The organism is uncultured Aquimarina sp. (assembly GCF_947500065.1).
Lineage (GTDB): Bacteria > Bacteroidota > Bacteroidia > Flavobacteriales > Flavobacteriaceae > Aquimarina.
In genome coordinates this window covers 576,714-634,384 of record NZ_CANMQT010000003.1, presented here as the reverse complement: position 1 = coordinate 634,384, position 57,671 = coordinate 576,714, and the positions used below count along the sequence as shown (strand labels likewise).

47 protein-coding genes (2 of these 47 cut by a window edge) are annotated in these 57,671 nt (G+C 32.6%); 20 read left to right on the top strand and 27 right to left on the bottom strand.

Annotated elements, in window-relative coordinates:
* Positions 1-553 carry the 5' portion of a hypothetical protein gene (locus tag Q0975_RS12810; RefSeq protein WP_299437212.1) on the bottom strand. Its footprint begins 104 nt before the window's first position, so only the first 553 of its 657 coding nucleotides appear in the window; its start codon is at positions 551-553; its stop codon lies off the left edge, out of view.
* A gap of 474 nt (positions 554-1,027) precedes the next feature.
* The gene (locus tag Q0975_RS12805; protein WP_299437210.1) at positions 1,028-1,762 is read right to left on the bottom strand and encodes a DUF2071 domain-containing protein; all 735 of its coding nucleotides are present in this window, start codon (positions 1,760-1,762) and stop codon (positions 1,028-1,030) included.
* Between the two features lie 56 nt (positions 1,763-1,818).
* Between Q0975_RS12805 and Q0975_RS12800 the strand changes: the two genes are divergently transcribed.
* The 3 genes from Q0975_RS12800 (at position 1,819) to Q0975_RS12790 (ending at position 4,727) form a co-directional block, all read left to right on the top strand.
* On the top strand, positions 1,819-2,547 hold the full coding sequence (locus tag Q0975_RS12800; protein WP_299437208.1) for an NYN domain-containing protein: 729 nt from the start codon (positions 1,819-1,821) through the stop codon (positions 2,545-2,547).
* Positions 2,548-2,621: 74 nt separating this feature from the next.
* The gene (locus Q0975_RS12795) at positions 2,622-3,020 is read left to right on the top strand and encodes a RidA family protein (RefSeq protein WP_299437206.1); all 399 of its coding nucleotides are present in this window, start codon (positions 2,622-2,624) and stop codon (positions 3,018-3,020) included.
* Between the two features lie 150 nt (positions 3,021-3,170).
* Positions 3,171-4,727 carry an FAD-dependent protein gene (locus Q0975_RS12790; RefSeq protein WP_299437204.1) on the top strand — a complete coding sequence of 519 codons (1,557 nt, stop codon included), beginning with the start codon at positions 3,171-3,173 and terminating at the stop codon, positions 4,725-4,727.
* Here the strand turns inward: Q0975_RS12790 and Q0975_RS12785 are convergent.
* The 4 genes from Q0975_RS12785 to Q0975_RS12770 all read right to left on the bottom strand — a co-directional run bounded on the left by Q0975_RS12785 (position 4,717) and on the right by Q0975_RS12770 (position 10,254).
* Positions 4,717-5,940: a GAF domain-containing sensor histidine kinase gene (locus Q0975_RS12785; RefSeq protein ID WP_366888712.1), complete on the bottom strand. Its 1,224-nt coding sequence runs from the start codon at positions 5,938-5,940 to the stop codon at positions 4,717-4,719. The two genes, Q0975_RS12790 and Q0975_RS12785, sit on opposite strands and share 11 nt — an antisense overlap.
* A 100-nt stretch (positions 5,941-6,040) precedes the next feature.
* On the bottom strand, positions 6,041-7,849 hold the full coding sequence (locus Q0975_RS12780) for a cytochrome c peroxidase (RefSeq protein ID WP_299437202.1): 1,809 nt from the start codon (positions 7,847-7,849) through the stop codon (positions 6,041-6,043).
* A 30-nt stretch (positions 7,850-7,879) separates the two neighbouring features.
* On the bottom strand, positions 7,880-9,340 hold the full coding sequence (locus Q0975_RS12775; RefSeq protein WP_299437200.1) for an alkaline phosphatase PhoX: 1,461 nt from the start codon (positions 9,338-9,340) through the stop codon (positions 7,880-7,882).
* 140 nt (positions 9,341-9,480) lie between these two features.
* Positions 9,481-10,254, bottom strand: coding sequence for a TIGR02757 family protein (locus Q0975_RS12770; protein ID WP_299437198.1), 774 nt, complete (start codon positions 10,252-10,254; stop codon positions 9,481-9,483).
* A 343-nt stretch (positions 10,255-10,597) separates the two neighbouring features.
* Between Q0975_RS12770 and Q0975_RS12765 the strand changes: the two genes are divergently transcribed.
* The gene (locus Q0975_RS12765; protein ID WP_299437196.1) at positions 10,598-11,560 is read left to right on the top strand and encodes a helix-turn-helix domain-containing protein; all 963 of its coding nucleotides are present in this window, start codon (positions 10,598-10,600) and stop codon (positions 11,558-11,560) included.
* A gap of 498 nt (positions 11,561-12,058) precedes the next feature.
* Entirely contained in the window at positions 12,059-12,910 is an 852-nt protein-coding gene (locus tag Q0975_RS12760) for a M57 family metalloprotease (protein WP_299437194.1), read from the top strand.
* A 71-nt stretch (positions 12,911-12,981) separates the two neighbouring features.
* Here the strand turns inward: Q0975_RS12760 and Q0975_RS12755 are convergent, their stop codons facing one another.
* Both Q0975_RS12755 and Q0975_RS12750 read right to left on the bottom strand, forming a co-directional pair.
* Positions 12,982-13,650 (bottom strand): ABC transporter ATP-binding protein, encoded by a 669-nt coding sequence (locus Q0975_RS12755; RefSeq protein WP_299437192.1) that lies wholly within the window; start codon positions 13,648-13,650, stop codon positions 12,982-12,984.
* 54 nt (positions 13,651-13,704) lie between these two features.
* Entirely contained in the window at positions 13,705-16,137 is a 2,433-nt protein-coding gene (locus tag Q0975_RS12750; RefSeq protein ID WP_299437191.1) for a DUF5916 domain-containing protein, read from the bottom strand.
* Positions 16,138-16,285: 148 nt separating this feature from the next.
* Between Q0975_RS12750 and msrA the strand changes: the two genes are divergently transcribed.
* Genes msrA through Q0975_RS12735 form a run of 3 tightly spaced genes read left to right on the top strand, consistent with a single transcriptional unit; the run spans position 16,286 to position 17,812 of the window.
* Positions 16,286-16,843: a peptide-methionine (S)-S-oxide reductase MsrA gene (msrA, locus tag Q0975_RS12745; RefSeq protein WP_299437189.1), complete on the top strand. Its 558-nt coding sequence runs from the start codon at positions 16,286-16,288 to the stop codon at positions 16,841-16,843.
* A 10-nt stretch (positions 16,844-16,853) separates the two neighbouring features.
* Positions 16,854-17,450, top strand: coding sequence for a GTP cyclohydrolase I FolE (folE, locus tag Q0975_RS12740; protein WP_299437187.1), 597 nt, complete (start codon positions 16,854-16,856; stop codon positions 17,448-17,450).
* Positions 17,451-17,497: 47 nt separating this feature from the next.
* Positions 17,498-17,812, top strand: a complete 315-nt coding sequence (locus tag Q0975_RS12735) for a hypothetical protein (protein WP_299437185.1) — start codon at positions 17,498-17,500, stop codon at positions 17,810-17,812.
* A gap of 15 nt (positions 17,813-17,827) precedes the next feature.
* Here the strand turns inward: Q0975_RS12735 and Q0975_RS12730 are convergent, their stop codons facing one another.
* The 6 genes from Q0975_RS12730 to Q0975_RS12705 all read right to left on the bottom strand — a co-directional run bounded on the left by Q0975_RS12730 (position 17,828) and on the right by Q0975_RS12705 (position 23,091).
* Positions 17,828-18,349 (bottom strand): DUF6787 family protein, encoded by a 522-nt coding sequence (locus tag Q0975_RS12730; protein ID WP_299437183.1) that lies wholly within the window; start codon positions 18,347-18,349, stop codon positions 17,828-17,830.
* Positions 18,350-18,379: 30 nt separating this feature from the next.
* Complete coding sequence (locus Q0975_RS12725) at positions 18,380-18,808, bottom strand: DUF6146 family protein (RefSeq protein WP_299437181.1); 429 nt, start codon at positions 18,806-18,808, stop codon at positions 18,380-18,382.
* A 172-nt stretch (positions 18,809-18,980) separates the two neighbouring features.
* The gene (locus tag Q0975_RS12720; RefSeq protein ID WP_299437179.1) at positions 18,981-19,619 is read right to left on the bottom strand and encodes a DUF937 domain-containing protein; all 639 of its coding nucleotides are present in this window, start codon (positions 19,617-19,619) and stop codon (positions 18,981-18,983) included.
* Between the two features lie 200 nt (positions 19,620-19,819).
* A complete protein-coding gene (locus Q0975_RS12715) occupies positions 19,820-20,770 on the bottom strand; it encodes a D-2-hydroxyacid dehydrogenase (protein WP_299437177.1) in 951 nt (316 codons plus the stop codon).
* A gap of 67 nt (positions 20,771-20,837) precedes the next feature.
* The gene (serC, locus tag Q0975_RS12710) at positions 20,838-21,902 is read right to left on the bottom strand and encodes a 3-phosphoserine/phosphohydroxythreonine transaminase (protein WP_299437175.1); all 1,065 of its coding nucleotides are present in this window, start codon (positions 21,900-21,902) and stop codon (positions 20,838-20,840) included.
* 127 nt (positions 21,903-22,029) lie between these two features.
* The gene (locus Q0975_RS12705) at positions 22,030-23,091 is read right to left on the bottom strand and encodes an acyl-CoA reductase (RefSeq protein WP_299437232.1); all 1,062 of its coding nucleotides are present in this window, start codon (positions 23,089-23,091) and stop codon (positions 22,030-22,032) included.
* Between the two features lie 65 nt (positions 23,092-23,156).
* Here Q0975_RS12705 and Q0975_RS12700 point away from each other — a divergent pair, with 65 nt between their 5' ends.
* The 5 genes from Q0975_RS12700 to Q0975_RS12680 all read left to right on the top strand — a co-directional run bounded on the left by Q0975_RS12700 (position 23,157) and on the right by Q0975_RS12680 (position 26,799).
* The gene (locus Q0975_RS12700; protein WP_118456440.1) at positions 23,157-23,507 is read left to right on the top strand and encodes a 4Fe-4S dicluster domain-containing protein; all 351 of its coding nucleotides are present in this window, start codon (positions 23,157-23,159) and stop codon (positions 23,505-23,507) included.
* Between the two features lie 87 nt (positions 23,508-23,594).
* Positions 23,595-24,227, top strand: a complete 633-nt coding sequence (locus Q0975_RS12695) for an outer membrane beta-barrel protein (protein ID WP_299437173.1) — start codon at positions 23,595-23,597, stop codon at positions 24,225-24,227.
* 138 nt (positions 24,228-24,365) lie between these two features.
* Entirely contained in the window at positions 24,366-25,001 is a 636-nt protein-coding gene (locus Q0975_RS12690) for an outer membrane beta-barrel protein (RefSeq protein ID WP_299437171.1), read from the top strand.
* 117 nt (positions 25,002-25,118) lie between these two features.
* Positions 25,119-25,994 carry an alpha/beta fold hydrolase gene (locus Q0975_RS12685; protein WP_299437169.1) on the top strand — a complete coding sequence of 292 codons (876 nt, stop codon included), beginning with the start codon at positions 25,119-25,121 and terminating at the stop codon, positions 25,992-25,994.
* The gene (locus Q0975_RS12680; protein WP_299437168.1) at positions 25,981-26,799 is read left to right on the top strand and encodes an alpha/beta fold hydrolase; all 819 of its coding nucleotides are present in this window, start codon (positions 25,981-25,983) and stop codon (positions 26,797-26,799) included. Before Q0975_RS12685 ends, Q0975_RS12680 begins: the two co-directional genes overlap by 14 nt.
* A gap of 89 nt (positions 26,800-26,888) precedes the next feature.
* Here the strand turns inward: Q0975_RS12680 and Q0975_RS12675 are convergent, their stop codons facing one another.
* On the bottom strand, positions 26,889-29,507 hold the full coding sequence (locus Q0975_RS12675) for a TonB-dependent receptor (RefSeq protein WP_299437166.1): 2,619 nt from the start codon (positions 29,505-29,507) through the stop codon (positions 26,889-26,891).
* Positions 29,508-29,747: 240 nt separating this feature from the next.
* The gene (locus Q0975_RS12670; RefSeq protein WP_299437164.1) at positions 29,748-32,633 is read right to left on the bottom strand and encodes a TonB-dependent receptor; all 2,886 of its coding nucleotides are present in this window, start codon (positions 32,631-32,633) and stop codon (positions 29,748-29,750) included.
* A 507-nt stretch (positions 32,634-33,140) separates the two neighbouring features.
* On the opposite strand from Q0975_RS12670, the gene Q0975_RS12665 reads away from it, so the two are divergent.
* Positions 33,141-35,129, top strand: coding sequence for a polysaccharide lyase family 7 protein (locus tag Q0975_RS12665; protein WP_299437162.1), 1,989 nt, complete (start codon positions 33,141-33,143; stop codon positions 35,127-35,129).
* Between the two features lie 299 nt (positions 35,130-35,428).
* The gene (locus Q0975_RS12660) at positions 35,429-36,763 is read left to right on the top strand and encodes an RICIN domain-containing protein (protein WP_299437160.1); all 1,335 of its coding nucleotides are present in this window, start codon (positions 35,429-35,431) and stop codon (positions 36,761-36,763) included.
* 102 nt (positions 36,764-36,865) lie between these two features.
* On the opposite strand, the gene Q0975_RS12655 is transcribed toward Q0975_RS12660, so the two are convergent.
* Positions 36,866-37,417, bottom strand: coding sequence for a hypothetical protein (locus Q0975_RS12655; protein ID WP_299437158.1), 552 nt, complete (start codon positions 37,415-37,417; stop codon positions 36,866-36,868).
* Positions 37,418-37,631: 214 nt separating this feature from the next.
* Between Q0975_RS12655 and ychF the strand changes: the two genes are divergently transcribed.
* From ychF to Q0975_RS12640, 3 genes are all read left to right on the top strand, one after another.
* Positions 37,632-38,726 carry a redox-regulated ATPase YchF gene (gene ychF, locus Q0975_RS12650; protein ID WP_299437156.1) on the top strand — a complete coding sequence of 365 codons (1,095 nt, stop codon included), beginning with the start codon at positions 37,632-37,634 and terminating at the stop codon, positions 38,724-38,726.
* A 123-nt stretch (positions 38,727-38,849) separates the two neighbouring features.
* On the top strand, positions 38,850-39,752 hold the full coding sequence (locus Q0975_RS12645; protein ID WP_299437154.1) for a DMT family transporter: 903 nt from the start codon (positions 38,850-38,852) through the stop codon (positions 39,750-39,752).
* A gap of 146 nt (positions 39,753-39,898) precedes the next feature.
* On the top strand, positions 39,899-42,088 hold the full coding sequence (locus Q0975_RS12640) for a response regulator (protein ID WP_299437152.1): 2,190 nt from the start codon (positions 39,899-39,901) through the stop codon (positions 42,086-42,088).
* A 55-nt stretch (positions 42,089-42,143) separates the two neighbouring features.
* Here the strand turns inward: Q0975_RS12640 and Q0975_RS12635 are convergent, their stop codons facing one another.
* Positions 42,144-44,585: a prolyl oligopeptidase family serine peptidase gene (locus Q0975_RS12635; protein ID WP_299437150.1), complete on the bottom strand. Its 2,442-nt coding sequence runs from the start codon at positions 44,583-44,585 to the stop codon at positions 42,144-42,146.
* 107 nt (positions 44,586-44,692) lie between these two features.
* Positions 44,693-45,457 (bottom strand): alpha/beta hydrolase, encoded by a 765-nt coding sequence (locus Q0975_RS12630; protein ID WP_299437148.1) that lies wholly within the window; start codon positions 45,455-45,457, stop codon positions 44,693-44,695.
* Positions 45,458-45,582: 125 nt separating this feature from the next.
* Here Q0975_RS12630 and Q0975_RS12625 point away from each other — a divergent pair, with 125 nt between their 5' ends.
* Positions 45,583-47,460 (top strand): peptidase M61, encoded by a 1,878-nt coding sequence (locus Q0975_RS12625; protein WP_299437146.1) that lies wholly within the window; start codon positions 45,583-45,585, stop codon positions 47,458-47,460.
* A gap of 66 nt (positions 47,461-47,526) precedes the next feature.
* Here Q0975_RS12625 and ppk2 (Q0975_RS12620) read toward each other — a convergent pair whose 3' ends face one another.
* From ppk2 (Q0975_RS12620) to Q0975_RS12600, 5 genes are all read right to left on the bottom strand, one after another.
* Positions 47,527-48,318 carry a polyphosphate kinase 2 gene (ppk2, locus tag Q0975_RS12620; RefSeq protein ID WP_299437144.1) on the bottom strand — a complete coding sequence of 264 codons (792 nt, stop codon included), beginning with the start codon at positions 48,316-48,318 and terminating at the stop codon, positions 47,527-47,529.
* A gap of 3 nt (positions 48,319-48,321) precedes the next feature.
* Positions 48,322-49,167 carry a polyphosphate kinase 2 gene (ppk2, locus tag Q0975_RS12615; RefSeq protein ID WP_299437142.1) on the bottom strand — a complete coding sequence of 282 codons (846 nt, stop codon included), beginning with the start codon at positions 49,165-49,167 and terminating at the stop codon, positions 48,322-48,324.
* 68 nt (positions 49,168-49,235) lie between these two features.
* A complete protein-coding gene (locus tag Q0975_RS12610; RefSeq protein ID WP_299437140.1) occupies positions 49,236-50,951 on the bottom strand; it encodes an NAD(P)/FAD-dependent oxidoreductase in 1,716 nt (571 codons plus the stop codon).
* Positions 50,952-51,105: 154 nt separating this feature from the next.
* Positions 51,106-51,561, bottom strand: a complete 456-nt coding sequence (locus tag Q0975_RS12605; protein ID WP_299437137.1) for an SRPBCC domain-containing protein — start codon at positions 51,559-51,561, stop codon at positions 51,106-51,108.
* Positions 51,554-51,883, bottom strand: coding sequence for a metalloregulator ArsR/SmtB family transcription factor (locus tag Q0975_RS12600; RefSeq protein WP_299437135.1), 330 nt, complete (start codon positions 51,881-51,883; stop codon positions 51,554-51,556). The genes Q0975_RS12605 and Q0975_RS12600 overlap by 8 nt, the downstream gene beginning before the upstream one ends.
* 202 nt (positions 51,884-52,085) lie before the next feature.
* Here Q0975_RS12600 and katG point away from each other — a divergent pair, with 202 nt between their 5' ends.
* Positions 52,086-54,278, top strand: a complete 2,193-nt coding sequence (gene katG / locus Q0975_RS12595) for a catalase/peroxidase HPI (RefSeq protein WP_299437133.1) — start codon at positions 52,086-52,088, stop codon at positions 54,276-54,278.
* A 77-nt stretch (positions 54,279-54,355) separates the two neighbouring features.
* Here the strand turns inward: katG and Q0975_RS12590 are convergent, their stop codons facing one another.
* The 3 genes from Q0975_RS12590 to Q0975_RS12580 all read right to left on the bottom strand — a co-directional run.
* Positions 54,356-55,897, bottom strand: a complete 1,542-nt coding sequence (locus Q0975_RS12590) for an amidohydrolase family protein (protein ID WP_299437131.1) — start codon at positions 55,895-55,897, stop codon at positions 54,356-54,358.
* 154 nt (positions 55,898-56,051) lie between these two features.
* On the bottom strand, positions 56,052-56,888 hold the full coding sequence (locus Q0975_RS12585) for a LytTR family DNA-binding domain-containing protein (protein ID WP_299437129.1): 837 nt from the start codon (positions 56,886-56,888) through the stop codon (positions 56,052-56,054).
* 212 nt (positions 56,889-57,100) lie between these two features.
* Positions 57,101-57,671: the 3' portion of a carboxypeptidase-like regulatory domain-containing protein gene (locus Q0975_RS12580; RefSeq protein WP_299437127.1), read on the bottom strand. The gene runs 161 nt beyond the window's last position; the window shows 571 of its 732 coding nt (coding positions 162-732); its start codon lies off the right edge, out of view — the gene reads right to left on this strand; the stop codon is at positions 57,101-57,103.

The following is a 57,671-nucleotide window of genomic DNA, read 5'->3' as shown; positions in this document are numbered from 1 at the left end:
AATTTCTACCTTCTCTTGTTACAATGATTACTCCATTATGGTCACCAACCCAACAAAATTTTTCACGTAACATATTTTTGTTGATCGGGTTAATTCCAAATTCATTAATCAAAGTATCTGCCATTTTTATAGGATCTATATGTGGTAGCCCTATTTCATTAAGCTTGATCACTTGATCAATAGAAAAATTATTGCTTTTGGGATAATTTACTAATGGACGCTCAATAAACTCAACTATATTTTCATCCTTATCATAAAAATAAATAGCGCTACCACTATCAAATTGAATTATTTTCTCTCCCTTATAAGGTAAAAGTGAAATATTTTTATTCTCTAAAAAATCAATTGCTTTATGGATTGAGCCCGTTGGTATTAAAAACGCAAAATGATAATAGAAATCTTTTTTGGACTTTCTGAATATTAATGTGTTTTCTTGAGTGAAAAGACTGAGGGTATCTATATTTTTTTGACATTGAAACCCTAATAGGTCATTATAAAATTCCTTTTGTTGTTCTAGGTTTCTTGAAAATATGTTTAGTGTTTTTATTTCCAAATATGGTGATGTAAATGATGTTTTTGATTCGTTTAATAATAATTGAATTCAAATTTAATCGAATTAAAATTAATTAAGCAGGAACGTATTGAACGATTATTGTTATTTGAAGATTTTTTTATAAGCTTATTTACCATAGTAAGAAATTCAGAAGCGTCTTTTTCAGATAGATTTTCAAAGAATTTTTGTTCAGAACGACTTAGTAAACCTGATGAATAAGTGCTTTTACAAGATATAGAGGATGTATCATCAAGAAAACATTCAATTGTACCTTTAGGCTTTAGTCCGTTGAGATTTTTACTTATAAACCTTGATATTTTGTCTTCAATGTGTTTCATAGTTATCGAATTATTATCAATAAGTATGTAAACGTAAAACTGAGTTTCTGTATTGTATTAGAGGAATTTAGCTTAAAATCAAACTTTTTAAAAATCTAAAATATTTTATCGTATTAATATCTTTCGTACGTCTTAGTTAATAATAATCAGTTAATTTCTTTTTATGCATTCCCCAAGCAATTACCTGAACCCCTTTAGAATACCCAATTTGATTAGGTGTTCCTTTCAGTAAATTCTCGAAGCGAGCATAATGAGTAGTTAAGCTTTTAATTTCTATTTCTTGTAAAGACCAAACAGGATGATGAATTTCATATTCATTAATAGCATCTTTAGTATCCTGAAAAAGAGCATATCGTTCTGTTAACCAGATGTCCAGATTGGATTTAGTTTTTTGTTCTTTTCCTAGATTGAATTGAATTTCAAAACTGTCGTTAAATTCGGTATTCTGAGATACATAAGAATTTGATTTTCTCTTCATCTTAGAATATCGGTAGGGTAGTTCTGAAATTTCCTTAGCAATCTTACAGGAAATTTTTTTCCCTCCTTCAATACTTAAGAAATAAACTCCCGTCTTTTTTCCTGATTTGATATATGTCCGAATATTAATTTCACCAAAATTAGAAATAGGAGCGAAGTGTGGTAGATTTTTTGGCCTAATTTTCTCCATAGAAAATGCCACTAATGAAACCCATGCATTTCCTTCAAATAAATCTATTTCTAATTCTTTAGGTACAAATTTTCTTAGCTCATCATAATCTACTTTCCAATGCAAGAAAATTGCTTTATTCCATTCTTGATAAAACTTCCAGTCTTTATTCGGTAGTTCCCAAGGTCGGTGCAGCGTATTTTTTAATATTTCGTTAATGGTCATTAGATTACTTATTGAATGTTTTTTTTTAGATATTGTATTTATGTACCTTTAAAAACATGATTAAAGATACAAAATTAGCAGTCCTCATTGATGGTGATAATATTCCAGCAAAGTATGTAAAAGAGATGATGGAAGAAATTACTAAATATGGAACTCCTACCATTAAACGTATTTATGGAGATTGGACAAAGCCATATTTAGCCAAGTGGAAGAATCTCCTACTGGAAAATGCTATAAACCCCATACAACAGTATAGTTATACTACAGGTAAGAACGCAACTGATTCTGCCATGATTATAGATGCAATGGACATCTTATATTCTGAAAAAGTTAACGGATTTTGCCTGGTGTCCTCAGATAGTGATTTTACTAAACTAGCCATGAGATTAAGAGAAGCAGGTGTAGTGGTATATGGAATTGGAGAAAAGAAAACACCAGATCCTTTTATTGTAGCTTGTGATAAATTTATTTATCTCGAAATCTTGAAAAAGGATCCTGAGAAAAATGATGGTATAGAAAAATCTGAAAAACCAGATATTGATAAAATCACACCTAAAATTATAAGATTATTGAGAAATTCTGTTGATGATGCAGCGGATGAAGATGGATGGGCTTTTTTGGGTGATGTAGGTTCTATGATTCTTAAGAAACAACCTAACTTTGATTCAAGAAATTTCGGATTTGCAAAATTAACTCCTTTGTTTAAATCCCTAAAACAATTTGAGATAGATCAACGTGATCATAATAGTCGAAAATTTAAACTTATTTATGTTCGTAATAAATAGTACTTCTTCGTGTATAATTATTTTCGATGTATTTAAATCATTTTTGGGTTATTAGCGATTAATCGAAAATGATTATGAGTAATAAAAAAAAATATATTTTAGAAGGAGAAGGCTTACCAAAATGGTCTAACCCTATAAGTCATGCTGTAGTTGTAAATAATATGTGTTTTGTTAGTGGACAATTATCTGTAAATAGTGATGGAAAATTCGTTTCCGGAACTGCTATAAAGGAAGCTCAATTAGCGTTTTCAAATTTTTTTGCAGCTATAAAGAATGCTGGGTTTGAAAAAGAGGATATCGTATTTATTGATATTGCTTTTAATGATTTGAATGACCTTCCTGAAATCAATCAATTGTTTGTGGAATTATTTCCAGAGAGTAAACGACCAGCGCGAACGATATACCAAGCTGAAGCATTACCTTTTTCGGGAAAAATTAAAATTACTGGCACTGCTGTCAAAGATTTGGACTAGCAGCTAAAATGAAGAAAAGCGAACATAGATTACTAACATTATATAAACGTAATTAAAACGACTACTTATATTCACATTAGAGATCCTATCTATTTAAGTTTTGAAGATAAAGAATATTGTATCTTCGCGAAATATTAGAAGAAACATCCTTTGCAATACGAATTTAGCATACAAGTACCGCCAGAAATAGCAGCGGATTCTGATCGATTAAAAGCTCAGGTATCCGCTAAAAATGGTATCCCATTAAAAGAAATCAGATATATAAAGGTTTTGAAACGTTCTATTGATGCTCGTCAAAAAACTATTAAAGTAAATCTGAAAATTAAGGTATATGTACAGGAAGATTTTATAGAACAACCTATTTCATTACCGGAATATCCAGATGTGTCAAAGGCAAGTGAGATTGTCATTATTGGAGCTGGTCCGGCAGGATTATTTGCAGCTTTGCGATGTGTAGAATTGGGATATAAACCAATTGTGCTAGAAAGAGGTAAAGATGTTCGTAATCGAAGAAGAGATCTTAAGGCGATCAATAGGGATCATATCGTAGATGAAGATTCTAATTATTGTTTTGGTGAAGGAGGAGCAGGAACTTATAGTGATGGTAAATTATATACACGTTCTAAGAAAAGGGGAGATGTAAATCGAATTCTTCAGCTTTTGGTTGGTTTTGGAGCTACAGATCAAATTTTAGTAGAAGCACATCCTCATATAGGTACCAATAAATTGCCTGCAATTATTGCCGCAATTAGAGAAAAAATAAAGGAACATGGAGGAGAAATACATTTTGAAACTCGGGTAACGGATTTTAGTATTAAAAACTCTGAAATTAGTTCAGTAGTTCTTCATAACGGTGATAAGATTGATACAAATAAGGTGATTTTAGCTACTGGACATTCGGCCAGAGATATTTTTGAGTTATTATATAAAAAACAGATTGAAATTGAAGCAAAACCTTTTGCTTTAGGCGTTAGAGTGGAACATTCTCAGCAATTAATAGATCAGATACAATATAAATGTGAGATTCGTGGTCCATATCTTCCACCATCTCCTTACAGTATTGTAAAGCAGGTTGGAGGTAGAGGCATGTATTCTTTCTGCATGTGTCCTGGAGGTGTTATAGCTCCTTGTGCGACTAGTCCTGGAGAAGTGGTGACTAATGGTTGGTCGCCTTCTAAAAGAGATCAACCAACTTCTAATAGTGGAATTGTGGTTGAGTTACGTTTAGAAGATTTTAAAGAATTTTCGGAATATGGGCCTTTAGCAGGAATGTATTTTCAGAAAAAAATAGAACTACAAGCCTGGCGTTTAGCTGGAGAAACCCAACGAGTTCCCGCGCAGAGATTAGTAGATCTAACACAAGGAAAGGTATCCGTTGATTTACCGGAGACTTCTTATAAACCTGGTTTAAGTTCGATAGATATGGGAGCGGTTTTTCCGAAATTTATTCATAATACCCTTCAGGAAGGTTTTAAAGCTTTTGATAAGAATATGCGTGGATATCTTACAAATGAAGCTGTTGTTCATGCTCCAGAATCTAGAACTTCATCACCCGTTAGAATTCCTAGGGATCGAAAGACTTTAGAACATACTCAAATAAAAGGACTATACCCTTGTGGAGAAGGTGCTGGTTATGCCGGAGGAATTATTTCTGCAGCAATTGATGGAGAAAAATGCACCGAAGCTTGTATCGCTACTATGCGTTAATGGTTGGTTTTTTTATAGAAAAGTCAAATGTTGTTTGTACTTCTAGTTTGGATTTTACTTTGATACACCCTTCAAGAGTTTCTACTAACTTTTTTACGGTAGATAAGCCTATTCCATTACCCTTGTTGCCACTTCTATCAGTTCCGTTGGCAGTAGTGAATAATTCAAAAATGGACTCAATCATATCTTCAGGGATCCCCATTCCATTGTCTGTTATCTTAAAATAGTAGAATATAGTATCTTCCGTAAGATCTATATCTATAATGATATGTTCCTTATCATTATATTTTATGCTATTACCAATCAGATTAAAAAATATTTGCTTTAGTGCGGATTTGTTGCATTCTAAAGTAGGATTTGATTCTGGAAAATTGATAGTACAATCAGGTTTTATACTAAGTAATTCCGTAATCTCTCTCAGAAGTGAATTTAACTTAAATGATTCAGGTTTGTTTTTTACCAAACTGTCACTTTCGTAATGATCTAATACATCATTGATATAATCGCTCATGGAGAATGAGGATTGTTTTATATATTCAAAATATTCTGAAGTCTCTTTATCGAGATTATTTGCCAATTTTAGTTTTAATAAGTCCGATGTGGTAATCACATTAGCCAATGGCATTTTTAGATCATGAGAGATTACTCTTGCAAATTCTTTTAAAGATTCGTTTCGTTTTCTAAGTTTATCTTCTATTTTCTCAAGGTCTTTATTCTTTTTGTTAAGTTCAAATAGAATAACAACTTGATTAGCTAGTGATTTTAAAGATTCTAATTGCTTGTTAATTAGTTCTTTGGGTTTGCTGTCGATAACACATAATGTACCTAGAGGGAAACCATTTTTATCAATCAAAGGAATACCCGCATAAAAGATTACAATTTTTTCTTCTTCTGTAAGTGGGTTTTTATAAAATCGTTCATCTAACCTAGCATCCTTTACTATTAAGGGTTTTTCTGGTTCTAATATGGTATGTGCACAGAAAGATTGTTCTCTTGGAGTCTCACTGATAGATAATCCGTGTTTGGATTTAAACCATTGTCTATTACTATCCACCAATGATATTAAGGCAATCTCGGTATCACATAGATACGCAGCTAACGCAGTAATATCATCATATTCTTTTTCGGCTTTGGTATCAAGAATACCTAACGATTTTAAAGCTTCAATTCTAAAATCTTCATTAATGGGGAGTTCCGGTACAATCATCTTCATCAAGAATTGCCTTGTATGATGCAATTCTTAATAAAATTAACAAAAAAAAACTAGAAATTAAGAATTCCCTTCCTAGTTTATTTTTTTTGCTATTAAATATCTAATATTCAGATATGTTTTCATTTAAACTTTTTATAAATGCAATAACATCATTGATCTCTTGTTTTGTAAGATTCAAAGGATCTGGAGGCAAGCTTTGATATTTTTGATCGATGCCTATACCAGCGCCACCTCCACGATTGTAGAAATCCAGTACTTCTTCTAAAGTATTGTATACACCATTATGCATATATGGTCCTGTTATTTCAGAGTTTCGTACCGTAGGAGTTTTAAAAAAGTATTTTCGTTCCGGTGTTTTGTAAACTTCGTATCTACCAAGGTCTTTGCTTATTGAAGCATTAATCGTATCATTAGTTGAAGGAACACCTATTAGTTCTATTTCAGATTCTTTATAATCTGGTGGTACCGTTCCATTAAATATTGGTGCAAAATGACAAGTAGCACATTTGGCTTTTCCATTAAAGAGATTGAATCCATTAATTTCACTATTTGAAAGTGTATTTTCAATGCCGTTGATATTTCTATCAAATTTGGAATTGAAAGGAATCAAACTTCTTATATAACTTGCGATAGCATTTCTGATATCATTATTGTTTATTTTTCGATTAGGATAAACCTTAGCAAACTCCAGAGTATATGTGCTGTTTTTAGAAACTACTTTTTCTAAAGTTTCTAAATTAGTATGAAACTCGTTTTCGTTTTCTATTACGTTAATGATCTGACCTTCTAATCCACCTGCTCTTTTATCATAAAAAAAAGCCTGTTGCAATGCAGTATACAATAGTGTAGGACTATTGCGTTTTACTCCTTTAGATATTTTAAGACCATCTGTAAAAGCTTTTTCTGGTTGATGACAGGTCGCACAGCTTATTAGTTTGTTATCCGAGAGATTGGTGTCATAAAAGAGTTTTTTGCCAAGTGAAATCTTTTCCGAAGAAATTTCTTTTTGACTTTGATCAGCAAAATAATTCACATTAAAAGTGTCAGGAGAAAAAAGAGATATAGCATCATTTTTTATGGCTAATTCAAAAGGAAAATCCACTTTCCAGTCTGTAACTGTTCGATTCCAAAGCGTTAGCTGTTTATGTGTATGGTTTTTAATGAAATGATAGCGATCGAATTTATTAAAATCTCCTTGTAAATTATCTAAAGTAGTTTTGATCTCCATACACCAAGCTTTAAATAAATTTTCATTATTAAATTCATTTTCAAAGATTGATAAATAGGTAAGTAAACTTTGATAAACTATTTGAGAATCTTCTAGTGAATTTTCTAGTACGGGAGAATCAAAACCTGTAATCCCTGTAAGTGCTACTCGGGTGATTGCTTTTCTAAATAACCAAAGAAAGTGATATTGTTTTACATGCTTAAAGCTGGTATTTTTCTTAATAAGCTTTAGTCTGTTGGTGATTAAATTGACGTGCTTTAGGATAGAAATAGTATCTATTTGATCTACGTAAATTTCCTCTTCTAGTACTTGATATCCACTGGGAGATTTGATTTTTATATCTGTAAAATCTTCTTCTTCGACCTTCAGTATATTTGGTTGATTAAGAAATCCATAGTTTTCAACATCAAGGCTGGATAAAATGGGCTCTATTTTTTTGAAGTATTTTTTAGCTTCTTTAAAATGATCACTAGCTTCGATAGGATTATGTTTAATACTATCAAGGTAAGAGATTGCAAATGTGATATCCGTATCAAACTGTTTCTGCATTACAGTAGTAAAAGGTGTTTTCCCTGTTTTAATTTTAACATCTCTTGAACAAGAGGATACGATAAGTAATAGGAAGAGGCTTATCGTTAGATAAGCCCTTTTGTTTATTCTAAAATTTGACAATAATTGCATGTGAAATGTTATGTGTTTTTAAGTAGTATACTACCTACCTAACCCTTTGATTATGTATAGCATACTTCCTTCTTTTCTGCTGTCTGCAAGGTTTGGATTAGCATTAGGATCTGTAAAAGGAGTCCCGTCGGCTCTTTCCCATCCGTGATTTTGAGTGATCAAAATAAATGTTTCATCAACTCCAATGATATCAGAGATATCAATCATTCCAGTAATTTCCCAAATACGATCTAAGGTTCCGTATCCTAGATTTGCAGCGGTTGTCTGATCACATTCTAAAACAACTTTTAAAACTCCTGAGTTAAGATCATATTGATATAGTCTTGCATAGTGATTGGCAGCTGGTTTAAAATCCTGAATTCCATTAGGATCTTCTTGTATATATGCATAGTTCTCTGTAACTAAGATATTATCTGGACTATGAAAAGCTTCAGCTTTACCACCAATTTTATCGCCATCTAATACGCAAGTGATTTTACCAGCACCAGTGGGATCATTTTCGTTTAAGACAACTTTATAAACTCTTCCAGATCGAGTTCCTTTCCCAATAAGATCTGGCTTATCTCTTCCTGTAACTGCTAAGTATACTTCTCTGTTGTTAGCAGCAGTACCTCTTCTCCAATCGATATCTTCTAATCTAGAGAATCCCATAACACCTTTAGATTTGGCTTCAGTATCTAATAGGTCAATATCTTTTTCGGTAAGCTCTACAAACTCCATATCATATACTGTACCTTCTTCCATATCCATTTCATATGTAACTCCAGGAGAAGTAACTTTCAATCCATATAATTTACCTCCTTCAAGATCTCCTCTATTTCCTACATACATTCCCAGTTGACCCGAAGGAATTTCATTATTACTGTTATCGTCACCAATAAAGACAACGGTTTTATCGGGATAAGCATCTTTTCCGATGGCTACTGCATTTTCTGTAGACCATTGTCCCATAGCAGTTAACATTTTCGGAGAAGAAGCAACAGAAGGATCTCTGTATGGATCCGTAGCAAAAACTCCTTTAGAATTTCCACCCCATTCCCCTCCAGAAAGATATATTGGTCCAAAACCATGTTCTTCTGGAGAAATCATAGATCCAGAACATTGTGCGGTATTGGCTGTAGCAACAGCATTAAGGATATGTTCTCCTTTTATAGGCTTAAATGTTTCATCTAATGTAATTCTGGCTATGGCGTAATCTGCTTCAATATTATTGATTAATGTGTAGGTGCCATCTGTATTGCGAAGCAATCCAGCTCCATCCGCCATGGATCCATAGGTAAAGTCGGTTATATATGTGTCTTCGGAAGAAAGCAGATTATAGATTTCTATATCCATAAAACCAGACATTTTTGTTAATAGAACGGGAGAAGTAGATCTACTTTCTAATTGTATTAGATCTCCTACAGGCGGTGTTGTAGTATCATCATCATCATTACATGAGATGAATAGTAAGCTAAATAAAAGAATTGTAAGGCTAAAGTAATTTTTCATGACTGTGTGTAAATTTGTTTACACAAAAGTAGGCCACAGTCGATTCTTGAATTTTATGAAGATGTTTTATGTTTATTACATTATCATTACCCTAATGTTTAGAATGTAAACAGCATGTTATTCTTTAGAATTGTTCTAAGTTAAAACTTTTCGAAAACCCCTAATCCAAATAGGGCATAGTCATATTTTACAGGGTCTAATGGATCCAATAACCTTAAATTAACATCTAACTGGTGTAGCGCTTTGCCATCATTTTGTTTTCTGCTTAGCAAGTTTAATTTTCTGGCAACATTACCAGAGTGTACATCCAAAGGACATGATAATTGTTTAGGGGATAGGCTTTTCCAAATACCAAGATCTACACCAGCATTGGCATCTCGTACCATCCATCTAAAGAACATATTGATTCGTTTAGCAGCGGAGTTTTTGTTGGGATCACTTATATGTTTTTGAGTTCTGGGTTGATGCGGTAAACTAAAAAACTCTTTCTTAAAATGATGAATTGCATTTTGTAGATAATCTTCATTATTGTGCTGTTTAAAAAAACCTTCCATATCGCCATAATTATGATAGATGTTTTGTAATGCTTTCATAAAATAAGTGAGATCAATACTGTTGAAGGTTCTATGAACAAAACCTTCAAGGTTATCGAGATCAGTTTCTGTATGATTCATTATGAAATCATATGGAGAATTACCCATCAACAACATTAATTTATGGGCATTATTAAGAATGCTTTTCCTATTTCCCCAAGAAATAATAGCGGTAAGAAAACCAGCTATTTCTATATCTTCTTTTTGTGTAAATAAATGAGGAATTTGAACAGGGTCCGTTTCTATAAATTTTGGTTGTTCATAAAAAGCAGCTTTTTCATCAAGAAATTCTTTAAGTTCGGTTTTGTTTAGTTTTTTCAAAATCTATTAGAGCTATATAATGAATTGTTTTTTTGCCAAGTAATTATCAATATTAAAAAATAATACTGTATTAATACATCGTTTAGTCTAAGTTTAATTAAAATCAAATTTGTATTAAATTGTAATATATAACAGTTATGATATAATTGTTATCCATTAAACTAATTTTTGTTAGTTTACTTAGATTGGATAATTTTATACAAATAAAGTAAGTTATTAAGGTAATTGAGTATTAATTAAGAATTTCAGTATGAACGCAAAGGATACTTTATTTTTGATAAGTGGCTTACAAACTTTAATTATATCATTTGTACTTCTTTTGTATAGATCAAAGAAGTTACACGTGAATAGATACTTAGGATTATTTTTCTTCACATTATTTGTGGAGATTGTTATGTACTTTTTATTTAAGTTTATTGATAACCCAGCAATATACTATGCTCCAGTGAGGTTTGATTTTCTCAGTATTATTTTTTTGTTTTTCTATGCTCTAGAAACTGCAGGAATAAGTACCAGAACTAAAATAATATATTATATCCCTGCAGTTATCGAATTTTTGGCACTTTCTGTTTTATTCATTGCAATACTTGTAAATCCTCAATTCTATGAAATACTAGAAGATTATGCGTTTTTACAATTTTTCAGGGTAATTTCTTCTATATATATTGTGTCAATTTGCGTTTTGATTATAAGGATTGCTTTAAGACATCAGAAATCACTTTTTATTCATTTTCAGAATACTAAATTTAAGTCTCTAAAGTGGTTGGTAATATTTTGTTTCCTCTGTATCTTTTTGAATGTGATTAGAAATTTAGTATCAATATATCCTGATAGTGTTTATTTACCAGTAATTTTTTGTACTACAGCTTTATTTTCCCTTTATTATATTACTATAGGAAGCTTAATTCAAATCAATATTGATAATGTAATATCTTCTCAACCTGAAGTCAACGAAAGTAAAGAAGAATTAGAAGAGGTTCTAAATAATATAGAAGCTTATTTAGTTAAAAATAAGTTGTATCTAAATCCAGAAATGAACCTCAAAACGTTCTCTAGAAAAATTAATCTTCCCGAAAGAACAATTTCGAAAGCTATTAATAAGATTGAAAAGAAGAATTTTACAAGCTACATCAATGCATATAGAATTGAAGAATTTAAAAACCGATTGACAAATAAAGAATACAAAAAATATAGTATCTCTGCTATTGCAGATGAGGTAGGGTTCAATTCAAGAGCTTCGTTTTATAAGAACTTTAAGGACATAGTTGGTCTTTCTCCTTTAGATTATATAAAAAAATACAAATAGCTAAAAATAAGCGTTTTGTGATGTCTTGTTTTTGAATTAAGACATCTTAAATCGTGTTTTGAGACATTCATTTGTTGATTTGGATTACAATATTGTAGAAATTAGCTTCAACTAACACAAACTCAACTTTAATGATACCACTATCAAAAAACCGCCATACGGTTATTGTTTTATTTTTATACTATGTATGTATTTCCTATATCTAAATATAGTGCGTTAATCACTATTTCCGGAAGAATATAAATTCTAGGTACAGATAATTCATCCTTTACATTTTCACCATTTTTAATATTTAGACTATAAGTTGGATGATTAATCACTTCTGGCACTTAACCATACTATAAAATTACTAGATGTAATTGGTATTATATATTCTGCGCCAGATATTTAAGAACACATTTACTCAACTATCGTTCAGAGTTCTATGAATTAGTTGAATACTATTGAGACAAATATTTTGTCTATTAAATTAAAATTTCACAAATTAACTTACAAATTATGAAAAAATTTAAAGCATTGATGCTAAGCATTACAATGATCGGATTGTTATTTTCTTGCCAGAATGAAGAATTAGCTAATGAATCTGTAGAAGTAATTGAGCCAACAAAAGAGCAACTTCTTAAACTTTCAAGTTTAGGTATAAATACCGAAAAAGTATCCATCAAAACAATTAAGAATTTAGATGGAAGTACTGAAGATTATTTTGTTAATGATACTGACCTAGCTATTCCAATTGAAGGATTGATGGATTTAGAAGGGCTAGAAACATTAAGTGATGGAACTAAGCAGTACAGAACAAATAATCTTATCTCTAGTGGTAATCGTACAATAGACGTACTTGGATATACTGGTGGAGGCGGTAATGGTTTATCCAATACGGCAAGAGCAGGTTTACAGAGAGCGGTTAATAACTTCAATAATTTAAACAGTTCTCTTAATTTACGACTAACTTTTGGTACTAATTATCAGGCTGCCGACTTAGTGGTTTATGTACGAAGTGATTTGGGTAGTGGGGGACTAGCTGGTTTTCCATCAAATGGTAGAAACTATAAATGGGCAAGAATAGGACCTAATGTGGATGATCTTGGTGTAGGATATAGTACACACGTAATAGCTCATGAAATGGGACATTGTGTTGGACTACGTCATACAGATTGGTTCTCTAGGGTTTGCAATAATGGACAAAATGAAGGACAAGGGTTTGATGGAGCAATTCATATACCTGGAACACCTACAGGAATTGATATTACTTCATTAATGATATCTTGCCCAGTTCCAGGAACTAATCCTAGAAACTATACAGGATCTTTTAATGCTAATGACGCTAGAGCATTAGAATATCTGTATTAATAAAATAGCTAAAAGCATAGAACTTTGAACACATAATCATAAGAGATCGTATATATGCGATCTCTTATTTTTTAAGTTTTATCTACTATTTTACCATCTACCATAACGAGTTTTCGATCGGCCATATCTGCTAATTCTTCGTTATGCGTAACAATAACAAAGGTTTGTCCGTATTCATCTCTAAGTTTAAAGAATAACTGATGTAGATTTTCAGCAGATTCACTATCTAGGTTTCCTGAAGGCTCATCCGCAAAAATCACTTTAGGATTATTAATTAAAGACCTAGCTACTGCAACTCTTTGTTGTTCTCCTCCGGAAAGCTCACCAGGTTTATGATCACATCGATGTTCTAAACCTAAAAAACCTAACAATTCTTTAGCCCTTTTTTCGGCTTCTGCTTTGGGAACTTTTTTAATAAATGCAGGAATGCATACATTCTCTATTGCTGTAAATTCTGGTAATAATTGATGAAATTGAAAAATAAAACCTAATTGCTCATTTCTGAATTTTGACAATTGTTTCTCAGATAGGAAATTGATGATGTTATTATTGATGGATAGATCACTTCCTTTTAACTCAGATGCTCTATCTAATGTGCCTAGAATTTGCAATAAAGTAGTTTTTCCTGCTCCAGAAGCTCCTACAATAGAAACAATTTCACCTTCTTTTATATGCAGATCAACGCCTTTTAATACATGGAGATCGCCGTAATTCTTATGGATATTCTTAGCTTTTATCATCAATTATATTTCTAAAGACTGTGAAAGTAACTAATATCCTAAAATTCGCCAAGATTATCCTTTAAAAGAACCTTTTAAATTGTTTATATCAAGAAAATAAACCACTCTTAATGATAATGTATGTTTAATAGGCTGACCAAAAAGGTTATCTAAACTATTAGAATAATTAATTGTAGAAAGTTCATCTTGATTAAAAATCTGATTTCGGTAGAGTAAGGTAGCCTCACTTCCTGGAGCAAATCGCCAACTAAAACTTAGATCAAGATTCCATATATTAAAATTGGTGTTAGGATCATTTTCAGAAATATCATAATCTGTTTGTGTACGGGTGCCATCGTTATTTAACACATAAAAAACGTTTTCAGAATAATCCGCAGTACTCCAAAAGTTTCTAAAACGCAGATTGATTGCTTTATATGGATCAAAATTATAACTAGCGCTAAGTGAATTTTCTATAGTAGTTATGTCTCTTTGTCCTAAGAAAACATCGGTATCATTGTTATCAATATATCCGAAATTACGTTTCCTTATTGAATAATCCGTAGCCCAAATAACCAAGAGCTTATCGGAAAATCTATATCTAGGCGAAAGATTCATGCTATAAGTTTGTTGATCATCCTCAAACCAATTACGATGAAAAACACGTACATCATAAGCAAATTTTTTGCGATAATCAGAAGACACCCATAAGTTAACACCAAGATTTTCGCTATAGGTTACAAATCGGCCATCAACTCTTGGCTCGAAATAATCATCCGTATCAGAATCATAAATGGTGAAACCACCAAAACCAAACCTTTTTTTAGTTACAAAAAACCAATCAACACCTACTGAATTGGATGTTTGGACACTTGGTTTATATAATCTACGATGTCTAGCAAAAAGATTGATTCTGTAATTATTGAATAGCTTAGTAGGTTCAAAAATTTGATAGGATGTACTAACTCTGAAACTGTTAAAGTTATTTCTGAAATTAACTCCTAAATCATTAATGTCAAAAGTGGTATTTGATAAATCATGTCCAAATCCATATCTCCATTTACCTTTGATACGATCAAAGTCTAGTTCTGACCTAAAACCACCAATATTATCTCCAGGAAGATTTACTTGACTTACTATAGAACGACCAGTTAATCTATAAGAATTTGCTTTATTTGCCAGATTCCATACTAAGCCAGTAACATTAGAATCTCTAAAATCACTTCCGTTACGCGTAACATTAGTATTTATTAATGATATGGAAGAATTATTATTGAACTGCTGGTCTAAAACAAAAATATTATAGTTAGCTAATGGTTCTACTACCTTGTTTCTTTGATTTCCTGTGATAGTATCTGTTATACGAACTTCAGTTTTTTCAGTAATCGCATTAAAAAAACCTATTCCTAGATTTCCTTTAGTCCTTCCTGAAATTTTCAGAGCATTCAATAAGTTTACTTTAGAAGGGTTTTCTTCTGCTATTTCGTTTTCCATAAGATCATCATCCGAAACAAATCCAGTTGGACCATTACCTACACGTCTCGAAAAGAAAATCCGTCCTTTATTGAAGAGTTCCGTACCTTCTGTGAAAAATTGCCTGTTTTCTCCAAAAGTTTGTTCAAATGGACCTAGGTTAAGACGCACCTCATCAAAAGCTGCTTGTCCGAAATCAGGGATTAAAGTGGCATCTAGCGTAAAACTATCACTTAAGCCATACTTAACATCCAATCCTGCACTAAAATCAGTTTCTGTTTCTCCATCAAAGCTAGAAGCTAATCCTTGTACAAAAGGAAAAAAGGTAAGTCTTACAGGAGGGTTTATGTTTTCGACACCTTTTACTAATCCATTATATTGTGTACGTTGCCCTACTTTATTGTCTATAAAATTCCAAGAATGTGTTTCGTTTCTGTGTTGTAGACGTCTAAAGAAGTTGATACTCCAATCTTGCAATGCTACTTCTGGAAATCGCAGTGCGTTATAAGGTATTTTGAACTCAGCATACCATCCTTTTTCGTCAAAAGATATTTTGGCATCAAATACTACATTGTAACTAAAATCTTCATTAAACTGATCTGCACGTGCATCACCAATAGTTCCTGCACTAGTTATAAAAAATCGAGTCTCATTAATCCCATCATTATAGGTGTTGATCGATATATTAAAAAAATCTGCCTGTGCAAATACATTATCACGTTGACTAAATTGTTTTAATATTTTATCTGGTTGATCATCATATAGATAAGCTGCAAAATAGACTGCTTTGTTATCATACGCCATTTTAACTTCAGTTCGAATATTGTCGGGAATTGTCCCTTCATTACCCGGTTGCCACATACTAAAATTGCCAGATGCAGGAATGTTTTCCCAAATCACATCATCTAGAATACCATCTATTTTAGGAGCTGTATCTATCCTTTGGGCAATAATCTCTTTTTTTTCCTGACTAAATGAAATAATTGTGCACAATAAGAATAGCACACTGATGATAGGGCGTAATTTTATATCCATATTTTGTAAAAAAATCCTTACTTTTTCGACTTACTTGCAAAACTAGGATTGTACAGTTAAACGACATACTAATGAAAAGTTAAAAAGCATTAGCCCTGTTTAGTATATATGTACATTCGTTAAACAATATTTACCTTTTAACAATAATATGGGAAAAAATAATTTGAAGACTGCTGTTTTTGCAGGTGGATGTTTTTGGTGTACAGAAGCCGTTTTTCAGAGATTGGAGGGTGTATACCAAGTAATTTCTGGATATACCGGAGGAACTATTAAGAATCCCGCGTATCGAGAAATTACTTCTGGAAGAACAGGTCATGCTGAGGCAATAAAAATCGAATACGATTCTGACGTAATTAACTATAATGAATTACTAGAAATCTTTTTTGCTACTCACGATCCTACAACATTAAATATGCAAGGAGCTGATCGAGGTACTCAATATAGAAGTGCAATATTTTATGAGGATGATGAACAAAAACAACTGGCACAAACTATGATTGATAACCTTAATAGTGAAGGTGTTTTTGATAATCTTATTGTTACAGAAGTAACAGAATCGGGAGCTTTTTATAATGCGGAAAATTTTCATCAGAATTATTATAATCAAAATAGTAATCAGGGATATTGCCAGTTTGTGATTAACCCAAAACTGAGTAAATTGCAGCGTACTTTTAAAAGCAAATTAAAAAAAGAAGAACAGAACTAATATAGATATAATGCCATATAACAAATTTGAGGAATACAATATAAAGGTCACTGATGACGTAAAAGATAAATTTAAATCAATAATTACAGATCTAGGAGAAGATGTAAGTAGAGAAGGAATAGTAAAGACTCCTGAACGGGCTGCAAAAGCAATGCAATTTTTGACCCAAGGATATCATCAGGATCCTGAAGAAATTTTGAAAAGTGCCATGTTTAAAGAAGATTATGATGATATGGTGATTGTTAAAGATATAGAATTATATTCTTTGTGTGAGCATCATATGTTACCGTTTTTCGGAAAAGCACATATCGCATATATTCCTAATGGTCATATAGTTGGTTTAAGTAAGTTGCCAAGAATAGTTGATGTTTTTGCAAGACGTCTTCAGGTGCAAGAACGGTTAACTCATGATATTTTAGAGTGCATTAATAATACTTTAAAACCTAAAGGAGTAGCTGTGGTAATTGAAGCTGCGCATATGTGTATGATGATGCGTGGAGTACAAAAGCAAAATTCGGTGACTACTACTTCTGGGTTTAGAGGACAGTTTGAAAAAATCGAAACCCGAACTGAGTTTTTAAGATTAATTACTGCAAATTTGACATAACAATTTTTTGGCATTTTTTTTGTTATATCTTTAATAAATAGAAACTTATGAAGAACAAAAAATATAAATTACTAAAAAAAGGTATTGTATATGATTTAATAGGAATGGCTTCCTTAGCTATTCCTTTTGTCGGACCATTTTTAGACATTCTGTGGGCTCCTTATGCAGCAAAAAAAATGTTGGATATGTATCCCGGTAAAAAAGGAAAGATAGCTTCGGTATTAACTTTTATAGAAGAGATTCTTCCAGGAACTGATATTATTCCATCATTTACTATCATGTGGTTGTACACCTTTGTGATTAGTAAAGAGGGAGTTATGGATGAAGATGCTAAAATAATTGAAGTAGAAGTTATCCAGTAAACACTTTATTGTTTTCTAGTCTAAAAACCTCGCAAACCCCATTCTGCGAAGCATTTTTTTCTCGAACCACCAGAAAAATTTAAATTGGCCAAACAACCATCCTACAATTAGTAATATTACTTGATATATAGGGAATATTAATAATATTCTTAATGGCCAATATAACCAACCACTGGTAAACTCTTGTTGAAATCCAAGTAATGAAATAATAGGATCAGAAATTCTTGCAGCTGTAGAGCCTGTAATTGCAAAAGCAATAAAAATAGCTATGAGTTCCCATCGATAGGTAATATTCCATTTTTTTTCTAAAGCATTAAATATCTTTAAAGTTAACCCTAATAACGGGATAAAAAGAAATAAAGTGATTACTAATATTGTTAGGAAATAAGAATCATGAGTTTCTGATAATTTTAAAACTCCAGAAGTTAATTTCTTACTTAATAAAAAAGACGAAATAAACAGACCTATTAGGCCTAGGACAGGGAAAACAAGTTGCCAATTCGCATTAATCTCCCAGCGATCTTTGAATTTTTGCATGCCGCAAAAATACAATTTAAACTTTCTGTGTCAAAATCTTTGACCTCTACTTACAAAAAACTTTTGTCGATATTGTCGTTCAAAAAATAGAAAATAATTGTAGAGTAAATAATTTACTTCATAACCATAATCAGTGCGTGATTCATAATTAATTTGTTGTAGATATAAATTAGGATCAAATCGTTGTGGTTGCAATACTCTTTGATTATATTCAGTCACGTACTGCCGATTTCTTACTTCCAAAAACTGTTGAGAATAATATCCTCTCGGTTGTTGTGTTACTAACCAACTAGTAAAGCCAGGTTCTATTATAATTATTTCATATTCTAAGCTGTCATTAGCTATTCTTACTGTATCAGAGGCATTATCTGTGGAGGAAACATCTAATTTCCTATCTTTAGTTGTTCCGCAACTATAGATACATAATGCTAGAATACATATGTATATACTATTTTTCATAATCTTCATATGTTTCAAATTACAAAAAGTACATTACATATTTTTCTGGTTTAACATTTTTTATGAAGTAACTGTATGAAAAGCTATTGAATACAATATTCAAATACTAAAAAAAGAGTCTTGATACCAATCAAGACTCTTTACGTATTTAAAAAACACTATAGTGTTATATTTATTTTCCAAAAAGACCTCCTAGCAATCCTCCAAGGCCACCTTTTTTCTGACCACCTCCAAGCACCATACCTGCAACATCATCAAGAATGCTACCATCTCCATCGGCATCAAGAAAAGATTCAATAAGTGATTGTTGTTTAGATCCTTGACCTCCTCCAAGCATTCCTCCAAGCATATTACTTAATCCGCTAGCATCAGAAACATTATTTTGAGCTGTTTGTTTTCCTAAAACACCCATAAGAATAGGAGCAGCTACTTTAAGTATTTGGGATACTGATCCTGCATCCATTCCTGATTTTTGACTTAAAGCATTTTCGACAGCAGGTTGTTTACCGCCTAATATATGTCCAAGAATTCCTGCACCATCGCTAGTAACATTATCTTCAACACCACCTTCAAATAATCCACCTAGGTTATCTAAAATTCCACCACCAGAGTGTTTTCCAGATAAAGCACTTAATAAGCCTGATGCACCATCAGGAGTAGCTGCATTTTTTTGCATTGCACCCATCAGTACTGGCATAGCCATACTTAATAAATTTCCAGTTTTATCGGCAGATTGTCCCGTTTGACTACTAACTCCGCTAATAATTTGTTTTCCCATTGGGCTATTTAAAAGATCTAAAATTCCAGACATGATTTATATTTTTTATTATGTGATATAAAGTTACATTTTTTTATTCTAAGATTATAGAATAGATCTGGGTTTATTTAGGGAAATAATAGACGAAAAGTTAATTTTATCGTTGTAAGGAGTATTAAAACAAAAAAACACCTTTTACAGTTTTTGCAAAAGGTGTTTTTATAATTATTAATTTGGTAATACTATACTTATAATTATTTAAGTATGGTGATAATCTGATCTGCTAATTCCTGGCCAATTCTATCTTGAGCTTCTCCAGTTGCAGCACCAATATGAGGTGTTAATGATATTTTGTTATTCATCAATACTTTGATTGCCGGGTTTGGCTCATTTTCGAATACATCTAAACCAGCAAATTCTAATTTTCCGCTCTCTAAAGCTTCTACCAATGCTACTTCATCGATAACACCACCACGAGCTGCATTAATTAATCCAGCACCATCTTTCATTTGTTCAATTTCAGCTTTTCCTATAACATATTCTTTTTGTGCAGGAACATGTAATGTAAAGAAATCAGCTTGTTTTAAAACTTCTTCTTTAGAAACGGTTTTAATTTTGAAGTTTAATGATTGCCCATCAAAAAATTCTAGTGGAATATCTACTTCTTCAATATAAGGATCGAATGCAATAACATTCATACCAGCACCAATTGCAATTTTAGCAGTAGCTTGACCAATACGACCAATTCCTATTACACCAAGTGTTTTTCCTCTTAATTCAGTTCCACCAGCATATGCTTTTTTTAGGTTCTTGAATTTACTATCTCCTTCTAATGGCATATTTCTATTGGCATCATGAAGAAAACGAACACTACCATATAAATGAGCAAAAACTAATTCTGCTACAGATCCAGAAGATGCAGCAGGGGTATTGATAACGTGCAATCCTTTTTCACGAGCATAAGCAACATCAATATTGTCCATACCAACACCACCACGTCCTATAATTTTTAAAGAACTACAGTTGTCAATGATATCAGTTCTTACTTTAGTAGCACTACGAACTAATAATACATTGATTTCATTTTCATTAATATAATCTACTAACTGATCCTGAGCAACTGTTGTAGTTTGCACTTCGAATCCAGCTTTTTCCAAGGCATCGATACCGCTTTGAGATACTCCGTCGTTTGCTAATACTTTCATTTTAAAGGTTTGATTTTTTAAATTCTTATTTCAGAATTTTTAGTTTTTAATTTAATCGGTTGGTTAACTAAGCTTTTCGTTCTAAATCACTCATTACATCTACCAAAGCAGCAACATCTTCTATCGTCATAGCGTTGTACATGCTTGCTCTATATCCTCCTACACTTCTATGTCCATTTACGCCACTAATACCAGCTTCTGTCCACATTGCATCAAAGGTTTCTTTAAGATCTTCATCTAGTAAAGAAAAAGTAGCATTCATCATTGATCTATCTTCTTTAGCAGCAAATCCTTTGAAAAGAGGGTTCAGTTCTATTTCAGAATAGATAAGGTTTGCTTTTTTCTCGTTTTGTTCTTCAATCGCCGCAATTCCACCTAGTTTTTTCAACCATCTCAAGGTTAACATAGAGGTATAAACAGCAAATACAGGAGGAGTATTGAACATACTGCTCTTACTAATATGTACTTTGTAATCTAACATCGATGGAATTTGTCTTTCTATTTTTCCAAGGATATCTTCTTTTATAACCACTAATGTAGTTCCAGCTGGCCCCATATTTTTTTGCGCTCCAGCATAGATCAAACTAAATTTTGAGAAATCTAATTGCCTAGAGAATATATCGCTACTCATATCACATACGAGAGGTGCATTGGTGGTTGGGAAATCTTTGATTTGCGTACCAAAAATAGTATTGTTACTTGTGCAATGTAGATAATCTAAACCCTCAGGAACATCATATCCTTTAGGAATATAATTATAGTTTGCATCTTTAGAAGATGCTACTTCTACAACCTCTCCAAAAAATTTAGCTTCTTTAAGAGCTTTATCACTCCAACTACCGGTATTAATATATCCTGCTTTTGATTGCAATAAATTATACGCAGTCATTAAAAATTGTGTACTTGCTCCACCTTGAAGAAAAAGTACTTTATATCCTTTACCCTCTAAGCCCAGTAATTCTAAAGCTAAACTGCGAGCTTCGTCCATTACATCTACAAAATCTTTACTACGATGTGAAATCTCCAAAATGGATAGCCCAGAGTCGTTAAAATTTAATACAGCCTGGGATGCTTCTTTGAATACTTCTTGTGGTAAAATACAAGGTCCTGCGCTAAAGTTGTGCTTTTTCATCAGTAGTTTTTATTGTTTTATATTAATTACTTTTTTCGTTATTTTCTGGCTCCTTAAACCAGTAAGAAAAAACACCACAAAGGTGCTAATAATCTAAAACAAAATCATTGTCAAAATGATAAATTATTTATTGAATTTTTGTTAAAAATTCAATAACATCAACATTATCTGCGTAATCCGATAGAGAAGGGTGTTGTGTAGTTCCAAAATCAATGCTGTCTTCAGAAAAATTGTCACCTACTATGCATTGTATAGCTTCTTTATCAATTTCGAGTTTTTGTAGTAATTCCTGTTTAGATTCGTATGTTTCATAAAACAACGTAGCTATTGGAGAACCATAACTTGAATCTTCTTTTAGCATTAAGAAACCATTTTCTAATAACTTAAAACTACTCATTAAATATACCGCCTTATTGTAATCATAATTATTGGCATATTTAGCGCCATTAATGATATCATTATAGGTATAAATCGATTTAAAAAATAAATCGAAATCATACCCTTTTGGTACCATAAGTTTAGAAACACTTCTGCAACCTAGACCATAATATCTAAATATATCTTCTCCTAATGCAGCTAGTTGTTCTTTAGATTCGTTTCCGGTTAATACAGCTACAGAATTTCTGTTCTTACGTATAATATTAGGTTTATTTCCAAAGTAATGTTCAAAATAACGAGCTGTATTATTACTTCCTGTAGCAATGATGGCATCAAAATCAGTGAATCTTTCTGTAGTAAAAGAAATACGTTTTTTAAACCTAGGTTCTATTGCAATTAGATATGATGCTAGATATGGAAGCAATTGATTATCATTTGAAGATTGTTTTACCAAAACATTATGACCACTTATTAGTACCGAAATAAAATCATGAAATCCCACTAAAGGAATATTACCAGCCATGATGATTCCGATTGTTTTAGTTTTTAGAGTATCTAAGGAGTAATTAGACAACCATTGTTCTAAATTAGGTTTAGTAAGTGTCTTACTCCATTGTGATAAAGAAAATACGATGTTTTCTTCGGTAAACCAACCATTATAATGTTTAGCAGATTCTATTTTTTGAATCATTCCATCAAAAAAATCTCCTTGACGCTGTATGTCGCTAATCTTCTCATAACCAGTATTTTTGAATTGACTTAAGAACTTACCTAATTCGGAAAAAGCTACTATTCGATCATTTAATACCATTTCTAATTTGTTTATCACTAGTTTACGGGTTATTTTTGTGATGCAAATTTAGAATAAAAAAAGCTATGGCAATTATAATAACGGACGAATGTATAAACTGTGGTGCTTGTGAACCAGAATGTCCGAATACCGCAATTTATGAAGGTGCAGATGACTGGAGATATGCAGATGGTACGGATTTAGAAGGAGATGTTGTGCTTCCTGGTGGCAAAGCCATTAATTCGGAAGAAGCTCAGGAACCCGTAAGTGATGAGATTTATTATATAGTACCTGATAAATGTACAGAGTGTAAAGGCTTTCATGAAGAACCTCAGTGTGCAGCTGTATGTCCTGTAGATTGCTGTGTTCCGGATGAGGATGTTGTAGAAACCGAAGAGTTTTTATTACAGAAACAAGCTTTTATGCATAAAGAATAACAAATTAATTTTTAGTTACTTAATAAAAACCTGTCTGTTTAGATGGGTTTTTTGATGAATTTTAGTTTTCTAATTAACCCAAAAAATATGAGATTTACGTTTATATTATTTTTTATTTGTTTTGCAGCAAGTACAATAGTAGCACAACATAGTATTGAACTAACATCAGGGATAACAATTTCGAAATTAAAACTTGAAGATGATAGGGTGTTTTCTGAAACCAATTCAGGCAGTAGTATCTTTATCAACCTTGGATATCAATATGAGTTCGGTGAAAAGAAAAAGATTGCTTTGGTAGCTTCTGTTGAATTTTTAAAAAGAAATTCGAAATTGGCATTAAATTCTAACCTAGGTGTATTTGGTGAATCTAGTATTCGTTTTATGCAATTTGGTTTTTCACCTAAAATCAGATATTTTTTTAGTAGTAAAGAAAATAGTTTTAGACCCTTTGCAGGTGTTGGTCCAACGCTGAGATATAATTTTGAGGCTACAGATAGCGGTTTTGATATTGATGAAGAAGGTTACAATGAGTTTATCGTTGGTGGAGTTTATAATGTAGGATTCAATTGGTCTTTAAGTGATAAATTTGGAGTATTATTTGAAGCTGGTTTAATGAACGATTTTCAGGATAATTTTTCCAATTTTCACTCTTTAGAGGGTAATGATGATGGTAAGTTTTTTGATTATTATATTCGTACTGGTGTGAGTTATAGTTTTTAGTATGTTTTAATTTTAGAATTAAACATTACTTAATTTATATGGTATTGAGAAATTAAAATTTTAGTACAGCTTTTATAACTGTTTTTTAAATTTTAGTATTTTCGCCTAGAATTTAACCTCAAATCTAAACATGAAATTATGAAAAAAACACTATTTTTTATTTTATTGGCGACAATCTCAATCACTTCTTATGGACAATATCGCTGGGAAGTAACAGGTGGAGCTGCGTTTTCTAAATTAAGTTTTGAAGATGTGGATTCAGAGTATGGAACAGGTTTCTTTTTTAACGCTGGGTATGGCTATGTTATGGGAGTTCGGGCTAAAACAAGTATTGTTTTTTCTGTTGAAGTTTTACAAAGAAATAGTGAGATAGATTTTTTTCCAACTGTTTTTACTCCTGGAGATCCTGTTTTTAGTACTGAAGGAACTGAGGTTAAAGTATTACAAGTTGGATTTAATCCTAAATTTAGATATTTGTTTGGTAGAGGAAAGGACCGTTTTAGACCTTTTATTAATGTTGGGCCTTCTTTTAGATTAAATACCAGTGTAGAATTCGGTGGTGTTGATTTAGAATCTGATCAATATGAGCAATTAGTAATTGGAGGAGTGTATGGTGCTGGTTTTTCTCAGATGATTGGAGAAATGTTTGATATTATGCTGGAAGTTGGCGCTATGAATGATTTCACAGATAATTTAGTTGATGTAGATAGTAAATTTTTTGATATTTATGCACGAGTAGGTGTTCGTTTTAGAATATATGATGCCAGACGATAAAATAGATTGGTATATAAAAGTAATGTAAAGATCCTGCTTCGGCAGGATTTTTTTATGGAACTAAGTTTAATTTTTTGTAAATTAGTTACTTACAAGTATATCTAAAAGAATATTAATATGCCAAATTGGGGATACATAGCAATTCTTATTCTTGCGTTTTATATAATAGCGAGTGTTGCTTTATACTATTTGCAAGAGTATTTTATTTTTAAGCCAGAAAAGTTAGATAAGGATTTTGAATTTCATTATAACAACCAAGTTGTAGAGGAGTATAATTTAGAAACTAGAGATGGAGCTACAATTAATGGCCTTCATTTTAAGGTCGAAAACCCTAAAGGTGTTGTTCTTTATCTTAAAGGAAATTCTAAGAGTATAAAAGGTTGGGGTAAGTTTGCAGTTGATTTTACCAGACATGGATATGATGTATGTATGTTGGATTATCGTGGATTTGGTAAAAGTACTGGCAGACGCTCTTTTAAAGCTATAAAAAGAGATCTTCAATTTGTATATAATAAATTGAAGGAAAAAGTAGAGGAGAAGTATATTATTTTATATGGAAGATCTATGGGATCAGGTTTCGCAACTAAGTTAGCATCTATTAATAATCCTAAAATGTTAATCCTCGATGCTCCTTATTATAGCTTAAGTAAGGTAGCGGGTAAGTTTATCCCTTTTATGCCAGTTTCTTTGATTATGAGATATCCAATACCTACTTATAAGTGGTTAAAATATGTAAATTGTCCTATACATATCATTCATGGAACACAGGATAAATTAATTCCTTTTAAATCTAGTATTAAATTGTCAAAAATTAAGCCCAAGCTTACCCGATTGTATACAGTCATTGGTGGAGGGCATAAAAATCTTAATAATTTTGAATCCTATCATAAGATGCTCGGAGAGATTATTAATTCCAAAATGAAAAAAATCAACCTTTCTAATACAAGTATTGGTGTAAGACATGCTGAAAAAAAGGTAAATGTCCAAGCTTAAAAAAGTTCTAAAATGGACATTTATCATATATCTTATGGGGATAGGTTTATTATATTTATTTCAGCATAAAATTATTTTTCAGCCAAAAAAGCTCTCTTTAGATCACACATTTCAATTTGATCATCCTTTTGAAGAGTTTTTTGTGAAAACGGGGGATGGTGAACAATTGAATGCTATTCATTTTAAAAACAAACATCCAAAAGGTGTAATTCTGTATTTTCATGGAAACAAGGGAAGCCTTTCCAGATGGGGAGAAATAGCAACTTTTTTTGCAAAAAAAGAATATGATGTTGTAGTGATGGATTACAGGAGTTATGGCAAGAGTTCTGGTAGTATAACAGAAGAGGAATTATTATATGATGATGCTCAATTATTTTATGAGTATGTTTTAAAAAAATATACTGAGGATCAGATAATATTATATGGTAGGTCTTTGGGAACAGGTATTGCTACAAAAATTGCTTCTTTAAATAAACCACGTAATCTAATCTTAGAAACACCGTATAATTCTATGGAAGATGTTACCTCTCATTGGTTGCCTATTTTTCCTGTAAAAAATATTTTGAAGTTTAAGTTCAATTCTAATGAATTTATACAGCGTGTAAAATGTGATATAACAATTTATCACGGTACTGATGATGGAGTAGTGCCATATACATCTGGTGAAAAATTGTTTAATAGCATACCTTCATCAAAAAAAAGAATGATCACTGTTGAAGGAGGTTCACATAATGACTTAGTTAATTTTGAAGAATATTTAGAAACAATTGATAAGGAGTTGGATAATAATTCTAATGGAAGTTAAAATATCACATCGAGCAAAATCGAGAGGTAGTTATCTTTGATTAATAAGCTAATACATTTCTATTTTGCTCGATGTGACAGTAAATTTGTTTAGAAGCTAAAATCTAATCTAGCATAATAAAATGCACCACCGAATCCCATTTGAACAGAATCCCAATATCCACCAGCTTCAGTTTCTCCGTCATTTTGTTGATCAGGATATTCATTGGTAATATTGTTACCACCAATGGTTAATTTCAGTTGATCAGATAATTTGTAACCTACCGTAAGATCAGCTGTGATTTTTGCGCCATATTCATCTTCAGAATCCGTAAAATCGACTAAGGTAATATCACTAAACCTTGTAAGACCAAGTCCTGCATTAAATTTATCAGTATTATAATTCAGGTTTAAAGCAAACTTGCTTCTAGGCGCAGATGCAAGCAAGAACGCTTGCTCTCTTTTACCAAAGAATATATCCGAATCCAAATCTGTATTGACTCCAGTGATATACATATTATTAACATTTCCAGCTAACAAAGCAGATAATGTTCCGAAATCATAATTTCCTTTCCATGAAAGAACCAGATCTAATCCTAAGGTTTCTGTATCAACACCATTGGCAAAAAATTGAGCTTCATTAACATTATCAATTTCTGTAGCTTCAAAAGTTCCCGTAAGCACAATACGATCTTTAATATCGATATAATATCCATCTACAGTGGCAGAAAAACTACCTAGTTTAGCCGTAACTCCTAGAGATCCATTTAGTGAGGTTTCTTCTTTTAATCGATCAATCCCAAAAGAAGCAGTTACAGGACTGTTGTTTGGAGATAATAATGTTTCTGTAGCTACACCACCTTGAAAATCTGTAAATCTTAGGTTATAATAGATTTGTGCTAAAGATGGAGCTCTAAATCCTGAACTTACAGAACCTCTAATATTAATATTCTCAGAAGCCTTTATTCTAAATGCTAATTTTCCATTAATGGTACTTCCAAAATCACTATAGTTTTCAAACCTTGCAGCTCCCGCTAATAGAAATGCATCTGTAATGTCTAATTCTGCATCAGCATATAGTGATAAATTAGACCTAGATCGATCTACTTCATTTGCAGGACTATATCCTGGAAACCCTTGTGATCCACCAGGCCTTAGTTGACCGCTATCAGTATCTATAGGTTGTGTTTGTGTCGCAGGGTTTGTAATTGCTAATCCGTTTACATCATAAGTAGCATAAGATCCTTCTTCTCCAGCAAATATGATAAAGTTTTCAGTTCTATATTCTGCTCCGAACGCAAGGTTCAAACCTTTCGTTATTTTGGGATAATACTTTGAGAAGTCTAAATTAATGGTGTTTTGACTTAAACTGTGCCCTCCTGCATCGAATTCCGTAGGAGAATTCTCTTCTAAAGAGGCATTTAGTGTACCTTCGATGAAGTAATGGAAATTGTTCTTTCCCCAAGTATTACTTAGATCAATTTTCCAGCCACTGTCTGTTTCTGTTCTAACTCCAGCAGAAATTGAGTTGTCAATAATATTAGAGGTAATTCTAGGAGTAAAACCATTAGGATAAATTTCAGTAACAACACGTTCACCATCGTTACGAGTAAATGCAAAAGCATCTGTATCCCGATAATTTCTACCTCCAAAAGCGTATAACTCTGTCTTATCTGACAAAGGAATACTTGCATTGGCAAAGAAATTAAATCCATCTATTGCTGCTTCACCAAAACCTCTCCTAAAACTATATCCAGGTCTTAATGTTTTATTCTTACTTAAATACTCTGTAGTAAAATTGATATATCCTTTTTCACCAATGCCAACGCCATAATTGGCAGTAACTTTTACAGAACCTCCATCAAAGCTTTTATCATCAGCTATTCTGTTTCCATCATTTTCCGTATCCAAACGATTTCCATCAGTATTTGGAGTTCCATCAGGAAAATCTCCTTTGGCATTTGTATTATAAGCACCATAACTTATGCTACCACTAAGTTTGTCTATATTATCTTTAAGAACAATGTTTATAACACCTGCAATTGCATCAGATCCATACTGTGCAGCAGCACCATCTCTTAAAATTTCAATTCTTTTGATAGAAGTTGCAGGAATGGTATTAAGGTCAGTTCCCGAATTTCCACGTCCTCTGGTACCAAAAATATTAATAAGCGAGGAACTATGCCTTCTTTTACCATTGATTAAAACAAGTGTCTGATCAGGCCCTAGACCTCTTAAACTAGCTGGGTCAATGTGATCGGCACCATCAGAACCAGATTGCTTATTGGCGTTAAAAGAAGGAGCAGAGTACTGTAATAGCTCGTTAATTTCTATTTTACCACTTTTAGTAATGATATCTTGCATATCAATGATATCAACAGCAACGGGTGTATCTGTAGCGGTACGTTTAGGACTTCTGGATCCTACAACAATGATAGTACTTAAAGCTTCTCCTTCTAAAAGAACAACATCAATTTTGTCCTGAGCACCGACAGTAATTTCTTGAGTCTGAAAACCTACAAAACTAAATACTAAGACAGCGTTTTCATCTACGGCAATGGTATATTTTCCATCATCATCAGTTGTAGTACCTTTATTTGATCCTTTTTCAGCAATATTAACATAAGGTACAGGTAATCCAGAACTATCGGTTACGGTACCGGTAACAATTTTCTGGCTAAATCCTAAACTTGTGATTAAGCTAAATAAAATGAGTGTGAGTTTTTTCATATAATTATATGTATTGGTTTTATGAAATTAAAGATATCTAAAAGCGCACTATTTAGCTTAAAATCCTATGATAATTTTGGGAAAGTTGTAAACTAATTGTTAGTAATCAGTTGGTTATGTTTGAATAATGATATTTTTAAAAACAAAAACCCTCAAAGAAATATGTCTTTGAGGGTTTTAGAATCGAATTAATGAATACGCTTTTTATAGCTAAGATTCTCTCTTTGAGCTATTGTCTGATCAGAACTTATAGTTTAATGATAAATTAAACATAGTTCCTAATTGACTAAAATGATATCCGTCATATGACATTTGCGAATATCGTCCATTGAATGTTATAAGATTGAAAGCTGTCTTTTCTGCTGCAGGGTCATTAAGAACAGCATCTCCCGTTGGAGTTAGTGATTTAAACTCCCACTCAGGTAATACATCCAAAATATTATTAACATTTAATGCAATTGTTATTTTATCTGTTGCATTATAGTTAATAGCAAGATCGGTTACTACTTTAGTCATAAATTCAACTCCTAAATCTGATCCTCCATCACTATCAGCGGGATTACCACCAACTAAAGATTCTAAATCTTGTAAACCTTGATTTCTGAATTTAGTCGGACCAAACAAGGTATTATTTAGTGAGAAATTAAATTTACCAATATCATAATTTGCTCCCAAAATAGCTTTGTATTCTGGCCTGGAAGTGAAAAATAATGCTTCCTGTGTATCATTGACAACAGATTGACCCGCTTGTGCTACTATAGATGGATTATTAACTGCACCATCTCTTTTGTTTTGAATGGTGTAATTACCAGACAAACTAATATTCAGTTTCCCTGGACCAATATTTACATTTTTATAATTAGCAACTACATCAATTCCAGAGGTTCTGGTATCGATGGCATTTACAAAGAAACTTACATCCGATAAATTATTATCCTGTAGCACCTGATCCAAAGGGGTGTTTCCTGCAGCCGTTGCGCCAATTTCTGTACTTAAAACTATTCTATCCTCTACAGCAATATTATAGTAGTCGATTGTAAAGTTTATGTTTGAATTTATTTTAGTACCAATACCTACCGTTATGTTTGTAGATTTTTCTGCATCTAGTTGCGGAATTTCTAATAATCTTGCTTGTGGAGAAACATTGTTTATCAAACCACCAACCTGAATACCTTGTCCTGGCACAAAACTAAACTGCGCTTTTTGAGTATAGATTTGATGTAATGTAGGAGCTCTGAATCCTGTAGATACAGAAGCTCTTACTGTAAGCTTATCCTCTAAAAATTTATATCGAGAACTTAATTTCCAAACAAAAGCTTCTCCAAAATCACTATAGTCTTCTAGTCGAACGGTTCCATTTATTAAAAAATCTTCCGTTATATCAGCAGAGACATCAAAATAACCTCCAAAGTTATAACGGTTAAATTTACCTGAATTTTCTGGCCTGTTTCCTGCGAATGAATCGGCACCACCACCATCATAAGAAGCAAGATCACCTTCTGTAATTTCAAAAATTTCTGACCTGAATTCTGCTCCAAAACCAATGCTTATTTGATCAGAGACTAATTTAGCAATGTCTATATTTCCAACGTTATGCGAAAACTTTGTGCCTCCAGGATCAAAAGATACAGGACTATTTTCTCTATATAATTCAATAGGAAGAAACTCTTCTCCAGGATCCGGAACACCGTTTTCATTAGCATCATCAAAACCTGGTACGAAAACAGAATTACGATTGTGCGAGTTATTTACTGTATAGTCCTGTGAGTTACCTCCAGTTGTAAAACTCAAATCATAATTCCATCCATTCTTTTTAGTTTTAAACCCAATAGTTGCATTATAATCATTTAGGTCTCCTTCAAAAGTAGGTACATATCCGTCATATCCATTACCATTGAATGTATTTCCATTGGGATCCGTGAAATCAACTCCCGTTGTTAATGGGTTGGCACCAGGAAAGAAATTACCTAAATATTGAAAATCCTGAATGTCTCTCCAATATGGAGTTCTATAATTAGCAAAACTATTTACTTTCTTATATACATAGGCTGCGTTTATATAAACTTCTGTATTTTCACTGATATCATATCCTCCATTTACTAAAAATTTTGCAGCAGCTGTCTCTGGTGAACCATTAATATTACCTGCATCAGGGCTTCTGGACAAGAAACTAGTTATATCTTCTAATCTTTCTCCAATCCTTGGCCCTCCAAAATCTGCAAACTCTCCATCTGCATCTACTGTTCCTGGACGATTAGCTAAACTAACTTTGGAAAAATCCACCGTATAATTAAAAAAACCTTTGTCTTCTCCAATAGAAGCTCCATTATTAACACTAATTCCAATAGTCTCTCCATCACCTTCGGATGTAATACCAGTTCGCAACGTTGCAGAACCATCATTGTAAGAATCTTTAAGGATAATGTTCATTACTCCTGCAATAGCATCAGATCCATATTGGGCAGATGCTCCATCTCTCAATATTTCTACTCTTTTAATAGCGTCTGTTGGTATTGCCGAAATATCGGAACCCGTTTCCCCTCTTCCTGGAGAAGTTTGAGTATATAATAGAGCACTTAGATTCTTACGCTTCCCATTAATTAATATTAAGGTTCTACTAGGTCCCATATTTCGAATTTCATATGGGTCTAATAATGATGTGGCATCATTAACAGGAGTCTGAACTGTATTAAAAGAAGGTATTTTATATTGTAATGCCTTGTCAAATGTTATTTGACCAGTAGAAGCCAATTCTTTAGCAGGTAAAACATCCACTGGAAGGGAGGATGTAGTATTACTTCTTGGTAATGCTCTAGAACCTACTAAAATAATTTCTTCTAATTGCGCACCTCCAGAAAGAGATACATTAATAATTGATTGAGAATTTACAGCAACTTCTTGGGTTCCGATCCCCACATAACTGAATACCAAAGTCCCATCTGGGCTGACTTCAATGCTATAAGCACCATTAAAATCTGTAGTAGCACCATTACTGGTGCCCTTTTCAACAATATTTACACCGGGTAAAGGAGTACCTTCAGAATCGGTGACAGTACCGGTTACAGTTTGCTGAGAGAAACACATACTTGCGTAAAACCCAAATAAGATGAGTGTGAATTTTTTCATTTTTTGAATATATTTAAATTGGTTTAATGCTTAAATATATTCATTAATATGTTAAAGGAATATTACTTGAGTTATTTATTACAGAGTTTTTTAATTACATAAAAGCGCTACTTGACGTTTTTTGCACTTTTCTAAAACAGCTTTGATAAGATTTCTTCCTTGTTTTATTGGTTTTTTTATGATTTTAATCATTAAAACTGATATTTTTTGTGATCTAATGAATTGTTCTATAAATTTTAGATTCAATGGGAAATATAATTCCCTCTAATTGCTGGAATCCTAATGTTTGTAGGATTTTTCTTGTATTCGGTTATGGTTTTTATGTAGTCTAGGATTCACTTTTTTGAGCACCGTTGATTTATAAATATTAAAAATATTTGATAATTTTTTTACGAAAACGTTTGAGTAATGTTAAAAAAGTGGTAATATTGAAAAATTGGTCACCCAATTTAATCAAATCGGTAGTTTAAGAGAAAAACGTTAACATTTTAAAAAAATTACTAACAAATGAAAAAATTACCAGCCGTCAAAAGTAAGTTGTCTTTTTTATCCGTTACTTCAATCTTCTTGTTATTGCTATTTTTTTCAGCTATAAGTTGCACTAATGAGCAAATTGAAGATGAGATTTTAGAAGGGATAAAAGATGATTCTGAAATTAAAGTTTCAGTACCAATTCAAAACCCAGGATTCGAATCCGGAAAAGCAAATTGGGGAAGTACAAGTAATTATTCAATATCTAGTGATGAGCATTCTGGATCCAAAGCAGGAAAAGTAAATAGTTCTTCTGGAAAAGTAGAGCAAATGGTGAGTGTAAGTCAAAACACCGATTATATTCTAAAGGCTTGGGTTAAAGGAAATGGAAAACTCTCTATAGGTGGTCAAATTAATGATTTTAATACCAGTAGCTACGAAGAGATTACTGTGGCATTTAATAGTGGTAGTTCATCGTCAGTAACCATTTTAGGAACTAGAGATAGTGGTGATGTTCGTTTTGATGATTTTACGCTTGATAGTTCTGAATCGGGTGATCCTACCGAATCAGGTCAGATTATACCATTAAGTGTCTCTGCCAACGGAAATCAAACTGGTTATGAACCGGAAAATACAATAGATGGAGAAATTCAAAATACAGAATCAAGATGGTCATCAAATGGATATACCGGTAAGTACATCACATATGATCTAGGTGTTTCAAAAACAATATCAAGTTTAAAAATTGCTTGGTTTAAAGGCGATGAAAGAAGAGCATATTTTAAAATTAGAGTGGGTAATTCAACATCTTCTCTAAGTACTGTATATGACGCAAAAACAAATGGGAGTAGTGGTACTACTGAAGGATTGGAGACCTATAATTTTGATAGTATAGACGCGAGATACGTAAGAATATCTTGTTTTGGTAATTCTAGTAATAGTTGGAATAGTATTATAGAAACAGAAATTTATGGAGTAGGTGGCAACCAAGGAGATACAACTCCTCCTGGAGCTGTTTCTAATTTAAATGCAAGTGCTGGTAACGGTTCAGTGTCTTTAAGTTGGGATAATCCTAATGATTCTGATTTTAGCAATGTGAGTATTACGTATGCAGGTGGAAGTACAACTGCTACAGGTGAAAATAAAACAATAAGTGGTTTAACAAATGGTACGGCTTATACGTTTACTGTGGTAGCTAAGGATGATTCTGGAAATACATCTTCTAGTAAATCGATAACGGCTACTCCGCAAGGTAATACTGGAGGAGGTAATAATCCGTCAGATATTTTATCTAGTCTAGACAAATGGAAAATTACATTCCCACTTGATGAAGATGGAAATGATAGTACAAACGATAGCAAGACTGGTAGTGATTGTAATGATAGGAATAGAAATGCAGAGGAGATACGAGATATTACAGGAGCTATTCCTTCTCCATATTCAGATTATTTTTATGTAGAAGGAGATGAAGTTGTTTTTAAGGCGCATTGTGGTGGAGCAACAACAAGTGGTTCTTCCTATCCAAGATCAGAGTTAAGACAAACTCCTGGTGGTAATGATAACTACTGGAGTATGGATGATTATCAATATTTAGATGTACGAGTTAGAGCTACGCATTTACCAGTGGAAAAACCAGAAGTATCTATGGTACAAATACATGGTCCCCAAGATGAGCCATTACGAGTAGAATATAGAGCAGATGATGAAGGTTTACATGTTGTAATGAATGAGAATAATACTGCGGAGAATGTGCTTCCATACAGTTTAGGAGAACAATTAAGAGTTACAGTAACAGTTAACAATGGTAATATTCGTTGTGTAATCGTAAATGAGAGTAGACCAAACCTAGCCGCTTGGGATGAGAATTGGGACGCAGAAGATTCTACTGGATATTTTAAAGTAGGATGTTATACACAATCTACCATGTTCTTATCAGATTGTAAGGGAAGCGGATATTCTGATGAGTCTCCTAGTGCTTATGGAGAAGTTAGAGTTAAGGATATGACATTAGATGTAACATATTAAAATAAAATATAGCTATAAAGTTCCAAAAAGACTGTCTGAAAAGATGGTCTTTTTTGTAATTATATTTCGTAAGCATTGTTATGGATATGATAATTGATCAAATCTATGAAATTCGTTTAAGTTAAAATTAATGTTAAATATCTAATAATCTGATAATTAATTTTAAAATATTTTACGAAAACGTTTGAGTTGTGTTAATAAATCATTAATATTGCCATAACTAAATTGGTTAACCAATTGTTTTATTGGGTAACCAAACATTTAACACAAATCTTATGAATAATTCAAAATTAACAATTATGAAAACTCATGTAACCCATTGGAAAGGCATATCTCTTCCTTTCTTAACCAAAACGTTCTTGTTATTGAGCTTTATACTTACACTATCCTGTGAGTCAGAAGAGTTTGTAGAACCAACAGAATCTAATTTTGAAGAAGAAACCTTTCAAAAAGCAACTCCAGTTGCAGGTAAAACGTATTATCTACGAAATAAGAAAAGTGGATTACATATGGATGTTCAAAACAAAAGTAATTCGAATGGAGCCAATATTCAACAATGGGGTAATGCCAGTGGTACCCATAGACAATGGCAAGTTATTAGTGTTGGTAACGGTTATTTTAGGCTTAAAGGTATAGATAGTGGTAAGTCAATTACTGTTAAGAATGGAAGTAATAGCAATGGAGCTAATATTGAATCAAGATCTTACAATGGTAGTAGCCATCAAGAATGGCAAATTATAAGTGTAGGTAGTGGATATTATAGGCTGAAATCTAGGGATAGTGGAAAATCTATAGGAGTTGTAGGAGGAAGTACTTCTAATGGAGCAAATGTAGAATCACGTTCATGGAATGGCAATGATAAATTCAGATGGTTTTTTACAGAAGTAGGAGGTACGACACCGCCACCTCCACCACCAGGAGGAACTGCTGCAAGTATTATTGGAAGCGGTTGGAAACTAAATGGTTTTAGTGGTAATCTAAACGTAGGTAGTAATGACAATGGATTGAATTACGCAGATAATGCTAGTACAAATGAAAGTCATTTCTTCTTTGAAAATAATGGGTATGCAACATTTAGATGTTATCCAGGAAACCCAACTTCTGGAGGATCATCCAATCCGAGATCAGAGTTAAGAGAACTAGTGAATGGAGGAAGTAATTATTGGGATGGAACTACTAATACGGAACACTCAATGAAATGGAGATTTAAAATAGAAGACCTTCCACCATCAGGGAAACTATGTTTCGGTCAAATTCATGAAAGAAATGATACTTATGATGATGTTATTCGTGTACAGGTTCAAGGAAGTAGTGGACAAAATTCGGGTGGAGTAGACCTTAGAATTTTAGGCTATGTAACGGAAGAAATAGAAGGTCAAGGAAGAACTATCGATTTTAATATGAATATGGATACTGAGTACTATTTTGAGTTAACGATGAGAAATAGTGTAGTAAGATTGTATGAATTAAATAATAGCGGTAGTAGAGTAAGAACATTGTTTACCTCGGTTGATATCGGGGATGCAGATGAGAATTATTTCAAAGCAGGATCGTATTTACAATCAACGAGCAGCAGCCATTCTAGTTCTAATGTATATGGACAAGTAGCGATTAAAGATCTGAGTGTAAACTAGATTAAAAGGATTATAATTTATTTTAGATAGATTAACTACCACAATAGCCTGATGTATACTATACATCAGGCTATTTTTTTAAATCTTAAAACTTACTATTGATTATTTTAATTTATAAGTAAGAATAACAACGGCGTCAGTTGCAGAGTCATAGGTTTCTAAAATTAAATTTTTGGCTTCATCAAAATGTCCAAGACAATTATCTTTTGATCCCATGTTTACTAAATAATACCCATTAGAAAGAGGTTTAGCTTTAGATATTTTTTCTCCTTTTTCATCAATAAGCGTTAACATATAGCCTGTACCATCAGGGATGCTGCTATATAATTTTTCATTAGAAGTAGTTCCAGAGTTTTTGACAGATACCTTTTGTGGTGTATATACCGCAGTTCTATTAGTTTCGCCATCTTTTTCATCAGGACTTAATTTTACTTCACTTTTTTTGGTAATCACCTGTTGTTGTTTAATTACTTTTTCTTCTCCGTTAGCACCTTTAATTCTAATTATTTTAGTAACTACCTCTTCAGAAGTATTTTCTTTAGCCTTCGTTTCCTCAGCTTTTTCTTTTTCTTCTTTTTTTTCTTCCGATTGCGCATAGTTTATAAAAGCACAAAATAATAACATGATTGTAATTGATTTTTTTAAGGTTTTCATTGGTCTATTTATTTGGTATTGTAAAATTACAAAAAAACTAACGTATCGTTATTAAATCATTATTTGAGTCGGCTTTCATTATACCTGACTATATGAATTTACTGTCAATCATAATCTCTTTACTTTGTATTTGTATACTATGTGTTAATACTGTTATCTTTGCACTCTCAAAAATTTGGAAAAACATCGTTTTTACCCTTATATAAACAAAAATATGAAAGCAGGAATAGTTGGATTACCGAACGTAGGAAAATCTACACTTTTTAATTGTTTGTCCAATGCGAAGGCGCAAAGTGCTAACTTCCCATTTTGTACAATTGAACCTAATATTGGAGTGGTAAATGTACCAGATTCAAGATTAGAGAAACTTGAAGAATTAGTAAATCCTGAGCGTGTATTACCAGCTACTGTAGAGATTGTTGACATTGCTGGATTGGTAAAAGGAGCTAGTAAAGGAGAAGGTTTAGGGAATCAGTTTTTAGGAAATATAAGAGAGACGGATGCTATTATCCATGTGTTACGTTGTTTTGACAATGATAATATTGTACACGTTGATGGTTCTATAGATCCAATTAGAGATAAAGAAACTATTGATATAGAATTACAGTTAAAGGATCTGGAAACTTTGGAAAAAAAGGTTGATAAGATTAAACGTGCTGCAAAAACTGGTAATAAAGAAGCACAGAAAGAAGAGGCAGTATTACTAAAATTAAAAGAAGGATTAGAGGCAGGAATATCAGTTAGAGCAATTGAAGTTTCTGATGATGATCATTTAACGTTTGTAAAACCTTTACAGTTTATTACAGATAAGCCTGTTTTGTATGTTTGTAATGTTGATGAGGACGCAGCTGTAAATGGAAATGATCATGTAAAAAGAGTTAAAGAAGCTGTTGCTTCAGAAAATGCGGAAGTTATTATTTTAGCAGTAGGAACCGAAGCTGATATTACAGAATTAGAAGATTATGAAGAAAGACAGATGTTTCTTCAAGATATGGGATTAGAAGAGCCTGGAGCATCTGTATTGATACGTGCTGCTTATAAGTTGTTAAATCAACAAACGTATTTTACAGCAGGAGTAAAAGAGGTGAGAGCTTGGACAATTCCTATAGGAGCTACAGCACCTCAGGCGGCTGGTGTAATTCATACAGATTTCGAAAAAGGATTTATACGCGCAGAAGTTATAAAGTACGATGATTATGTATCTTATGGTAGCGAAGCTAAAGTAAAAGAAGCAGGAAAGTTAGGAGTAGAAGGTAAAGGATATGTAGTAAGTGATGGAGATGTAATGCATTTCTTGTTCAACGTATAATATAAATAGAAGTTGTTTTTATAGCAAACCTCTTAGATAATTTTCTAAGAGGTTTTTTGTTGGGCATTGTAATTTTTGTTGATTGAGAAAAAGATTAGAAAATATTGCTTTTAATTTTATATAATGCAAAAACCAAAACAAGTCTCCTTAGGAATTATATTAGCAATTGTCGGAGTAATTTTATTTTCAGGAAAAGCAGTTATGGTTAAGATGGCTTATAAGTACGATATAAGTTCTGAGCATCTGTTGTTATTTAGGATGTCTTTCTCTCTCCCTGTTTATTTTGCTATTGCCATATTTAATAGACCATCTAATCCAAAAAGTATTGGAAAAATAGATTATTTGTGGATTGTATTTTTTGGTTTTGTAGGTTATTATTTAGCCAGTTACTTTGATTTTCTTGGATTGCAATATATAAAGGCAGGATTAGAACGAATAATACTGTTTGTGTACCCAACTTTAGTACTTATCATTTCTAGAATATTCTTAAGAAATAAAATATCAAAACAGCAATTGGTTGCTATATGTATTACTTATATAGGAGTGCTAGTTACTTTTTGGCAAGAACTTCAACTGGATACTCCAGGTCTTATTTCTGGAGTATCATTAATTTTTTTAAGCGCACTCACTTATGCAACATATTTGGTGGGAAGCGGTTGGTTAATACCCAAGTTTGGAGTTATTGTTTTTACTTCTTATGCTATGATTGTATCGTCTTTATGTATTATTATTCAATATTTAATTTTTGACAGAGGTAGTTTAACACATTATGCTTCGGAAGTTTATGTTTTAAGTATTCTTATGGCACTTTTTTCTACAATTATACCTTCCTATCTTATTTCTTCGGCAATCTCACGATTAGGAGCTTCTAATGTTGCTATTGTAGGTAGCCTTGGGCCAATATCAACTATAATACTTGCTTTTTTCTTCTTAGGAGAAAGCTTATCTATGATTCAGATAATTGGAGCAGGTATTGTAATTTTAGGTGTCTATGCTATTACAAAAAAGAATAAAAATTCCCATTAATTGACTCGTGAAATTTAAGGTTAACTATAAGAAATTAGATGTTTTCTAGTTTTTTTCAGTACCTTAACGTATAAGATTAATTGTATTCATTGGTGATTTATATCATTACATATGGCAAATATTAAACGGTTTAAAAGCAACATATTTTGAGGAAAATATTACTATTCACATATTTTTTATTCGCTATCCCTTTTCTGATTTATTGTCAGCAAGAATCTAAATTCCCGATTAATGATAGTTTGCAATCTCTGATAGATACGTCCAATAATTTGACATTCGATTATAAAATAAAGGAGTCTTTGGAATATGCAATTATGGCTGCAAATTATGCTCACGAATTGGATAATGATCATTATAAATCTGAAGCCTATTATCTGATGGCGTATAATTATCAAACACTTGTAGATTATGAAAACGCCGAAGAATACTTTAGAAAATCATTAAAATATGCAGAAAAAGCAAATGATTCATTACTAATTTTATGGAATAATAATGGGTTAGGAAATGTATATTCTGATGGTTATAAGGATCTAGAGGCTTCATTAGAATTTTATGGTAAAGCTACCCAATTAGGGAAATTGTTGAATAATTCCAAAGAATACATGACTCCAATAATTAATCTAGCGTGGACGTATATTGATGCGAAGAAGTTTGATGAGGCAATTCCATATATAGAAGAAGCAGGAAAGCTAGTAGTTGAAAATAAAGATATAGAGGGATATTGTGAAGTATATTACCTTAAAGGAAGACTTGCCTTAAGCCAGAATAAATATCCAGAAGCAAATGAGTTTTTTGATGAATCTATTATGATAGCAGATAGACATAACATGTTATTAGAGCTATCTTTTATTTATGAAGCAAGGGCAGAGATGTATGAAAAACAAGGAGACTTAGAAAAAGCTTATAAAGATATTAAACGCTATCAAGAATATAAAGACAAAGTTTATAACAAAGAAAAACTTAAACAAATAGAAATCGCTAGAGTTAGCTTTAATATAGATGAATACAAAAGAGAATTAGAAGTAGCTAAAACGGAACAGGAGTATCAAGCTAAAATGGCAAAGAATAACAGAACTATTAATATAATTTCTGCTGCAGGTTTGATATTTTTATTTGCTACTGCCTTTTTCTTATATATAGGATACAGATCAAAGAAAAAATTGAATGATGTATTAAAAGATAAAAATTTACAGCTTATTGAAGCAAAGTCGGAAGCCGAAAAACTTACACAAGTAAAATCACAATTCATATCCACAGTTAGTCATGAATTGAGAACTCCGCTTTACGGAGTTGTTGGAATAACTTCTTTATTACTTGAGGATGATGATGTGTTAGAAAAACACAGACAGTTATTAGGTTCATTAAAATTTTCTGGAGATTATCTTTTAAACCTAATTAACAATGTCCTTCAGATTAGCAAAATAGAATCTAATAAAGTAAGACTAGCTAAAACTCCTACAAATCTATTTAAACTATCACAGAATTTACTAAATTCATTTGAATACCAAGCTAAAAGCAAAGACAATGAGCTTGTTTTGGAAGTTCCTAACGACTTACCTGGCTCTTTAAATGTAGATTCACTTAGACTATCAGAAATTCTAATAAATCTTATTGGTAATGCATCTAAATTTACTGAAAATGGAAGAATATGGTTGAGAATTAAAATTCTTAAGAAAGAAAATAATACCATTCATATTCGGTATGAGGTGGAGGATAGTGGAGTAGGTATTCCGGATGATAAAAAGGACTTTGTTTTTGAGAAGTTTTCTCAAGTAGATAGAGAGTCTAATACCATAGAAGGTACAGGTCTCGGGCTTTCTATTGTGAAAAATCTTTTGGAAATGATGGATAGTAAGGTATATTTAGAAAGTAATGAAGGAAGAGGAGCAAAATTTTATTTTGACCTAGAATTAGAAATCCTAGAAGAAGGAGAGGAGCAATCTGTTAATGAGCGAAATAATGGAGCAACCAATGTGTATAGAAGAATCTTGGTGGCAGAGGATAATAAAATTAATCAAATAGTAACTAAAAATTTGTTAGGCCTAATCGGGTATGATTGCGTTATAGTAGAAAATGGTTTTAATGCAATACAAATGGTGAAAAAGGAAGATTTTGACTTAATCTTAATGGACCTTAATATGCCTTATCTTAATGGTAATGAAGCAACAAAAAGAATAAGAGAGTTTGATAAAACAACTCCTATTATAGCGCTTACTGCAGCTGAATTAGGAGAGGTACAAGAAGAATGTTTGGCAATTGGGATGAATGATATTATAAATAAACCATTAAATAAAAACGACCTTAGAGATATCATTTCTAAAAATTTGTTGCCTTAATTGAATTTAATAAAATGGTGTCAGAAAAAAGCTTTTCTGACACCATTTTATTTAGTTAATTCGTTCCTTCAGATATTGGTGCTTTTCTGTTTTTAACATATTTTTCAAGCCATTCATCTTGTTCCCATAGAAGGTGAAGAATAGATTCTTTTGCTCTATATCCATGACTTTCTTTGGGTAACATAATTAGTCTAGCTGTTGCTCCAAGGCCTTTTAATGCATTAAAATAACGTTCACTCTGTAATGGATAGGTACCCGAATTATTATCTGCTTTTCCATGAATAAGTAGTAAAGGAGTCTTCATTTTATCTGCATGCATAAATGGTGACATGGTATTGTAAACATCAGGAGCTTCCCAATAACTTCGTTCTTCACTTTGGAAACCAAAAGGAGTCAAAGTTCTATTGTAGGCACCACTTCTAGCAATTCCTGCAGCAAAAAGATTAGAGTGCGATAGTAAATTAGCAGTCATAAAAGCTCCATATGAATGCCCTCCAACAGCTACTCGATTTCTATCAATATACCCCAAATTATCAACTGCATCAATTGCAGCTTTTGCATTTGCGACTAATTGTTTTCTGAAAGAATCATTAGGTTCTTCCTCACCTTCTCCTACAATAGGAAAAGAAGCGTCATCTAATACTACGTAACCTCTAGTCACCCAATAAATCATAGAACCCCAAAATGGATACGTAAACTCATTAGGATTAGATGTGGATTGAGAGGCGCTTTTTTTGTCTTTAAATTCTTCAGGATAAGCCCATAGAATCATTGGCATTTTCTCCTTTTTTTCTTTATCATATCCAATAGGTAAATATAAAGTTCCAGATAGTTCTAGTCCATCTTCTCTTTTATATTTAATTACTTCTTTATGAACATCCTGGATTGCTAAAAACGGATTTTTGAAATCAGTAATTTGCTTTATTTCATTTTTCGAATTTATGTTTCTAATATAGAAGTTAGGATATTCGCTGGGAGATTCAATTCCTACAAGAAATTCTCCTTTTTCTATATTAGTAGCAAAATAAATATTTTCTACTTTATCAGTATATGAAGATTGATATACCCTTTTTGTTTTATTGCTTTTTAAGTTGAGTTGGTCTATAAAAGGAAATTGTCCTTCTTTGCTGTAGCCATCTCCTGTTAGATATACATTTCCTTTATTAATATTTACTACGGATCTTCCAAATTCATTTCTTGCACTTACAAAATTTCCTGGATCATTATATCGATCTTGATAATTTCGATCGTGTATAATTTGTGGTGTTTCAGAAGCTTTATTTGGATTAAAGACATACGTTTTTGTATTTCTGGTGTTCCACCAATAATCATATGCAAAAGCCGTTTCTTTATCGTTACTCCATTGTATACTGCTATATCGATTAATTGTTTTTAGTATTGATTTAGGTGTGCCATCAAAAGGAGCATCTAATTGAAAAACCTCGTCACGATATTCAACTTCAATATCAGGATCCCCTTTATCTAAAGCTTCGGCCCAAATAAAAGTTGAAGGTTTATCAGATCTCCAGCTAATAGATCTTTTGCCCATTCTTGTTGCCATAAAGCCTTTAGGTCGTACTTCATCAATTGGAACTTTGTTAATTGTTTTAAAGAGCTCTCCCGAACTTTTATAAACAGTAGTTTCTTGTGGAAAACGATAATAAGGCACTAGATAAGAAAATGGCTTTTTAATTTCAGTTACCATAACATAATTACCATCCGGTGAAAAAGAATAATTACGTATCATTCCAGTCTTTGACCAAGATTTTTTGGAACCATCAAGATTTACTTTAAAAATTTCTGAAGTAGCTAATTGCTCAAAATTATATTCATCATTTGGATTTTTTAACAGATCTTGATACGTTCTATTCTGCGCCTTTGTTCCTTCGCTAATAGAAATAGTAGGTCCAGAAGGAATCGCTTCATCTACATTAATTAAAGCCTTTTTGTTGGTAGACAAAAACTTCACCAATAAAGCAGAGTTATCTTTGAACCATCTAAAAGGAGACCCCATATTAGCATTTAAAGTGGCATCTGTAATTTTATTAACGTTATTGTTTTTGATATCTAAAACCCATAATTCAACTCCATTAATTGTTGTATTGGTAAATGCAGCTTTTGTTTGATCAGGTGACCAGGATATATTAGCTATTCTTGGGTTTTCAGGAAGTCCTTTTATTTGTATGGGAACACCATCAGTTTTCTTTAATTTAATATTATTATAGTAGTTGGTACGACTCGAAATATTGGTTTTTGGATTAATTCGTAATCCAGCTAACCTCATTTCTTTTTCTGATAATTCTGTAATAGTCTTATAGCCATCTCGATACAGGAAAATCATATGTTCTCCTTTTTGATCAATCCGTATAGATGGTGCAAGAGGTACATCTACTAAATCTAAGATTTCTTTTACGGGTTTTTGGTATTCTAAATTTTCTTGAGCGTGTAAAACTGAACCTAAAAACAGTACGATTAATAACGATTTGACGAATTTCATGATGTGAGTAATTAATTAAGATTTTAAGTGATTTAAAATCAAAAATAGCTATTTAACTCTTCAGAAATTTGATTTCATATGTTTTTCGGAATAGTACTACCAAAAATTTATAAATTTAGGGTAAAATTTCTCGTTTTCTCGATTACAATTTCGGTCGCTTCTTTATGAGGAGTATGCCCAATGTTTGGTATTATTAGAGATTCAGAGATCCCGGATGTTTTCTGAAGAATACTTGTAACCTGATCTAAAGTACCATATTCGTCATTTTCTCCTTGAATTATAAGAGAAGGACATTGTATTCCTGATAGGTAGTGTTCTATGTTCCATTCTGAAAATGAAGGAGAAAGCCAAGTTTCTGTCCACATTTTGAATACGTTTTCAGTATTTTTATAGTGATACTTGGTCAACTTTTCTTTTAAGTTGGTTGTTTTATATGCAGTTTGTGCATCTCTTATTCCTTGTAGAGTTTCATTTTCTACAAAAACGTGTGCTCCTTCCGTAATAATCCCTTTTATTTTATTTGGGTATAAAGAAGCAGCAAGTAAGGCAATGCTTCCACCGTCACTATGACCAAAAAGTATTACTTCTTTTAATCCAAGTTGATCAATTAGTTTAGCTAATACATCCGCTTCTTTTTTTAGATATTCTTTATCTCTTTTTGATTCAGAAAAGCCATCAGATTTACCATAACCTTGACGATCATAAGAAAGTACGTTGCAGTTGGTTGCTTCACTTATTCTTCTTGGAAAATCTCTCCAAAGCTCTATGGATCCTAAAGAATCGTGTAAAAATATGATGGTTGTTTTTAAAGAATCAAACGATTCTGGATCAACCGATAGTCGTATTCGATGTGTATCAATTAAAATATCCAAAGTGATATGTATAGGTAAATAATTACCAAAAATAGGTTAAAGTCTATACAAATTATATATTTTGCGCGACCAAAGTTGTAACACCCACTAATTTTTTGCGTCTAGCATAATAAAGAATTGAATACATGAAAAATATATTAATCACACTATCTATTGGTCTTGTACTAATTGGATGTGGATCCGTTAATCAAGGAAATGACATTGCTTCTAAAACACCAATCGCTACAAAAGTAGATTTAACACAAATTACAGATGATAAAGTACCAGTGGTTATCAATCCAGGACGTTTTATTCAGGATACTGTAAAATACTTTCTACCAAAAGTAGTGCAAGGAACATATGCAGTTAGTGATTTTGGAAAGTTTGTAGATGGTTTTAGAGCGCTGGATTATAATGGTGCAGAATTAGCAACAGAAAAAATTGATACCAATACCTGGTTAATTACCAATGCTAAGCAATTAGATAAAATTGTATATCTGGTAAATGACACCTATGATATAGAGAATACAGGTGTAGGAACACCTTTTTCTCCTTCAGGAACGAATATAGAGAAAGATAATTTTGTGCTAAACTTACATGGATTTATTGGTTATTTTGATGTATTGAAAAATAATCAATATGCAGTAGAAGTGAAAGCACCAACGGATATGCAAAGAACTTCTGCTTTGCAGAATGTAGGTTCCGAAAAAAATGAAGATGGAACAATTACTACAGATAAGTATTTTGCTGCCAGATATTTTGATGTTACTGACAATCCAATGATGTATGGTAAATTAGATGTAGAAGAGTTTGAAGTAGGAGGGATCAAAATCGTTTTAAGCGTTTATTCACCTAATAAAACGTATACTGCTGCAGGAATTAAGGAGACTGTTTTTAAAATGATGAAGGCTCAAAAAAAGTATTTAGGAGATATAGATAGTACTCCTAGATACGATATCTATTTATATTTGGCACCTCAATCACAAACAGCGCCGACAGGTTTCGGAGCACTAGAGCATCATACATCTACGGTAGTAGTTTTACCTGAAGCGATACCAGAAGATGCGTTAGCGTCAGCAATGATTGATGTAGTGTCTCATGAGTTTTTTCATATTGTTACTCCATTAAGTGTGCATTCAGGAGATGTACATTATTTTGATTATAATAACCCAACTTTCTCTAAGCATTTATGGATGTATGAAGGAGTTACGGAGTATTTTGCCAGTGTTTTTCAGATCAATCAGGATCTTGTAGGAGAAGAAGAGTTTTATACAAAAATGATGGGTAAAATTGAATCTGCAAGTATGTTTGATGATGCTATGAGTTTTACAGTAATGAGTGAAAACATTCTTAATGAACCATATGCTAAAAATTATGCGAATGTATACGAGAAAGGAGCATTGATTGGTATGTGTATTGATATATTAATGAGAGAAGAGAGCGATGGAAATCGAGGAATTTTATCTTTAATGAAAGAGTTATCATTAAAATATGGAAAAAATAAACCATTTGAAGACGATAAAATTATTGAAGAAATTGTTTCTATGACCTATCCTTCTATAGGAGAGTTCTTGAAAACTAATGTGGAGGGCAATACACCTATCGACTATAATAAATTCTTTGAAAAAGTGGGACTTTCTGTAGGTACTAAAAATATTGAAACTGATTACGTAAGAAATGGTAGTGCAATTATTGTTGGAGGTGATCAAGATAAAGGAACTATTTTCTTTACAGAATTAGTAAGCGAGAATAGTTTTTGGGCAGATAATGGAGTACAAGCGTTTGATGTAATAAAAGAAGTTAACGGAACACAGTTAACGTTATTAAATGCCAATTCTGTATTACAAGGTACGCTTCAGTGGCAGGAAGGTGATGATGTAGAAGTTAAATTAGATAGAGCAGGAGAAGAGGTAATAATAAAGACAAAACTAACTAAATCCTATACTAAAGGAAAGTCTTTAAGTGATGTTGAAAATCCAACAAAAGAACAATTAACACTAAGAAATGCTTGGTTAAAAGGATAGTTCAAAAAAACATAACACTATAAAAACAAAAACGGGTCATTTAGACCCGTTTTTGTTTTTATAGTGTTATTTATAAGGGATTTTGTCTAAAACATGTTGAATCGCTTCAATTCTTGCTTTCGTTTTTCTATCGGCCTCAATAATAATCCAGGGAGATTTTTTTGTATTCGTATGCTCGAACATTTTTACCTTATACTTGGTGTACTCATCCCATAACTCTTGCGCACTTTCATCTACTCTGGTCATTTTCCATCTTTTAAGAGGACTCGTTTTTATATCCTTAAATCTACGTGCCTGTTCTTCTTTGGTAATGGAAAAATAGAATTTAATGAGATAAGTATCAGATTCTAATAACATCCTTTCGAAATCATTTACCTGCCCTATAAAAGTTTCATATTGCTGTTGTGTGCAAAAATTATTGACAGGTTCCACAACTGCTCGATTATACCAGCTACGGTCAAAAAAAACGATTTCTCCGGGCTGAGGAAATTGATTGACATATCGCTGAAAATACCATTGTCCTTCTTCTTCTTTTGAAGGTTTAGGTAATGCAATTATACGGAATTGCCTTGGATTTATATGAGCAGTTATTCTCCTTATTGCGCCTCCTTTTCCAGCGGCATCGCGACCTTCAAAAAGTATGATAATCTTCTTTCCTTTTTTTACAGTCCATTCTTGTAGTTTTATTAGTTCTACTTGTAATTCTTTTAACTCCGTTTCATACTGAGCCATCCGAATTATCTTTTGTAAATCAATTTTTTTATCTATAAATAGATACTTCAGACCAACACGAGAGTTTAGGAGTGTTAAGTTTTCTTCAGAAAGATCTATTTGTTTTGCTTTTTGAGTTTCGGACATGTCTTAAATATCTATCTGTTCAATAAATCTATAATATCGTAAAATGACATTTGGATCGGGTATGATTGTTGTTTTTGCTTTCGATCTGCCTATATAGTCAAATTGAGAAAGTACATATCGCATACTTTCTAGTCTGGCGGTTTTTTTATTATTCGTTTTAACGATAACCCAAGGACTAAACGTAGTATGAGTTTTAGAGAACATTTGTTCTTTATAATGGCTGTATTTATTCCACAATTTTTGCCCTTCCATATCCACAGGACTAAATTTCCATATTTTAAGCGGGTTTTTTAATCTGGCATCAAAACGTTTTTTCTGTTCTTCTTTAGAGATAGAGAACCAGAATTTTATAACAATAATGCCATCTTCATAAAGCATATGTTCAAATTCCGGTACTTGTACCATAAATTTTTTATACTGCTTGTTATTGCAAAAACCCATTACGGGCTCTACTACAGCGCGATTGTACCAACTACGATCAAAAAAAACGATTTCACCTGGATTTGGTAATTCTTTAATATATCTTCTAAAATACCATTGTCCTATTTCTATTTCGGTAGGTTTTGCTAATGCTACTATTCTCATAGAGCGAGGATTAAGATGTTCTGTAAAACGCTTTATAGAGCCTCCTTTTCCGGCTGCATCACGACCTTCAAAAATCACAGCTACTCGTAATTTTTTTTTAGCGATCCAATTTTGAAAATTCACTAATTCTGCTTGTAAGAATCTAAGTTCTTCCTCATATCTAATTTTAGCCAATATTTTATTTATATCAATATTTTTTTGATGGGCTAAATCGATAAGTTGTTTCCGTTTTTGGACGTTGTTTAATTCTTCAATTGTGAACATATGATAACCAAAGTTTGTTTTTGGTGAGGTAGCGTTATAAAGATAAGAAGAATATTTGTTAACTTCTACTATTCTATTTCCGGAAATCCACTAACACCAGCTGCTAAGCGATCTTTTTTTACCTGAATCTTTTTGCGCATCCAATCAGGATATTCAGAATCATCTTCAGCTTCATAAATACGAATACTTTGAGAATCATCAGGCTGTATAAGATCTTCCTGTCTACATTTCAGGATTTTGGCAGCAGTTTCTGCACCAGAATAACCTGCTCCTGCTACTCCGTGAGATAATACGCTAGCACCACATAAATGCAGGTTTTCGATTTCGCTTTTTGATTTATACGCAAAAGGTCCAATTTGCCAGAAACTTTTTTCCGTTCCATAGACACAACCGTTAGTAGAGTTAATGTAGTACTCGTTGGTTATAGGTGTCCCTAGTTCTTTTTGTACAATGTTGTCTCTGATTCCTGGAATAACTCCTTCTAATGTGCGAATCATTTTTTTTGTGAGCTGATCCTTAAAAGATAAATAGGTTTCAGAACGTCTATCATTTTCATTTTTAAACGCATTAAAGGATTCATGATTGATATAAGTAATGGCTTCTATCGTATGGTATCTGCCATCAAAACTTATAGGATCCTTTAGGGTTGTACAACTTATAAACATTCCTGGAAATGTATCTCCTTCTAAAAGATCTATTTTTTGTGTTTCTTCAAATACCGTGTCGAGATCTTCGTTTTCCATCATCCAGATATTACCAGAATCTAAACCAGCTTTACGAACATCCATATCTACGGTAAGGAAAAGCATTAGGGAAGTACAAGAGTATTTTGTTTTATTAAGACGCTTACTTAGTTTTTTACTGATATTGTTTCTTCCTACTAAATCAAGAAAAGTTTTAGCAGGATCTGCATTAGAAATAATTCTGTCGGCAAAAATATTTTCGCCATTTTCTAATTGTACTCCAATAGCTTTCTTTTTCTTATCTCCTTCAAGTAAAATTCGTTTTACTTTTTGACTAGTTCTTATTTCTCCTTTATGTTTTTTAATAGCATTGGTCATAGCTTTTACCAATGCTCCACCGCCACCAATAGGATAGTAACCTCCACTAGAATAATGGCCCATAACAGCAGCGTGTAGCGGAAAACTAGCTTTAGAAGGTGGTAAACCATGATCTCCAATTTGTATATTTAGAACGGCTTTAAGTAAAGGACTCTTAATATGTTTTTTTATTACTTTTCTTAAACTGAACACACTGTATTTACCCATATTCTTAGTACGAAAAGGTATCGTAAGATGTGCCCAAAACCCTTTTACTTTGGGGATTAATTGTAGCTCATAGCAAACATCACTAACAAGCTTCAAATAATTGGTAATTCCCTTTTTTTCTTCAGGAAAGCGTTTAGCTAGTACTTCTTTTATGTTTTCATATCCAGCAGGCATATCGATACGTTCATCACCGATCCAGCAGTGCTCATAAGCTTTAGGATTCATTCTGAAAAAAGAAATATCATTAGCAATACCAAGTCCTTCATAAAGCGTACTAGTGGACTCTCCTTTATTTAGCAAACCTACATAATGAACTCCAGGTGTAAAACGATAACCATTAAGATAAAAACTATGACACCATCCTCCAGGAACATCGTGCTGTTCTAGCACCAAGACCTTTTGACCAGAACGAGCCAAACAAATTGCAGCAGAGAGCCCTCCTGCACCTGAACCAATGATAATAGTATCGTACTCTTTATTTGTGGCAGAGACTTCTCCATAGTTTTCTTTTTCCATAAACCTTAATACCTGTTGTTAAACCTTATTTTTCTTTAGCGATTTTTGTTAAAGGTATCGTTTTTTTGGAATAGTGAAAAAGTAGTTTACTAGCATGTCAAGGTTTATTCAATCATATAATAATTGGGGTTTTTTAGAAAACTTTATAAGTCCATTACCGATTGGAAGTTTCAACGAAAGTTTTTAATCTATCAAAAACAGATCCCCAACCATTCATAAATCCCATTTTTTCTTGTTGTTGACAATACTCTTCAGTAGGATGAACAACATTAAAAGTAAATTTCGTTTGATCACCATCTTCTTCAAATAATGCTTGTATTTCAACACCTTCAGTCATTGGTTTAAAATTTGCCGAAGAAATTATTTTTTTTAATTCTACAATTTCTGTGTAAATACCATCGGCTATAAATTCGCTTCCATCAGGCATTAACATTGCATATTTCCATGTTCCACCTACGCTAAAATCGTGTTCAATAATTTTGGTTTCCATTCCTTTTGGTCCCCACCAATGTGTGATATGTTCTGGTCTGGACCAAGCCTGCCAAACTAATTGAATTGGTGCGTTAAAGGTTCTTTTTAAGGATAAGGTGCGATTGTTTAAATTACTCATTTTCTTTGGTTTTAGATTGTAGTTTGATTAAATATTCTTCGAAAGAATCTAGTTTTTCTTCCCATAAATCTTTGTATTGGTCTATCCATAGAAATGCTGGAAGTAGATTTCTTGGTTGAATTAAGCAGTATCTTTCTCTACCTTGTTTATTTATAGATATGATACCGCACTCTTCTAGAATTTTAATATGTTTAGAAATAGCGGGACGACTGATATCAAATTTTTCTGCAATAACATTAATGGAAAGAGTTTGTTCCGCCAAAAGAGCAATAATATCTCTTCTTACGGGATCCGCTATAGCCTGAAAAACATCTCTTCTCATTGTTAAAATGTAACTGATTGGTTACGAATATAAATGTAATCATTCGGTTACGCAAATATTTAGTGGGTTAGTTTTGAAATGATTAAATATGAAGTATAGATTTTATTGATTGCGGATTCATTTAAATATATGATTAATCTATGCAAAGTAGAATGGCAATTCATTAAATTTGAGAAGACATACTTTAAAACTCAATAATATTATGGATAATACTAACAACGGGGGTGATATTAGTAAGTGCCCATTTATGGGCGGACCTCAAAAAGAAAGTGCTGGAAGCGGAACATCAAATAGAGATTGGTGGCCTAATGAATTAAAATTAAATATTCTTCGTCAAAATGCAACAAAGTCTAACCCAATGGGAGAGGATTTTGATTATGCAAAAGCATTTAACAGTGTTAATTTTGCTGAGCTTAAGGCGGATGTAGTAGCTTTAATGACAGATTCTCAAGATTGGTGGCCTGCAGATTATGGTCATTATGGAGGTTTAATGGTGCGTATGGCTTGGCATAGTGCAGGTACGTATCGTGTAGGTGATGGTAGAGGAGGAGCCGGTACAGGTAATCAGCGTTTTGCTCCTTTAAATAGCTGGCCGGATAATGGTAATTTAGACAAAGCACGTTTATTATTATGGCCGATTAAAAAGAAATATGGCAATAAAGTTTCTTGGGCAGACTTAATGATTCTAGCGGGTAACTGTGCAATAGAATCAATGGGATTAAAAACATTTGGTTTTGCAGGTGGTAGAGAAGATGTATGGGAACCAGAACAAGATGTATACTGGGGAGATGAGACAGAATGGTTAGCGAATAAAGAACGTTTTGAAGGAGGAACTCTTGAGGGACATCTTGGTGCGGCACATATGGGATTAATATATGTGAACCCAGAAGGTCCTAATGGTTCATCAAATCCACTAGAGACAGCCAAGCTTATGAAAGAAACTTTTGGACGAATGGCGATGAATGATGAAGAAACTGTAGCACTTACGGCAGGAGGTCATACCTTTGGTAAGGCTCACGGTGCTGCGGACCCAGATAAATATGTGGGTGCCGAACCACATGCTGCTTCTATGGAAGAAATGAGTCTTGGTTGGAAAAACACTTATGGAACAGGAGTGTTAGATGACGCTATTACTAGTGGATTAGAAGGTGCTTGGACACCTAATCCAGATAAATGGGATTACGATTTCTTCAAGGTATTATTAGATTATGATTGGGAATTAACAAAAAGCCCAGCAGGTGCCAGTCAATGGACTCCTACAGCTGATTCAGGGGCACCAACTGCACCAACCGCTGGTGACGCTTCAAAAAGGCAAGCTTTAATGATGACTGATGCCGATATGGCATTAAAAATTGATCCTGATTATTTGAAAATTGCTCAACGCTTTCGCAATAATCCAGAAGAATTTGAAGATGCTTTTATTAGAGCATGGTACAAATTAACACATAGAGATATGGGACCTGTGTCTCGTTATTTAGGACCTGAAGTACCAACAGAAGAATTAGTTTGGCAAGATCCAATTCCTGCAGGAAAAAGTCTTAGCAATTCAGAAGTAGCAACATTAAAGGATGCTATTACAGCTTCAGGACTTACGGTCTCTCAGTTGGTAAATACAGCATGGGCATCGGCATCTACATTTAGAGGGTCTGATAAGCGTGGTGGTGCTAATGGTGCTCGTATTCGTTTAGAACCACAAAAAAATTGGGAAGTAAATAATCCTGCTGAATTATCAAAAGTATTAGAAGTGTACGAAGGTATTAAGAATGATTTTTCTGGAAAAGTCTCTATCGCGGATCTTATCGTGCTTGGTGGTAATGTTGGTATAGAATTAGCGATTAAAAATGCGGGATATAATGTATCTGTTCCTTTTACTAGTGGTAGAGGAGATGCGACACAGGAGCAAACAGATGTTCATTCATTTGGACATTTAGAGCCTTTAGCCGATGGATTTAGAAATTACTTGAGAGGTGATTTGAAATTAGCTGCGGAAGAATTGTTGATAGATCGTGCGCAATTGCTAACGTTATCTATTCCAGAAATGACTGTTCTTATAGGAGGATTAAGAGTGTTAGGTGCGAATTATGATGGTTCTAAGAATGGTGTGTTTACGGATAATGTTGGTACGTTAACTAATGATTTCTTTACAAATGTTTTAGATTTTACATATACATGGAAATCTACATCAAAAGATGATACTTTGTTTGAAGGTAGCGATCGTAGAACTGGAGAAGTTAAATTCACTGGTACTAGAGCGGATCTTATTTTTGGCTCTAATACAGAACTAAGAGCAATTGCTGAAGTGTATGGATCCGAAGATGCAAAAGAAAAGTTTGTGAATGATTTTGTAGCAGCTTGGTCTAAAATTATGAATCTCGATAGATTTGACCTGAAATAGAAATAGGGTTAAAAAATCAAATATATTTTTAAAAAAGGTGGTCTTGGAAAAGATCACCTTTTTGCATCGTTAATATGTTATTTTGTTAAGAACGTATCGATGTTAATCTTTCTGCTGGAATTATTTGCATCTTTTACCGAAGCTAATATGCTATCCAACAAACTTCGATCAAATACCTGACCTTTATTGATTACCGTGTTAATCGTCTTAGTGTTTGCTATATTTTCTAAAGGATTTTTTTCAAGCATTATTAAATTAGCTATGTACCCTGGCGAAATCTTTCCTGAATTACTTTTTAATCTTTCTGCAGGTATTCTAGTAGCTGATTTCAGAACCTGTGCTGTTGACATACCAGAACGATGTAAACTTTGCAATTCATCGTGCAATGAGAATCCTGGCACGGCTGGTGGTAGATTAGCATCGGTACCAGTCATAATGGTAACCCCTCTTTTGGCTAAATTACGTGCCAATATTTGACATCCTTTTGCATATGTTTCCCAATACTTTTTACTACGTTTACGTTCATCAGCAGTTTGATTCTCCGGAAGTTTATAACGGTTTACTTCAGGAAGCCAACCAAGACCTTGAGGAACGTAGTTAACCCATTCACTAATTCCAGGGTTTTCATACTCCAGTTCTACATCTTTAAGAACTTGATGAATATCAAATGGTTGTTTAGCAAAGCTTTCTGTTAACCATAGTGTAGAGGTAATAGCGATATCATTTTGTATTAAATTGTTGGCTAAATCTTCACAACGTTCTTCTGCAAACTTTAAAAAATCATCTTCATTACCATAAAAACTACCAATGTTTCTGTTACTGCTAAATTCTCTACTAAGTGCGTTCATTAATTCCTCAAAATGAGCGATTCCGCTCTGTCCATTTGTCCATACATCATTAAGCTCCAGAGACCATGGAATATGCCCAAAAACGGGCATCCCCAAAGAATTTGCAGTTTCTATTATTGCTAAATAACTTTCTTTTGTTAATTGGCTATAAATTTTGATGCCATTATAACCTTCATCGTATAATCTTTTTACCGTTTTTCTGGCTTCTTTAGCATTTTTTATATTTAGATAACCTTGAGACCAACTCATAAACCAACCTTCCATAGATTCAAAACTTCCTAATCTAGGAGAGGCAACAAACATTTTAGGACCAATCCTACCATCTTCAATTTGTTTTCTCCATTTCAAATGGTTTTTTTCTCCAATTAGTTCACGAATTTCGGTTACACCATTAGCCACATACAATAACAAATCGTTTGGACTTTGAAAAAGATGTACATGAGTATCGATTAAACCTGGAATTAAATATTTTCCTGAACCATCGATAACTTTTGTTTTTGATGAAAGATTTAGGGTACTATCAATAGCAGTGATAAGTCCTTTTTCTATTAAGACCGTTTGTTTAGAAATAATACTATCTCCATCAGGGGATAAAACATTAATGTTTTTAATAGCGAATGATCCTTCTTGAGGTTTAAATTGTTTATAATCGACTTGCTCGGTGAGCCCTCCATACATACGCTTACCTTCTCGAGTAATCCAAATTAATGAAATTGAAATTAGTAAGAATAAAAAAATTGCTGTGTATTTTAACCATTTTTTCCAGTTCATGGTGATTGATTTTAAAGATTAATACCTCAAACTTATAGATGAGATTATTTAGAACCAAAGACAATGTGACGGACGGTTAATTGTGGGACGGAATGCAAGCTAAAAGTGATTGTTTACATGCTGTTGGGACGAAATACAAAGAAGAAATATAGGGTTAGTTGTTTCTGAAATAAGAAACACGTGTTCTCGAAACAGGAATTATTTTTTCACAATCAGAAAGAGAAAGCAGCAAACCTTGCGCATTTCCTTTGGTAGAAATAATTGCATCTTTGTTAACCAAATAAGATCTATGGCATTTGATAATTGAGGTGCCTTCTGTTTCTGTTAAAATTCGTTTCAAAGTGCTGCGCTCAGTTTTTACTTCTAAACTGCCTTGAGAATTTATAAACCCTATTTTAGTATAATTTTGTAATGCTTCAATATATCGAATTTGATAGGTTGGTATCTCAAATACGGAATGGTTCTCAACTTCATTACTTTTAGAAATAGCATTTTTGGAATGATTTATTTCATTAGCAATGTTTTGATACTTTTTTTCGTTTTTTAAAAGTGACCATCCGCCAATAATAATTAATGGTAAGATGCCAATCATAAACGTACTATAAATCATTTGAGGAAAAAGACTCCAGTTAATATGTCCAATTATCAAAAGACGTGCGAAAAGGAAGTTTGTAAGACTAATAATGATCATGATACAAAGGTTGTCAAGTATCCACTTACCAAAAGTCCATTTTTCTTGTTGTTTTCTATGTTTAAAAATATAATGAAGAAAAGCTTCATAAATACTAGCTCCAAGAAAAGTCATACTTCCAAACCCCAGACAAATAAGAAACTTTTTAGAGGTTAATGTAGAAATTCCAAAAGGTTGAAAGATGTAAAGGAATAAAGTAATAAATACACTAAGAAAAATAAGATTTCTGTAATAAATAGACCTGCTTTCTTCTGGAAATGGTTTTTGAAGTATTTGTATTACTTTCTGAAATAGTTTCATTTTCTAAAAATACCAAAAAAGTTTTTTTAATGAATAAAAGAGCAGGATATATGAAGAAGTATTACTAATAAAGTATTTTTTTTGTAGATGCATATTATCGTAACATTAAGCGGAGTCGAAATATATGGATAATCAATATGTATTATTTTTTGACTCCGCTATAAATAGTTAAAAAACAAAGGTTTAGATATTTTTTTTTAAACTTGTTACATCTATGGAAGGACTATAGAAATCGCATCTGTAGTGATAGGGTTTACATTAGGAAATACTGTAATGCCTAAATCAGGATCCTGATAAGAATTAGTATAGAAATTATCACCATATACTTTAAACCATAAAGTTTCGCCAGATTCGAAACCTAAACTTGTAAAAAAAGCTATTGAAAAAGTTAGATTAGCGGGATTTCCGGTAGTTCCTATAATAGGTGAAAATTCGGTGTAAATTTCATTACTCACATCCTCGCTTTTGTGATAAAATATTCGCATTCTTTTTACTAATAAGTTTTCTGTATCGGGACGAGTAACAGTAAGAACGATGAAGTTACCGTTTATTACTGCGGTACTTTCTGTTATAACACTATTGGAGATTTGGCCAAGTTTTAATTGTTCGGGGATTAATGTAAATTCACCAGTGTCATTATGTTCTATATCAAAGCGTTTATATGTTCCAAAACCTTCTTTTTCATAAACTAAAGTATAGGTATCAAAAGGAACATTTTTGAGGCTGTAATTTCCGTTTAGATCTGTTGTAGCGGTTATTAAAGGAGAAGTTCCTTCTATAGAA

Bases quoted from the DNA above. Each gene is read 5' to 3' on its own strand.
- Q0975_RS12695 (WP_299437173.1), top strand. From the start codon at position 23,595: ATGAGATTTACGTTTATATTATTTTTTATTTGTTTTGCAGCAAGTACA.
- Q0975_RS12755 (WP_299437192.1), bottom strand. From the start codon at position 13,650: ATGATAAAAGCTAAGAATATCCATAAGAATTACGGCGATCTCCATGTA.
- Q0975_RS12680 (WP_299437168.1), top strand. From the start codon at position 25,981: ATGTCCAAGCTTAAAAAAGTTCTAAAATGGACATTTATCATATATCTT.
- Q0975_RS12660 (WP_299437160.1), top strand. From the start codon at position 35,429: ATGAAAACTCATGTAACCCATTGGAAAGGCATATCTCTTCCTTTCTTA.
- Q0975_RS12670 (WP_299437164.1), bottom strand. From the start codon at position 32,633: ATGAAAAAATTCACACTCATCTTATTTGGGTTTTACGCAAGTATGTGT.
- Q0975_RS12750 (WP_299437191.1), bottom strand. From the start codon at position 16,137: ATGGATATAAAATTACGCCCTATCATCAGTGTGCTATTCTTATTGTGC.
- Q0975_RS12675 (WP_299437166.1), bottom strand. From the start codon at position 29,507: ATGAAAAAACTCACACTCATTTTATTTAGCTTAATCACAAGTTTAGGA.
- Q0975_RS12655 (WP_299437158.1), bottom strand. From the start codon at position 37,417: ATGAAAACCTTAAAAAAATCAATTACAATCATGTTATTATTTTGTGCT.
- Q0975_RS12590 (WP_299437131.1), bottom strand. From the start codon at position 55,897: ATGAACTGGAAAAAATGGTTAAAATACACAGCAATTTTTTTATTCTTA.
- Q0975_RS12795 (WP_299437206.1), top strand. From the start codon at position 2,622: ATGAGTAATAAAAAAAAATATATTTTAGAAGGAGAAGGCTTACCAAAA.
- Q0975_RS12715 (WP_299437177.1), bottom strand. From the start codon at position 20,770: ATGAAAGTATTAGCAAACGACGGAGTATCTCAAAGCGGTATCGATGCC.
- Q0975_RS12730 (WP_299437183.1), bottom strand. From the start codon at position 18,349: ATGCAAAAATTCAAAGATCGCTGGGAGATTAATGCGAATTGGCAACTT.
- Q0975_RS12800 (WP_299437208.1), top strand. From the start codon at position 1,819: ATGATTAAAGATACAAAATTAGCAGTCCTCATTGATGGTGATAATATT.
- Q0975_RS12720 (WP_299437179.1), bottom strand. From the start codon at position 19,619: ATGTCTGGAATTTTAGATCTTTTAAATAGCCCAATGGGAAAACAAATT.
- Q0975_RS12585 (WP_299437129.1), bottom strand. From the start codon at position 56,888: ATGAAACTATTTCAGAAAGTAATACAAATACTTCAAAAACCATTTCCA.
- katG (WP_299437133.1), top strand. From the start codon at position 52,086: ATGGATAATACTAACAACGGGGGTGATATTAGTAAGTGCCCATTTATG.
- Q0975_RS12775 (WP_299437200.1), bottom strand. From the start codon at position 9,340: ATGAAAAATTACTTTAGCCTTACAATTCTTTTATTTAGCTTACTATTC.
- Q0975_RS12645 (WP_299437154.1), top strand. From the start codon at position 38,850: ATGCAAAAACCAAAACAAGTCTCCTTAGGAATTATATTAGCAATTGTC.
- ychF (WP_299437156.1), top strand. From the start codon at position 37,632: ATGAAAGCAGGAATAGTTGGATTACCGAACGTAGGAAAATCTACACTT.
- Q0975_RS12665 (WP_299437162.1), top strand. From the start codon at position 33,141: ATGAAAAAATTACCAGCCGTCAAAAGTAAGTTGTCTTTTTTATCCGTT.
- Q0975_RS12685 (WP_299437169.1), top strand. From the start codon at position 25,119: ATGCCAAATTGGGGATACATAGCAATTCTTATTCTTGCGTTTTATATA.
- Q0975_RS12605 (WP_299437137.1), bottom strand. From the start codon at position 51,561: ATGAGTAATTTAAACAATCGCACCTTATCCTTAAAAAGAACCTTTAAC.
- folE (WP_299437187.1), top strand. From the start codon at position 16,854: ATGCCATATAACAAATTTGAGGAATACAATATAAAGGTCACTGATGAC.
- Q0975_RS12625 (WP_299437146.1), top strand. From the start codon at position 45,583: ATGAAAAATATATTAATCACACTATCTATTGGTCTTGTACTAATTGGA.
- serC (WP_299437175.1), bottom strand. From the start codon at position 21,902: ATGAAAAAGCACAACTTTAGCGCAGGACCTTGTATTTTACCACAAGAA.
- Q0975_RS12760 (WP_299437194.1), top strand. From the start codon at position 12,059: ATGAAAAAATTTAAAGCATTGATGCTAAGCATTACAATGATCGGATTG.
- Q0975_RS12725 (WP_299437181.1), bottom strand. From the start codon at position 18,808: ATGAAAAATAGTATATACATATGTATTCTAGCATTATGTATCTATAGT.
- Q0975_RS12735 (WP_299437185.1), top strand. From the start codon at position 17,498: ATGAAGAACAAAAAATATAAATTACTAAAAAAAGGTATTGTATATGAT.
- msrA (WP_299437189.1), top strand. From the start codon at position 16,286: ATGGGAAAAAATAATTTGAAGACTGCTGTTTTTGCAGGTGGATGTTTT.
- Q0975_RS12690 (WP_299437171.1), top strand. From the start codon at position 24,366: ATGAAAAAAACACTATTTTTTATTTTATTGGCGACAATCTCAATCACT.
- Q0975_RS12635 (WP_299437150.1), bottom strand. From the start codon at position 44,585: ATGAAATTCGTCAAATCGTTATTAATCGTACTGTTTTTAGGTTCAGTT.
- Q0975_RS12705 (WP_299437232.1), bottom strand. From the start codon at position 23,091: ATGGTATTAAATGATCGAATAGTAGCTTTTTCCGAATTAGGTAAGTTC.
- Q0975_RS12785 (WP_366888712.1), bottom strand. From the start codon at position 5,940: ATGAAGATGATTGTACCGGAACTCCCCATTAATGAAGATTTTAGAATT.
- ppk2 (WP_299437144.1), bottom strand. From the start codon at position 48,318: ATGTCCGAAACTCAAAAAGCAAAACAAATAGATCTTTCTGAAGAAAAC.
- Q0975_RS12700 (WP_118456440.1), top strand. From the start codon at position 23,157: ATGGCAATTATAATAACGGACGAATGTATAAACTGTGGTGCTTGTGAA.
- Q0975_RS12780 (WP_299437202.1), bottom strand. From the start codon at position 7,849: ATGCAATTATTGTCAAATTTTAGAATAAACAAAAGGGCTTATCTAACG.
- Q0975_RS12600 (WP_299437135.1), bottom strand. From the start codon at position 51,883: ATGAGAAGAGATGTTTTTCAGGCTATAGCGGATCCCGTAAGAAGAGAT.
- Q0975_RS12805 (WP_299437210.1), bottom strand. From the start codon at position 1,762: ATGACCATTAACGAAATATTAAAAAATACGCTGCACCGACCTTGGGAA.
- ppk2 (WP_299437142.1), bottom strand. From the start codon at position 49,167: ATGTTCACAATTGAAGAATTAAACAACGTCCAAAAACGGAAACAACTT.
- Q0975_RS12610 (WP_299437140.1), bottom strand. From the start codon at position 50,951: ATGGAAAAAGAAAACTATGGAGAAGTCTCTGCCACAAATAAAGAGTAC.